Source organism: Scytonema hankhaensis NUACC26, assembly GCF_045865695.1.
Lineage (GTDB): Bacteria > Cyanobacteriota > Cyanobacteriia > Cyanobacteriales > Nostocaceae > Scytonema.
This window is the reverse complement of sequence record NZ_BAACAP010000209.1, coordinates 1-57,671: the sequence shown is the minus strand read 5'-3', so window position 1 is coordinate 57,671 and position 57,671 is coordinate 1. Positions and strand designations below refer to the sequence as shown.

At 40.8% G+C, this 57,671-nt stretch carries 49 protein-coding genes, 1 tRNA gene and 2 pseudogenes (1 of these 52 running past the window's edge); 28 read left to right on the top strand and 24 right to left on the bottom strand.

Annotated elements, in window-relative coordinates; genetic code table 11:
- From ACKTT2_RS26190 to ACKTT2_RS26180, 3 genes are all read right to left on the bottom strand, one after another.
- Positions 1 to 1,336, bottom strand: partial view of a TonB-dependent siderophore receptor gene (locus ACKTT2_RS26190; protein WP_407892064.1) — the 5' portion only. It extends 1,250 nt beyond the left edge of the window; only the first 1,336 of its 2,586 coding nucleotides appear in the window; its start codon is at positions 1,334 to 1,336; its stop codon lies off the left edge, out of view.
- Between the two features lie 401 nt (positions 1,337 to 1,737).
- Positions 1,738 to 2,379, bottom strand: a complete 642-nt coding sequence (locus ACKTT2_RS26185; protein ID WP_407892062.1) for a hypothetical protein — start codon at positions 2,377 to 2,379, stop codon at positions 1,738 to 1,740.
- Positions 2,380 to 2,439: 60 nt separating this feature from the next.
- A complete protein-coding gene (locus ACKTT2_RS26180) occupies positions 2,440 to 3,363 on the bottom strand; it encodes a substrate-binding domain-containing protein (RefSeq protein ID WP_407892060.1) in 924 nt (307 codons plus the stop codon).
- Positions 3,364 to 4,197: 834 nt separating this feature from the next.
- Between ACKTT2_RS26180 and ACKTT2_RS26175 the strand changes: the two genes are divergently transcribed.
- From ACKTT2_RS26175 to ACKTT2_RS26155, 5 genes are all read left to right on the top strand, one after another.
- On the top strand, positions 4,198 to 6,852 hold the full coding sequence (locus ACKTT2_RS26175; protein ID WP_407892058.1) for a TonB-dependent siderophore receptor: 2,655 nt from the start codon (positions 4,198 to 4,200) through the stop codon (positions 6,850 to 6,852).
- Positions 6,853 to 6,856: 4 nt separating this feature from the next.
- The gene (locus ACKTT2_RS26170; RefSeq protein ID WP_407892056.1) at positions 6,857 to 7,783 is read left to right on the top strand and encodes an iron-siderophore ABC transporter substrate-binding protein; all 927 of its coding nucleotides are present in this window, start codon (positions 6,857 to 6,859) and stop codon (positions 7,781 to 7,783) included.
- Positions 7,784 to 7,785: 2 nt separating this feature from the next.
- Entirely contained in the window at positions 7,786 to 8,490 is a 705-nt protein-coding gene (locus ACKTT2_RS26165; protein ID WP_407892054.1) for a 2OG-Fe(II) oxygenase family protein, read from the top strand.
- Between the two features lie 54 nt (positions 8,491 to 8,544).
- Positions 8,545 to 8,832, top strand: coding sequence for a hypothetical protein (locus ACKTT2_RS26160; protein WP_407892052.1), 288 nt, complete (start codon positions 8,545 to 8,547; stop codon positions 8,830 to 8,832).
- A gap of 153 nt (positions 8,833 to 8,985) precedes the next feature.
- Entirely contained in the window at positions 8,986 to 9,708 is a 723-nt protein-coding gene (locus ACKTT2_RS26155; RefSeq protein ID WP_407892109.1) for a Uma2 family endonuclease, read from the top strand.
- On the opposite strand, the gene ACKTT2_RS26150 is transcribed toward ACKTT2_RS26155, so the two are convergent.
- The 5 genes from ACKTT2_RS26150 to ACKTT2_RS26130 form a co-directional block, all read right to left on the bottom strand.
- On the bottom strand, positions 9,682 to 9,918 hold the full coding sequence (locus ACKTT2_RS26150) for a hypothetical protein (protein WP_407892050.1): 237 nt from the start codon (positions 9,916 to 9,918) through the stop codon (positions 9,682 to 9,684). The two genes, ACKTT2_RS26155 and ACKTT2_RS26150, sit on opposite strands and share 27 nt — an antisense overlap.
- A gap of 2 nt (positions 9,919 to 9,920) precedes the next feature.
- Positions 9,921 to 10,547, bottom strand: coding sequence for a 2OG-Fe(II) oxygenase (locus tag ACKTT2_RS26145; protein WP_407892048.1), 627 nt, complete (start codon positions 10,545 to 10,547; stop codon positions 9,921 to 9,923).
- Between the two features lie 45 nt (positions 10,548 to 10,592).
- A complete protein-coding gene (locus tag ACKTT2_RS26140) occupies positions 10,593 to 11,498 on the bottom strand; it encodes an ABC transporter substrate-binding protein (RefSeq protein WP_407892046.1) in 906 nt (301 codons plus the stop codon).
- Between the two features lie 115 nt (positions 11,499 to 11,613).
- Positions 11,614 to 14,259, bottom strand: coding sequence for a TonB-dependent siderophore receptor (locus ACKTT2_RS26135; protein ID WP_407892044.1), 2,646 nt, complete (start codon positions 14,257 to 14,259; stop codon positions 11,614 to 11,616).
- A gap of 257 nt (positions 14,260 to 14,516) precedes the next feature.
- Positions 14,517 to 15,491, bottom strand: a complete 975-nt coding sequence (locus tag ACKTT2_RS26130) for a helix-turn-helix transcriptional regulator (protein ID WP_407892042.1) — start codon at positions 15,489 to 15,491, stop codon at positions 14,517 to 14,519.
- A 403-nt stretch (positions 15,492 to 15,894) separates the two neighbouring features.
- Here ACKTT2_RS26130 and ACKTT2_RS26125 point away from each other — a divergent pair.
- The 3 genes and pseudogenes from ACKTT2_RS26125 to ACKTT2_RS26115 all read left to right on the top strand — a co-directional run.
- A pseudogene (locus ACKTT2_RS26125) lies at positions 15,895 to 16,212 on the top strand (DUF4351 domain-containing protein); the annotation flags it as partial.
- Between the two features lie 196 nt (positions 16,213 to 16,408).
- On the top strand, positions 16,409 to 16,693 hold the full coding sequence (locus tag ACKTT2_RS26120) for a hypothetical protein (protein WP_407892040.1): 285 nt from the start codon (positions 16,409 to 16,411) through the stop codon (positions 16,691 to 16,693).
- Positions 16,694 to 17,219: 526 nt separating this feature from the next.
- Positions 17,220 to 18,125: an AraC family transcriptional regulator gene (locus ACKTT2_RS26115; protein WP_407892038.1), complete on the top strand. Its 906-nt coding sequence runs from the start codon at positions 17,220 to 17,222 to the stop codon at positions 18,123 to 18,125.
- Between the two features lie 412 nt (positions 18,126 to 18,537).
- Here ACKTT2_RS26115 and ACKTT2_RS26110 read toward each other — a convergent pair whose 3' ends face one another.
- Positions 18,538 to 19,437 (bottom strand): substrate-binding domain-containing protein, encoded by a 900-nt coding sequence (locus tag ACKTT2_RS26110; protein WP_407892036.1) that lies wholly within the window; start codon positions 19,435 to 19,437, stop codon positions 18,538 to 18,540.
- A 355-nt stretch (positions 19,438 to 19,792) separates the two neighbouring features.
- Between ACKTT2_RS26110 and ACKTT2_RS26105 the strand changes: the two genes are divergently transcribed.
- The 4 genes from ACKTT2_RS26105 to ACKTT2_RS26090 all read left to right on the top strand — a co-directional run bounded on the left by ACKTT2_RS26105 (position 19,793) and on the right by ACKTT2_RS26090 (position 22,088).
- The gene (locus ACKTT2_RS26105) at positions 19,793 to 19,963 is read left to right on the top strand and encodes an element excision factor XisH family protein (RefSeq protein WP_407892034.1); all 171 of its coding nucleotides are present in this window, start codon (positions 19,793 to 19,795) and stop codon (positions 19,961 to 19,963) included.
- Positions 19,939 to 20,322, top strand: a complete 384-nt coding sequence (locus tag ACKTT2_RS26100) for a XisI protein (protein ID WP_407892032.1) — start codon at positions 19,939 to 19,941, stop codon at positions 20,320 to 20,322. Before ACKTT2_RS26105 ends, ACKTT2_RS26100 begins: the two co-directional genes overlap by 25 nt.
- Before the next feature lie 113 nt (positions 20,323 to 20,435).
- On the top strand, positions 20,436 to 21,290 hold the full coding sequence (locus ACKTT2_RS26095) for a helix-turn-helix transcriptional regulator (RefSeq protein WP_407892030.1): 855 nt from the start codon (positions 20,436 to 20,438) through the stop codon (positions 21,288 to 21,290).
- 174 nt (positions 21,291 to 21,464) lie between these two features.
- Positions 21,465 to 22,088 carry an isochorismatase family protein gene (locus ACKTT2_RS26090; RefSeq protein WP_407892028.1) on the top strand — a complete coding sequence of 208 codons (624 nt, stop codon included), beginning with the start codon at positions 21,465 to 21,467 and terminating at the stop codon, positions 22,086 to 22,088.
- Between the two features lie 259 nt (positions 22,089 to 22,347).
- On the opposite strand, the gene ACKTT2_RS26085 is transcribed toward ACKTT2_RS26090, so the two are convergent.
- A complete protein-coding gene (locus ACKTT2_RS26085; RefSeq protein WP_407892026.1) occupies positions 22,348 to 22,938 on the bottom strand; it encodes a PEP-CTERM sorting domain-containing protein in 591 nt (196 codons plus the stop codon).
- Positions 22,939 to 23,001: 63 nt separating this feature from the next.
- Between ACKTT2_RS26085 and ACKTT2_RS26080 the strand changes: the two genes are divergently transcribed.
- Both ACKTT2_RS26080 and ACKTT2_RS26075 read left to right on the top strand, forming a co-directional pair.
- Positions 23,002 to 23,127: a hypothetical protein gene (locus ACKTT2_RS26080; protein WP_407892024.1), complete on the top strand. Its 126-nt coding sequence runs from the start codon at positions 23,002 to 23,004 to the stop codon at positions 23,125 to 23,127.
- A complete protein-coding gene (locus tag ACKTT2_RS26075; protein ID WP_407892022.1) occupies positions 23,114 to 23,356 on the top strand; it encodes a hypothetical protein in 243 nt (80 codons plus the stop codon). The genes ACKTT2_RS26080 and ACKTT2_RS26075 overlap by 14 nt, the downstream gene beginning before the upstream one ends.
- 335 nt (positions 23,357 to 23,691) lie before the next feature.
- Here ACKTT2_RS26075 and ACKTT2_RS26070 read toward each other — a convergent pair whose 3' ends face one another.
- On the bottom strand, positions 23,692 to 23,853 hold the full coding sequence (locus tag ACKTT2_RS26070; protein ID WP_500691401.1) for a hypothetical protein: 162 nt from the start codon (positions 23,851 to 23,853) through the stop codon (positions 23,692 to 23,694).
- Positions 23,854 to 23,878: 25 nt separating this feature from the next.
- On the opposite strand from ACKTT2_RS26070, the gene ACKTT2_RS26065 reads away from it, so the two are divergent.
- From ACKTT2_RS26065 to ACKTT2_RS26050, 4 genes are all read left to right on the top strand, one after another.
- The gene (locus ACKTT2_RS26065; protein ID WP_407892018.1) at positions 23,879 to 24,031 is read left to right on the top strand and encodes a hypothetical protein; all 153 of its coding nucleotides are present in this window, start codon (positions 23,879 to 23,881) and stop codon (positions 24,029 to 24,031) included.
- A 450-nt stretch (positions 24,032 to 24,481) separates the two neighbouring features.
- Entirely contained in the window at positions 24,482 to 27,157 is a 2,676-nt protein-coding gene (locus ACKTT2_RS26060) for a TonB-dependent siderophore receptor (RefSeq protein ID WP_407892016.1), read from the top strand.
- Between the two features lie 39 nt (positions 27,158 to 27,196).
- Positions 27,197 to 27,874: a 2OG-Fe(II) oxygenase gene (locus ACKTT2_RS26055; protein ID WP_407892014.1), complete on the top strand. Its 678-nt coding sequence runs from the start codon at positions 27,197 to 27,199 to the stop codon at positions 27,872 to 27,874.
- A complete protein-coding gene (locus ACKTT2_RS26050; protein WP_407892012.1) occupies positions 27,871 to 28,851 on the top strand; it encodes an iron-siderophore ABC transporter substrate-binding protein in 981 nt (326 codons plus the stop codon). The genes ACKTT2_RS26055 and ACKTT2_RS26050 overlap by 4 nt, the downstream gene beginning before the upstream one ends.
- Positions 28,852 to 29,045: 194 nt before the next feature.
- On the opposite strand, the gene ACKTT2_RS26045 is transcribed toward ACKTT2_RS26050, so the two are convergent.
- The 8 genes from ACKTT2_RS26045 to ACKTT2_RS26010 all read right to left on the bottom strand — a co-directional run bounded on the left by ACKTT2_RS26045 (position 29,046) and on the right by ACKTT2_RS26010 (position 40,755).
- Positions 29,046 to 29,714, bottom strand: coding sequence for a 2OG-Fe(II) oxygenase family protein (locus ACKTT2_RS26045; protein ID WP_407892010.1), 669 nt, complete (start codon positions 29,712 to 29,714; stop codon positions 29,046 to 29,048).
- Positions 29,714 to 30,703, bottom strand: coding sequence for an ABC transporter substrate-binding protein (locus ACKTT2_RS26040; RefSeq protein ID WP_407892008.1), 990 nt, complete (start codon positions 30,701 to 30,703; stop codon positions 29,714 to 29,716). The genes ACKTT2_RS26045 and ACKTT2_RS26040 overlap by 1 nt, the downstream gene beginning before the upstream one ends.
- A 3-nt stretch (positions 30,704 to 30,706) precedes the next feature.
- Entirely contained in the window at positions 30,707 to 33,334 is a 2,628-nt protein-coding gene (locus tag ACKTT2_RS26035; protein WP_407892006.1) for a TonB-dependent siderophore receptor, read from the bottom strand.
- A gap of 290 nt (positions 33,335 to 33,624) precedes the next feature.
- Positions 33,625 to 34,590 (bottom strand): helix-turn-helix transcriptional regulator, encoded by a 966-nt coding sequence (locus tag ACKTT2_RS26030; protein WP_407892004.1) that lies wholly within the window; start codon positions 34,588 to 34,590, stop codon positions 33,625 to 33,627.
- A gap of 345 nt (positions 34,591 to 34,935) precedes the next feature.
- Entirely contained in the window at positions 34,936 to 35,121 is a 186-nt protein-coding gene (locus ACKTT2_RS26025; protein ID WP_407892002.1) for a hypothetical protein, read from the bottom strand.
- 9 nt (positions 35,122 to 35,130) lie between these two features.
- Positions 35,131 to 37,563 carry an FAD-dependent oxidoreductase gene (locus ACKTT2_RS26020; protein ID WP_407892000.1) on the bottom strand — a complete coding sequence of 811 codons (2,433 nt, stop codon included), beginning with the start codon at positions 37,561 to 37,563 and terminating at the stop codon, positions 35,131 to 35,133.
- A gap of 631 nt (positions 37,564 to 38,194) precedes the next feature.
- Complete coding sequence (locus ACKTT2_RS26015) at positions 38,195 to 39,607, bottom strand: NAD(P)/FAD-dependent oxidoreductase (protein WP_407891998.1); 1,413 nt, start codon at positions 39,605 to 39,607, stop codon at positions 38,195 to 38,197.
- Positions 39,608 to 39,891: 284 nt separating this feature from the next.
- On the bottom strand, positions 39,892 to 40,755 hold the full coding sequence (locus tag ACKTT2_RS26010; RefSeq protein ID WP_407891996.1) for a DUF6671 family protein: 864 nt from the start codon (positions 40,753 to 40,755) through the stop codon (positions 39,892 to 39,894).
- Positions 40,756 to 41,516: 761 nt separating this feature from the next.
- Here ACKTT2_RS26010 and ACKTT2_RS26005 point away from each other — a divergent pair.
- From ACKTT2_RS26005 to ACKTT2_RS25975, 7 genes and pseudogenes are all read left to right on the top strand, one after another.
- Positions 41,517 to 42,869, top strand: coding sequence for a CmpA/NrtA family ABC transporter substrate-binding protein (locus tag ACKTT2_RS26005; RefSeq protein ID WP_407891994.1), 1,353 nt, complete (start codon positions 41,517 to 41,519; stop codon positions 42,867 to 42,869).
- Positions 42,870 to 42,992: 123 nt separating this feature from the next.
- Complete coding sequence (gene ntrB / locus ACKTT2_RS26000) at positions 42,993 to 43,829, top strand: nitrate ABC transporter permease (RefSeq protein ID WP_407891992.1); 837 nt, start codon at positions 42,993 to 42,995, stop codon at positions 43,827 to 43,829.
- Between the two features lie 112 nt (positions 43,830 to 43,941).
- A complete protein-coding gene (locus ACKTT2_RS25995) occupies positions 43,942 to 45,948 on the top strand; it encodes an ABC transporter ATP-binding/substrate-binding protein (RefSeq protein ID WP_407891990.1) in 2,007 nt (668 codons plus the stop codon).
- 25 nt (positions 45,949 to 45,973) lie between these two features.
- Positions 45,974 to 46,831: a nitrate ABC transporter ATP-binding protein gene (locus ACKTT2_RS25990; protein ID WP_407891988.1), complete on the top strand. Its 858-nt coding sequence runs from the start codon at positions 45,974 to 45,976 to the stop codon at positions 46,829 to 46,831.
- A gap of 330 nt (positions 46,832 to 47,161) precedes the next feature.
- Positions 47,162 to 48,103 carry an ADP-ribosylglycohydrolase family protein gene (locus tag ACKTT2_RS25985; RefSeq protein WP_407891986.1) on the top strand — a complete coding sequence of 314 codons (942 nt, stop codon included), beginning with the start codon at positions 47,162 to 47,164 and terminating at the stop codon, positions 48,101 to 48,103.
- Between the two features lie 145 nt (positions 48,104 to 48,248).
- Positions 48,249 to 48,473 (top strand): hypothetical protein, encoded by a 225-nt coding sequence (locus tag ACKTT2_RS25980; RefSeq protein WP_407891984.1) that lies wholly within the window; start codon positions 48,249 to 48,251, stop codon positions 48,471 to 48,473.
- Positions 48,458 to 48,781, top strand: a pseudogene (locus ACKTT2_RS25975) (RNA-guided endonuclease IscB); the annotation flags it as partial. The gene ACKTT2_RS25980 and the pseudogene ACKTT2_RS25975, both read left to right, overlap by 16 nt.
- A 525-nt stretch (positions 48,782 to 49,306) precedes the next feature.
- Here the strand turns inward: ACKTT2_RS25975 and cutA are convergent.
- The 4 genes from cutA to ACKTT2_RS25955 all read right to left on the bottom strand — a co-directional run bounded on the left by cutA (position 49,307) and on the right by ACKTT2_RS25955 (position 52,592).
- Complete coding sequence (cutA, locus tag ACKTT2_RS25970) at positions 49,307 to 49,630, bottom strand: divalent-cation tolerance protein CutA (protein WP_407891982.1); 324 nt, start codon at positions 49,628 to 49,630, stop codon at positions 49,307 to 49,309.
- 89 nt (positions 49,631 to 49,719) lie between these two features.
- Positions 49,720 to 50,823, bottom strand: a complete 1,104-nt coding sequence (locus ACKTT2_RS25965; RefSeq protein ID WP_407891980.1) for a transposase — start codon at positions 50,821 to 50,823, stop codon at positions 49,720 to 49,722.
- Positions 50,824 to 50,848: 25 nt separating this feature from the next.
- Positions 50,849 to 51,733, bottom strand: coding sequence for a hypothetical protein (locus tag ACKTT2_RS25960; protein WP_407891978.1), 885 nt, complete (start codon positions 51,731 to 51,733; stop codon positions 50,849 to 50,851).
- A gap of 196 nt (positions 51,734 to 51,929) precedes the next feature.
- On the bottom strand, positions 51,930 to 52,592 hold the full coding sequence (locus ACKTT2_RS25955; protein ID WP_407892107.1) for an Npun_F0813 family protein: 663 nt from the start codon (positions 52,590 to 52,592) through the stop codon (positions 51,930 to 51,932).
- Positions 52,593 to 52,894: 302 nt separating this feature from the next.
- On the opposite strand from ACKTT2_RS25955, the gene ACKTT2_RS25950 reads away from it, so the two are divergent.
- A tRNA-Arg gene (locus tag ACKTT2_RS25950) sits at positions 52,895 to 52,967 on the top strand.
- A gap of 77 nt (positions 52,968 to 53,044) precedes the next feature.
- Positions 53,045 to 53,692 carry a group I intron-associated PD-(D/E)XK endonuclease gene (locus ACKTT2_RS25945; protein ID WP_407891975.1) on the top strand — a complete coding sequence of 216 codons (648 nt, stop codon included), beginning with the start codon at positions 53,045 to 53,047 and terminating at the stop codon, positions 53,690 to 53,692.
- 93 nt (positions 53,693 to 53,785) lie between these two features.
- Here the strand turns inward: ACKTT2_RS25945 and ACKTT2_RS25940 are convergent, their stop codons facing one another.
- The gene (locus ACKTT2_RS25940) at positions 53,786 to 56,644 is read right to left on the bottom strand and encodes a M16 family metallopeptidase (RefSeq protein WP_407891973.1); all 2,859 of its coding nucleotides are present in this window, start codon (positions 56,642 to 56,644) and stop codon (positions 53,786 to 53,788) included.
- Between the two features lie 232 nt (positions 56,645 to 56,876).
- On the opposite strand from ACKTT2_RS25940, the gene nth reads away from it, so the two are divergent.
- Positions 56,877 to 57,533: an endonuclease III gene (gene nth, locus ACKTT2_RS25935; RefSeq protein ID WP_407891971.1), complete on the top strand. Its 657-nt coding sequence runs from the start codon at positions 56,877 to 56,879 to the stop codon at positions 57,531 to 57,533.
- Positions 57,534 to 57,671: the final 138 nt, after the last annotated feature.

Sequence of the window (57,671 nt, the reverse complement as noted above, 5' to 3'; positions counted from 1 at the left end):
GTTTGCCTAAATCGGTGCCTTCTTCTCCTAAGTAACGCTCCAGTGGTATCTTGCCATTGGGGTTGCGCGATACTGTTCCTGCTGCTGGAAGACCTGGATCGATGGGTACTGACCTATTTTGATACTCTGCTTCTAAAGTTAGCTTCGTATTTTCATTAAAGCGATAAGTAAGTACTGGTGCGATGTTCAGAAGGATTCCATGTATATAATCACGAAAATAATTAGAATTTTCGTAAGAAACATTCAGGCGATACAAAAGCTTTTTATCGGAGGTGACTGGACCAGAAAAGTCAATTGCGGGTTTATAGAAGTCATAGCTACCACCAGACAGTTCTATTGAGTAGTACGGTTCTGAAAGTGGCTGTTTTGTAACAATATTGACTGTACCGCCGGGATTACCTTGACCGTAGAGTATGGAACCAGGTCCCTTAAGAACCTCAATGCGCTCTACGTTGGTGAGATTGGTTCCAAGAGTTGAACGGTTGACATTATCCCTTAAACCATTCCGGAGAGTATTTAAACCTTCAAATCCCCGAATACCAAATGAAGTTGTTGAGCGGGACGGGCCAAACACACTCTGCACTATGCCAAAATTTTTGAGTACATCCTGAACATCACGCGCTCCTTGGTCTTCAATGAGTTGTCGAGGCGCAATCTGAATCGATTGAGGAATATCCCGCAGTGGTGTTTCTGTCTTTGTCCCCACACTCGTCCTAGGAACTTGATAACTTCCTTCTGGTGTGCCAATTACCTCTAACTCAATTGGCTGCTTGTCTTCATTTGCTGGTTTTGGAGTTGTCTGTGTCGGCTGTTGTACAGTTAATGTCACCGTACTCACCCCAAATACCAACCCTTCATTACTGTCAAACAACTCCACTGTTGGCACAAGAGCTTCACCCGTTACTGTCACCCGAATACTGTTAGCATCGACATTAGTAACAGTCACCTCAGCAATTCCCGCTGCTGGCTTTGATTCACGAAAGCGATCGCCACTAATTAAGCGCAACTGAGCGTTAGGTATGTCTGCAATATAAGAGTTACCCTCAATTTTCGGAGTTACTTGCAAGCGATCGCTCTTCACACCCGTTTCTAAAATCACCTCCAAACCCTTATCAGTGCTATTAACCTTCACTCCCGTCACTGATATTACTTCTGTTTGGGAAGTAGGTGTTTGTGACTGCACAAGCATCTGGGTCTTGGGACGCTTTATCTGGTTAAGCAGGGAGATTTTTCTAGTTGGTATCTCTTTTCCCAGAACAGGAACAGTAAACGCAAACAATGAACTTGTCACCAATAGACTTTGCCAGAAAAAGATAGATATTATCTGTAAATTCATACCTCACACACCCACTTGGTCAAAAATGTTAACCACATAGTCAATCAAATCAGAGTTTATTAAAAGCTAATAACTCTTTCTACTGCTATCCATGCAATATTTGCCCTTATTTCATGTCCTGTAAATAGGGGCAAATTCATAATTATTGATGCAAAAATAGTACCAGTTATCGAGTACTTTACCAAGCAAGTTGGTAATAAAACTTTGACAAACACTACTCTCTCTATTGTCAAGCAAATAGACAGCAGAATTATCAAACTAGTTCAATCGACTGTAAAATGCCTCCTCAAGAAGTTTTTTTGTTGTTCTTTGGAAGAATAACTTGTTGCGGCAAAACAATAACGCGAACGTTAAGCTCCGAAGAAAGCTAATTTTCAGTTTCATTCAAATGTAGCGATCGCTCAGAGTTGATAACGAGAAAAAGGAGAATAGAACACAGAGATCCGCCTGATATTGAAAATATAACGTCCACCCCTTTTATCCCCAGGCACTACTAGACGAGCAAATCCCCTATCTCCCAACAGTTGTGGCGCTTCGGATGGGTCATCTTTAGTTGCATATGCTACTAGTACTTGTTTGCCTTCATAGTCAGGATCGACCTCCCCTACTCCTACAACCACTTGATAGCAGTTAGTGGCATCTAAAGCAATATACTGCCGGATTGAGTTGTTGTTCACTGTTAGGTCAGGATTGGGTTTAAGTCCCCCTGCTAACTGAATCAGTGTCCACAAAGGGACTCCTACATAAGTATGACTTTCTGGTCCTTGCATCGTTATGTAGTTTACTTGAACTTCCTCTGGCGGCAATGATTGAAGGTCTGCTAATGTAAAAGTCTTCGGATTTACAACTTGACCACCCACGCGAATTTCTTCCGAAAAACCACCATCACACCCCTCCCGAGCTAAAGAGATTAAATTTGGTTTTGATGGAGGATTTGCTAAAGTCAGTTGTTCTATCCCTATTACCGATAGCATTATTGACAGTGCTATCGATAGCGTTAAGGATATGAAGGCTACGTAAGCAAAACGACGATTCAGATGCATAAGTTATGTCTTGATTTTACAGCGTATTATTAGGGAAATTGATGATTAAAGCTACCGATTTTATAATTGAGTCTTGGTAAACCTATTTATTTGAGTAACTGCTGTTAACCCCACAGCAATTACTAGACCTGCAACTCCAAGCCATTCAGGTGCAGATTCAGAGTTGTATGGACTTGGAAACCCATACTTTGATAGAATTTCTTGCCCTTCTGGTGAGAGAATATACTGAGCCAATTTCTCTCCATCTGGGTCTGCTCCCTTAAGAACAGTCAAGCTGAAGGTTGCATTTGTTGCCAAGTTATCTGGTAATTCCACAATTTGTAGGTCAGATGCAGCTGCGACTGATGCCAGACCCACTGTGTAATAAACTAGAGCTACATCTGCTAGCTTTTCATCTTCCAAAATATATTTGAAGGTATCTACACCAGCAGGAGGAGTAACGGTCGTGGGAGCGCCACCCACTAGACGTAAAGCTTTATCATTTAAAATTTGAAAGCTGCCTGGTTTGATACTATCAGCTTTTTGAAATATCTCTTGGGCGTAGTCTCCAGAAGAGTCTAGAATTGGTGTTGAGGTTGCGACTCTAATATCAGGGTCTAATAACACGTCCAACAAATTGTCTGATGTTATTGATAACCCCGGTCTTACTAAGGCTACTATACGGGTTTGGGTGAAAATTTCCACAGAACCACTTAAACCTTGGTCAAACAGTTTTTGGGGATTGCGAATACTCCCACTAGCATAAACATCTGCGGACGCTCCTTGAAGTAAAAATTCTTGTTCTATGCGTTCGCGGAGTGAACCACAAGGAGCAGACACTTGTGTAACGGGAATACCATATTTCTCAGTAAACTTGTTAGAGATTTCTCCAAAAGCAGTCCTCAATGCGCCTGCATTGTACAAGGTAACAGCGTGAACCTGACTCGGAAGCGTCACACCTGAAATTAAAGTAGCAATTGATATAGCAAATAAATGCTTTTTCATGATGTTTGGCACTGAAAACTATTGCTTGTCACAGTCAAAACACGTTGGCAATAAATTATGCAAACGTTATATTGAGCTTTGGTTGAAATTACTATATACATATATGTCAATGTTTAATTGTAAACATTGATATATACGTAATTTTTATTTCCTACGGAATACTACCAACAATGTAAGAAAAAGTCAATTTGATGCAATCAAATCTATAAAACTGAGCGTCAACCATCGGGCGATCGCGTGACAACAACCCCGTTTTCGCTGATGCAGCAATCAACAGCTGCTAACGTGCTTGGTATTGGTATGTGAATTGGTTTAGAGCAAAAGCCTCAAATTAGGATACATAGGTGTTTACTCACCTACAAGTTGCGATCGCTTACTTGAACTTTTCGCTGTTTGGCAGCCATCGACCGTAACCGTGCAAATTAGTCATATTAAAAACTTAATTTTCAAATTATTCTACGTATAATTAACGATAATTGTTCGTAGGGAAGTATTTGTTTTAGTGACTGTGGCGGTGTTAGGGACGCTCGATTAAGATTGTCTGAAATATTTGTGTTCGTGGATCGTGGTGGAGCAAAAGAAAACATATTTTTTTACCAATTAAATTGGTAAAAAGTAACTAAAATTACATTTGCCAGTCATCAAAATGTACTATATTTACCAAAGACTAAAATTTCACATTTTTTAAGTTTTCTTTCCAAAATTTGTCGATATCAGCTGATTTGGGTGTTGAAATAACACCTAAGCTTATGTAGCCTCGTATACTGTTGTGGCTCTCCTTTTTAAGGAAGTCCCAACTCGATTTGAGTTCAGTTTTGAATTGGTGTGAGGACTGTGGGAAAAAAAATATTCTTTGCTATTCGCTGGTTCATACCAGTCATCTCAGTCATTGTTTCAAACTCAGCTGACTTTGAGCAAGCATTAGCCCAACAAGCTTTAGCAACAGCATCTGAACCTATCAAAAAAATTCCTCAACTGAGCGATGTAGAGCATCCCGTAATCAGTGCTGAAGTACTGGTACAGTCACCAACACCTAGCGTACCCTCTAATACAGAAGTTGTGCCAGTGACTGAGGTAAAGGTGAATACTACTAACAAAGGATTAGATGTTATTTTAATTACACCTAATAGTCAGAAGTTACAGGTATTTCCAAGAAGCGAGGGCAACTCCTATATTGTTGAAATACTTAACGCTCAGTTACAACTACCAAGTGGTAATATCTTCCGTTCTGCAAAACCAGTAGTAGGAATCACTGAGATAACAGTAGTCAATACTGATGCCAATACTGTTCGGCTAACAGTGACGGGTGAGGCGGCTGTCCCAACAGTAGAGTTGTTTGACAGTCCTATTGAAGGTTTGGTATTTGGGGTAACAAGTACTGCATCTACTGCCCAAAGCAGTCCTGCACCTACAGAACAACAGCAAACAATTCCACAGCCAAAACCTCAGTCGTCAACAGAGGAAAATCTTGCGCCAATAGAGCTAGAGGTCATTGGTTCAAAAGAGGATTATTTTGTTCCTAATGCAAGTGTTGGAACAAAAACTGATACGCCATTACGAGACATTCCCCAATCAATTCAAGTGATTCCTCGGCAGCTGATTGAAGACCAAGGGGCGGATCGCCTTGGTGATGTTTTGAGAAATGCTGGCGTACAACCTAATACTGCTCCTAGCTTCTCCTTCCGTCTCTCAGACGGGTCTAGCACCCGAGGCTTTAGCAACGTAATTCTTAGGAATGGTCTTTATGACAGGTTATCGGGTCAAGCTTTTGGAAATGAACTCACTAACATCGAACAAGTAGAGGTTTTGCGAGGACCATCTTCTGTACTTTACGGTCAGGGTATACCAGGGGGCGCTATCAATTTAGTCACTAAACAACCACTTAGCGATCCTTTCTACGAGTTGCAGTTAAAAATTGGTAGTTACAGTTTATACCGACCTTCGATTGACATCTCAGGTCCCCTAACAAGTGATAAAAAGCTGTTGTATCGCTTAAATGCTTCCTATGAAAATTCAGGCAGTTTTATTGATTTTCAAGGAAGCGAGCGGACTTTCGTTGCACCAGTGGTGACTTGGCTTCTTGGAAATAACACTAAGCTGACTTTTGAAGGCGATTATCAAAAATCACGGCTTAACTTTTTTGAACCCGGTCTACCTGCATCAGGGACGGTGCAGTCTAATCCTAATGGTGAAATTAAGCGCGATCGCTTCTTGGGAGAACCAGATTTAGATAGGGCAATACGTACTTTAACTAGAATCGGCTACTCTTTTGAGCATCGCTTTAGTAACAATTGGTCTTTACGAAATGCCTTTCGGGCTTCGTTTGTAGATTGGATACCCCAAGCTACCACATTTCCTACTGGTCTACAAAATAACCGCACTCTAACTCGACAGTACCAACGATTGGAATCAGATTTTTATTGGAATAACTATATTTTAGACACTAACGTTGTTGGTAAATTCAAAACAGGCAGTCTTGAACATCAGTTGCTGAGTGGAATTGAGTTTTATCGAGATATTCTGAATCAGTACACTTCCATACAGCAAATTGGTTCTATTAATATCTTTAATCCTGTTTATAGAGCGTCGTCTCCAGGTAGGATTTTAAATAGAGTTGGCGCTAAAACTACGATTGATTGGTTAGGAGTTTATCTTCAAGACCAAATTGCTCTAGCTGACAACCTCAAGTTGGTTTTGGGAGGACGCTTTGACTTTGTAGATAATAAGAGCGAAAGTAAAATAACTTCAATTAGCAGAAGTCAAGCTGACTCTGCCTTCAGTCCCCGCGTAGGTATTGTCTATCAACCCATCAAACCTGTCTCTCTTTATGCCAGTTACAGTCGTTCTTTTGACCAAGCTTCTGGTAGTGATGTTCGAGGTAACTCCTTTAAGCCACGACGCGGGACTCAATATGAAGTGGGGGTAAAAACAGAATTTCTCGATAGCAAATTATCAGCTACTCTGGCATTGTATCAATTGACCTATTCTAATGTTCTGACTCCCGACCCCAACCCCAGTAATCCTGGTTTTAGCGTTCAAACAGGAGAACAGAGGAGTCGGGGTGTTGAGTTAGGTGTAGTGGGAGAAATATTACCAGGATGGAATGTCAGCACTTTTTTAGCTTATAACGATCCCCGCATTACAAGTGATAACACTTTTAGAGTAGGAAATTTTTTGGGTGGCGTGCCTGAATATACTGCTTCTTTATGGACGAGTTACACCATCTCCTCTGGTTCCTTGAAAGGATTGGGGTTTGGGTTAGGAGTTTTTTATGTGGGCGATCGCCTTGGTGATAATAGAAATAGCTTTAAGTTACCGAGTTATGTTCGTACTGATGCAGCTATTTATTACCGAACAAACAGCTTCCGAATTGAAGCTAACTTCAAAAATTTGTTTGATATTTTGTATTATGAATCAGCTTTCAGTAATCTACGAGTTTTTCCTGGTAACCCTTTTGAGGCACAATTGAATGTGAGTTGGGAGTTTTGAGCGCGTGAGGCTTTTTGTGAGACTAATTGCGATCGCATTACTGATGTTGCTTGGGCTAGTAGCTTGCAGCACAGATATTCGTCCCCCTGCAACTCGTCCTAATAAAAGTTTACTAACAACTCATCCCGAACAAGTCGTTGTGCTGTTTCCCCTCCTGTTAGAAGATACTTTGGCATTGGGAATAACACCTGTAGGTGCTCCCAAGACGTTTTCCTCCTATTTACAACTCTCACCTTCTCAATGGCAGAAGATTAAAGATGTGGGAGGATGGGGACCTCCTAATCTGGAAAAAATTCTCACTCTCAAGCCGGACTTAATTTTAGACCTCAAAAGTCCTGCTTCTCAAGAAGCTTATCCCTTACTGTCGCACATTGCACCCACAGTGTTCATTGAAATTACAAGCATTCTCAACTGGAAACAGGTTTTTTATCAAGTTGCTAATGCTTTAGGTAGGAAAGAAGCAGCAGATCGGGTTATGGCTGACTACCAAGTCCGCCTAGATCGCTTTAAGACTCATATGGGAACTCAAATTTCTTCGCTTCGGGTTTCTGTCTTAAGTATCACAAAAGAAACAATTCTTCTATTCAACAAAAAATCTTTCCCAGGAATGATTTTAGAGGATGCAGGGCTATCACGCCCACCTTCTCAAACTTTAGATGACAGACTGCATTTCCGAAGAGAGTCATGGGAACGTCTGAGCGATATTGATGCAGATGTGTTGTTTGTAGTTCCTAGCGGCTTTAAACAAGAAGCGGATACCCAAAAAGCTTTACAGCAACTCAGTTCCCAGCCCTTGTGGTCAAAGTTAAAAGTTGTTCAGCAAGGTAAAGTTTATGAAGTTGGAACTTATTGGCTTGCGAATGGTCCAATGTCCGCTTTGCGAGTGCTGGATGATTTAGAGAAATATATCTTGAATCCAAAGCGAGGTTGAGTATGGTGCTGAATTGGAATGCTTTACAAACTGCTGTAGTTTATGACAATCCTTATCGCTGGATACTGTGTAAAAATTTGATAGCACAAGAGGTTCAATTGGAGTTAATTAAAAGCTATCCATCTCCAACATTATCTGCTGAGCTTTCCCAAGAGAATGTTAGTTTATGGACACCAATTATTGCAACAGAGGAAGCTATTACTCAGTTACAAAAGATTCACGATATGTGGCGCGATCGCTTTGAAAAAGGTCAACTCACTTCTTCTGTTCAAAACCTGGGTGAGGTTTGGCAGAAACTAATAAAAGACTTATGGACACCAACCTATCGAGAAATTATGGAAGAACTGTCTGGGTTAAGGCTTAACAACCATGCAATGACAATTCAATTTCGTCGCAATTGCCACACTCGCTATCCTTATAGTGACCAAACAAAAGCTGTATATACTCCTCACCTTGATGGTTCCCCCAAGAACCTAACTCATTTGTTTTTCTTTCATCAAGAATGGTCTCTTGACTGGGGAGGTTATTTTCGAGTACTAAATGATAATCAGCCAGAATCCATCTTCTACGAAGTTCCCCCTCTGATTAACTACTCCCTCGCCCTCGTCCGTTCCGAGCGCTCTTGGCATATGGTGACTCCAGTTTCCCAAAATGCTCCCCAACTGCGGCTGAGCTTGCAGATAGCATTTTGGAACCTAAAGTCATAGTCCATTTACAGCACAGTTAACGGTAAAGTAGGAATTTTAATGAGGATAGCTATTATGGACAGACAGATAGAACTTATCTTTAACTCGCCAGCAGCCGCCGTTAATGCTTACAATATCTTCAAAATCGGGAAATTTGAACCCTTTCATCAAGATCCGGGTTTTCGCCTGTCATTAATAAGCTTAAATGCTCATTGTCTTTCTTTCAACTGCAAAATAAACGATCTGAATTTTATTCTTGGCAAGTTGACTTCAGATGAACTTGGAGATGTCTCAGTAATCAGCGATTTAATTCAAGTACAGATTGCTGTGATTAACCCAGACAACTCAATCAATCGTGAGTGATTTCTTCATCTCTTGTGATTATCCCAAGATATGATATCTTTCAGTTTCCCAAGGCGATCGCCCCAGCCTCTTGAAGCAAAAACAATCCGGAACTGCTTTGAAGCAATACAACTGCTAAAATAAATCCATAACTAATTGATGCCGTATCATTCTATGACCGTAGCTCAAGAATTAGATGCTCAACAAGGCATCTCCCCAGATGTTATATTTCCTCCTGGCGATCTATATAGTGACGAACCTCCCTTGGAAACAGAACTGCACCTGCGACAAATAATTTTACTTTTGATATGTCTAGAATGGCTGTGGCGAGATAGAAATGATTTCTATGCAGCAGGAAACCTGACTATTTACTATAGTCCACGCCAACTCAAATCAGAAGATTTTCGCGGTCCAGACTTTTTCGTAGTGTTGGGAACCCAACGGAAAACCCGCAAAAGTTGGGTAGTCTGGGAAGAAGATGGCAAATACCCGAATGTCATTCTAGAAATTTTGTCGGACTCAACAGCCAAGACAGACAAAGGTTTAAAAAAAGAAATTTATCAAGATACTTTCCGCACACCAGATTATTTTTGGTTCGACCCGTATACATTAGAATTTGCGGGATTTCATTTAGTCGATGGAGAATATCAACCTCTGCAACCAAACGAACAAGGACATTTGTGGAGTCAACAATTAGGGTTATATTTGGGAGTTCATCAGGGTTTATTGCGGTTTTTTACACCAGATGAGCAACTAGTACCAACACCAGAAGAAACAGCACGACAGACAGAACAAAAACTAGAACAGGTAGAACAAAAGGCACAACAGGAAGCTGAAAAAGCAGAACGTTTGGCAGCCAAATTACGGGAGTTAAATATCGACCCAGATACAATTTAGATAGTGCGATCGCTCACTTAAATTTTTTTGCTGTTTGGCAGCCATCAACTTTCTGTGTAAAGCAAAGGCTACACTCACAGCCAGTAAAATTCCACCAATTCCTTGACATTCTCTCACAGACAAGGGACTATTAAATCCATACTTTGCTAGTATTTGTTGCCCAGTTGATGAAACGATGTAATTCGCTAGAGCGTCGGTCAGTGCAATCAAATCTATGAGGCAAAATACTCCTCGCGTTTTAGAAAGGCAACCTTTAAGATTCGTCGAGATTGAGGTGAATGTGATGTGACTGGAGTCACACAGTGCCAAGAGTTCTCTGACTTCACTAAAATAACTGAGGTATTCAGTAGTGGTGGAATTCCTTGATAAACCGATTCTGCATTCTCATCTTTCAAAATGCGTAAACAGCCTCCCCAGTGAGTATCCCATTCTTGATTGAAATAGAATAATTGCACCATGCGAATAGTGTCAGCATCAGGATGAGGAGGAAAGCTACTTTCTGAGTCATAGCAGAAAAAGTATATGTACATTAAATCATTCATTAAGTTCAAGCCTGTGAGATTTCCAACAGTAGCTCGGTAAGCACTCGTGCATAGATCGTCAATAAGTTCTTGCCAAAGGCTATTGAGTTTACATGGCTTAATAGTATCTTTAGTCTCATCAATAACTGGTAGGACTAAAAAATTTTTAGAGCGATCGCCTACTCGCTCGAAGCCTTCTTGAGGATAGCTTTTAGCCAACTCCAAACTCTCTTCTAAAGAAAATAGGTTTTCCAAAAAAGCCCATCGATAAGGAACTTCTTGTATTGTTGCTCTTGTAATGGCGTTAAAATTAAGCATGATGTACTTTGCTTGTAGTATATACTTGGATAAAAAACTTTGAAGCTAGTTGAGCAGGTATTTAAAAAGATCGTCAAGCACGCGATTGGCTGCTATTGGACCATTACCTACCCAGTGGACTTTTACCGGATACACTTTACCTTGTTGCACTGACTTCAATCTTAACCATAAAGGCATAGTTTGTAATTGCTTAACAGCTTTTTGATTTTCTTCTATATCACTCTTTGAAAATAAAAAATGAGATGGAGAAAGGAATATGATACTATTATCAATTAAATCTAATCTTTCCCAAGAAATTGAGTAAATACCACTTTTTTGTAACTTATTTAATTGGCTGGGAGCGGTTTTGAGAGTTAAACCAGCCTCTTCTATAATTCCTCCAGAAAAACTGTTTTCTTCCCAACTAAAAACCCGACAATTTCCGTTATAAAAACCAACAACTAAGACGGGAGTTTGAGGAAAGCGATGTCTAACGATAAGCCGCTTTGCATCTACCCCAGCAGTAGCTCTAAATTTCTTGATTCGAGAATGGTAATTAAATAATACCTTTTGAGCCTCTTCAGTTTTATTAAGTGCATTAGCCACCTGCATAAAGTGGTCTTTCCAATCCCGAACGTTTTTTACTTCAATAAGTACTGTAGGTGCGATGTGTGATAACAATGGGTAGATGTCCTTTTGTTGTTCAAATAGACCTAAAATCAGATCGGGTTTTAGGGCTAAAACTTTTTCAAGATTGTTCGGTAAAAAACCCACATCTACAACACTTTGACGCTGTTCACTTGTAGGTTGTATTAAAGGAATCTTTAGCGGTGCTCCAATTGGTTTGACTCCCACAGCTAGAGCATCCGTCCACATAAAACCATGCAGAACCACGACTCGTTGAGGGTGAATCGGAACCTTGGTTTCACCTAAAGAATGTTTGACTACACGAATAGCGGTGTTTGCAGTCATAGAGGAATTATCCTCGCTACTTTTAGCTTGTTTTTGAATTGAAGAGCTGCAAGCCGATAGTATTAAAAACAGCAACAACCCAACCAAAGTTAATTGCAAGATACGACGCACTTTCTTAAAACTCCCAACCTATAGTTAATTGTGTTTCAAACGGCGCACCGGGAAAAACCCGGTTGCGATTGAAAGCTGAAACATAGTAGTTAGTGTCAAACAAATTTTGGAAGTTGAGTTGCACTCGCAGGTTGTTGCGTCGGTAGTAAAGCGCGGCATCGGTACGAACATAAGAAGGTAAAATAAAGGTATTTGCTAAATCACCTTCGCGATCGCTTACATAAAATACACCTAAACCAAAACCTAATCCTTGCAGAGAACCTTGACCAATTGTGTAAGTCGTCCACAAAGAAGCACTGTGTTCGGGAATGGCGTTGAGAAAATTTCCAACTTTAAATTGGTTATCTCTGGTAACGCGAGCATTAGTATAGTTGTAGGCAGCAATAATATTCCATCCCGGTAAAATTTCTCCTGTTAGATAAAGTTCAACACCTTGACTCTTTTGCTCTCCAGTTTGAACCTGGAAACGAGAATTGCTTGGATCTGTAGTTGTAATGTTAGTTCTAGTCAAATCGTATAAAGCTAAAGTTGCAGATAGCATGTTATCAAACCAGTCAGTTTTGACTCCCACTTCATACTGCTGACCACGGCTAGGTATAAAAGGATTACCTCGTGCATCAGTGCCAGTAATCTGATTAAATGAGCTAGTATAGCTAGTATAAAGTGAAACGTTTTTGTTAGGCTGATAGACGATACCGACTCGTGGACTAAAAGCATTATCGGACTGACTTGTTGTTACTCTACTAAGACGGTTGAGAGAATTAGTATTTAGCCAATCCAAGCGTCCTCCTAGAACTAGCTTTAGGTTGTTAGTTAGTGAAATTTGGTCTTGAAAATATAGCCCCTGAGCGTCACTGTTAGTTTTTGTGTTTGCTCTACTTGTAACTTGACCTAAAGGTGTACCATACACTGGATTAAATGCGTCTATTGGGCTACGTGCATAAGTTGTACTACGAGAGTAAAAATCCTGCCAAAACAAATCAAAACCAACTAACAGTTCATGTTCAATTTTACCAGTCTTGAATTTACCTATAACATTGGTATCTAAAAAATTATTACTCTCAATACTATTAATAAAGTTACTTATACGATTTACCCTACGATTACCGGGTTGCAAACCAGTAGGAATAATAGCATCTTCTTCTGCAATAACTCGTTGACCAAATAGAAAGGCATTACGTACAATCCAATTTTCACTCAAGCGATGCTCGAAATTATAGGCAATTCGGCTTGTCTGACGGCTTTCGTCACCTATTGAAGGCTCTGCAAGGTTTCTGTTGCGCGAAATCTGACCGTTGGGGTTTGGTAAAACAGTTCCTACCCCTGGCAAACCCGTTATTTCAGCGTCACCATTCGGTTTTTCATCTCTCTGATATTCTCCTTCCAATGTGAGGTTGGTATTTTGACTAATTCGCCAATTAAAAGTCGGTGCTACAAAATATCGTTCTTGGGTTACATAATCAACAAAGCTATCCGCATTTAAATATGAAGCATTCAATCGGTACAATAAAGTCTTTTCTGTGTTTAAAGGTCCAGAAAAGTCAACTGAGGGTTGGTAAGAGCCAAAACTACCTGCACGTATTTGAGCAAAGTAATAAGGTTCATTCAAAGGTTGTTTTGTAACGCGGTTGACAATACCACCAGGAAAGCTCTGACCGTAAAGTACGGAAGCAGGTCCTCTGAGTACTTCAATTCGCTCTGTGTTAGAGATATCAACAGGATAATTTGAAATTATTTCCCTTAGACCGTTGCGAAAGTTATTAGTAAATAGCGTTGCAAATCCTCGGATTGTATAAGTATCAAACAGCCGAGATGAAAAGCGGTCAGTTCCAATACCAATGACTCGCAATGTTTCTGCTATGCCTCCACCACCCAAATCGTCTATAACTGCCCTTGGAATAACTTGAACCGAGGCGGGAATATCCCGTAATGGAGTATCAGTTTTGGTTGCTGAACTCGTGTTAGGAACTCGGTAACTTCCTTCAGGTGGGGCTGTCACTTCTAACTCTATCGGTGGTTGCTTGCGATCGTTAGCAGGTGGTTTTTGCTCTGGGGTCGGTGCAGGTTGCTGCGCTGTGGAAGTAGTACTTGTGACTCCAAACACCAAACCCTCTGTCTGACTATCAAACAACTCCACCACTGGTGCTGCTGTTTCCCCGGTTACTGTCACGCGCAAGGTGTTAGTATCTACATTTGCTACTGTTACTTCTGCAATTCCCGCCACTGGCTTTTCTTTTTGGAATCTCTCTCCACTTGCTAGTTGCAACTTGGCATTAGAAATATCTGCAATATAGGAATTGCCCTCTATTTTCGATGAAACTGACAACTCAACAGAGTTAGCTGTAACTAAAATTAACTCTATCCCTTTATCTGTGATGTTCACCTGAACATCGGTGACTGACACCACGTCTGTAGTTGCTTGACTAAGTTGGGAAACTTGATTTTTATCTCTGGGTGTCCTCAGCAAATACAAAGCACTGGTTTTGGCAGATTGCAATTCAGTTAATGAGCGAATATCTCTGTTGACTTCACTTGAAAGTGCCAAGGGTTTTTCAGATAACGGTTGTTCAGAATAAGCTGGATTAGCTATAGTAACTGAGAGAACTGGTATTAACCAGCAAATAGCAGCACAAGGCAGCTTAATTAACATTTGTTTAAGACTCCACCTCAACACACCACACTAAAACCTGTTCAAAGGGTATTGGGAAATACTTTGAAATTGGGCAAGGATTGAAGCACGTTCCACCTTTTTCAATTTCGTTACCTAATCCCTAATTTCCAGTACTTTTTAGTAACAAAGTTGGTAAAAACCTGCGTTAATACCAACCATGTAATTTTAGAAGAATACAATTTTCACAAGGGTCGCGTCTTATTCGAGCCGGACTTTTTTTATTCCAAACGGACTTTTTATCTGTGACAGGACTTGGGACTGATGCCAAACTTCTTACGAAAGGCATTGCTAAATGAGGGTAAGCTAGCATAACCTACCTTCTGTGCAACTTCTGTGATATTCATGTTGCCTTGAATGAGTAGATTGTGTGCAAGTTCCATACGATAATTGTGTAGATAACCAAATACCGTAGTTCCAAAAACAGAACGGAAGCCTTGTTTGAGTTTGCGATCGTTTAATCCCACTTGCCGTGCTAATTGTAGCAGAGAGGGTGGATTATCGTGATTTTTTAATAAAATTTCCTTAGCATGATAAACGCAGTCAATCTCTGATGGTCTGAGTGCATGAACCTCTAAAAAACCTTGATAAATTTGTATTTCTTGTTCTATAACTAATGCTGATAATTCCCAAACCTTGCTTTCAAGATACACTCGCTTAGTCACACCTTGGTAGGGACATTGAAGAATTTGCTGTAGTGCTAAGAGCATTCCTGGAGTTTGAGTTCTATAGCGTTCATATGTTAATTGATCGGAGCGTCCGATCAAATGTTGTAATTCTTTTGGAAGTTCTCCAGATGTATCTCCTGCAAAAGAGCGAAACATCTCTGGTTTTATATGAATAGCTACTGCTACTTCTCGCATTAACCCCTCTTCTAAACTAGCACACTCACAAGCCATACCACTGCCGCTCAAGAAGTATTCTCCAGTTTGATATGGAACATTTTTATATGGAGAATCTATCAGAATATAGAATCGAAATTCTAACAAATGCTCTCGCTCAGGACATTCTACAATCAATGATTTTTGTTGCTGATAATTGTAGATGTCTAATAATATGCAATCTCGTAACTTAATATGTCGGTGATATCCCTCTGCAAATAATGTTGGATATTTAAAGGTAATGTCAAACTCATTTAATTCACTATTCTGCTGTATCGGCTCTACTTCATAACATAGTTTCCAATAATCAGCTAGCGAAAGGATTAGTGTCATCGCAACAATAACTTATGAGGACAAGTTTACGGAGTTGTTGTTAAAAGTGTATCTTTAGTAAAGAGCGCATATAAATAGAAAGGCATAAATAAATATACATTTTATCATTGCGAGGCACGAAGCAATCTCAAGTCCTGCGGTTGCTACCCATCGGGAACGCTTCTCTTCGAGATGCTCCGCAAACGCGAACGTCGTTCTTCCTTGCAATGACGTTATATGTTTAATTTTGTACACGTACTTAGCTAAAAGTTATCATTTGGGCGAAAGTTATTACTGTAACTTCTTATACAATTTTCTAGCTTTTACCAAATTAGTTGGAATTGTAAAGTAGAGAATCTAATTTAGTTGTACATTCTACGACAATCGGTTTGTAAAGCACCAAAGGGCGATCGTATCTTCCTAGGAAACTGCAAGTCGCGCCATAATTGATTTAGTAACCACGATTTTGGTCTACAAATTTGAACAATTAAGCCGAACAGAGGTAGAACAAATGTTAGGAATCACAATCAAGGAAACGAGAATTTACCGTGAAATCAAGCAAGAAGGGGAAAAATCGCTGATTCTTCGTCTACTGACTCGACGGGTAGGAGAATTACCTACTGATGTGCTAGGGCGTATTGAAACTTTATCGCTAGAACAATTAGAAAATCTTGGTGAAGCATTGTTAGATTTTCAGGGAATGGCTGATTTAGATACATGGTTTAGTCAACAAAACCTCTAGTAATGGTGTAAAAGTTTGAACAATTAAGCTGAGGTATTAATCACGGTAGACGAATAAAAACGCCAAGGTGAAAAGAAAATCTCCTCCCTTTAGGATAGATATAGAATTCCGGTGGAAATTTTACAGGAGTTGTTCCTGGTAGTCCATTTACAGCACAGTTAACGGTAAAGTGGGAATTTTAATGAGGATAGCTATTATGGACAGACAGATAGAACTTATCTTTAACTCGCCAGCAGCAGCCGTTAATGCTTACAATATCTTCAAAATCGGGAAATTTGCACCCTTTCATCAAGATCCGGGTTTTCGCCTGTCATTAATAAGCTTAAATGCTCATTGTCTTTCATTTAACTGCAAAATAAACGATCTGAATTTTATTCTTGGCAAGTTGACTTCAGATAAACTTGGAGATGTCTCGGTAATCAGCGACTTAATTCAAGTACAGATTGCTGTTATTGACCCAGACAACTCAATCCAATCGTGAGTGATTTCTTCAGATCTCAGATTATGCCAAGATATGATATCGTTCAGTTCATCAAGGCGATCGCCCCGGCCTCTCGAAGCAAAAACAAGCCTAGATACCTGAATTATATGTAATTATATAACTTGACAATCATTTTTCAAACAAAATTTTGTCGTTTTATACTATAATATTTTCTCTTTTTAAAGAGCTTTATCAACTCCTACATATTCATCTCGTTTTAATTAATGGTAAAAACGAAAGGTTCTTTTTGTCTCACACTTGTAGACTGTATAATACATTTTCCGTAATCTTCTAGGGGGAAAGGAGTATTTCTCAATGCGGCTTTACTGAACATTTATGTGTATTATTATTTACTTATTTTTGGAAATCCTTATGTAACTTTTTTTACTACACTTTGAAGTACGGAATGTGGGATCAATGAATCGAGAAGACTTTGACAGCTACATTACACGAATTAGCCCTAAGGTGCAGTAGTTGAGCAACTTCTGTCAAGCTTTATTAATTCCGAGTGAGTAGTCTAGAGAATATGGCTCTTGAGGATACTTCATTGACTGCATCTTCTGTTGACATCTATCTAGCTAGATTCCGCAAGGCGCTTGAGTACATCGATACTCATCTGGACAACGACCTTAGTGTCGATCGGATCGGCAGCGTTGCTGCATTCTCGAAGTATCACTTTCACAGGCAGTTCTCTAAGCTTTTGAAAGTTAGCCTGTACAGATACGTTCAGCTCAATCGCTTAAAGCGTGCTTCTTATCAACTTGCCTTTCGTCACAAAAAGCAGATCATCGATATTGCGCTGGCGAGTGGCTACGAAAATCATGAATCGTTTTCTCGCGCATTCAAAAAGAGCATAGGGCAGACCCCTTCTGAGTTCAGAAAGCAGCCACAGTGGGGTCTTTGGCACTTGACTTACCAACCATTAAGTGACATAAGGATCAAGTATATGAAACTAGAAAACCAGCCCGCGCAAGTCAAGCTAATTTCCTTTAAAAACACCAAAGTTGCAGTCCTTGAGCACCGTGGCGACCCAAATCTCATAGGGAACTCCGTGTGCAAATTTATCGAATGGCGAAAGCAGAACTGTCTGCCGCCTACAGTCAGTGACACTTTCAACATCCTATATGATAATCCGTCCGAAACCGCACCCGACGACTATCGCCTTGATATATGTGCATCAACGGAGCGTGATGTGGTTGACAACCCATTTGGGGTTGTAGAAAAAATCATTCCTGGTGGCAGATGTGCTGTATTGCGGCACATAGGTTCCGACAGCAATATCAGTCAGAGCATAACTTATCTGTACTCTATATGGCTCCCGCTGAGCGGAGAAGAACCGCGAGACTTTCCACTGTATCTCCAGAGAGTCAGTTTTTTTCCTGATGTGCCTGAGTATGAGGCTATCACCGATATATTTCTACCCCTCAAGTAGCAGTAGTATTTGCATTCGTTACCGACAAGTGGAGAGCGGTTAACGAAAGAGCCAAAACGTGTAATCAGACTCTCAAACTCTTCTGGCTTCATTCATGTCCCCCACGCGATCGCCTTTTTTGGGAGCGACCGAGCCAGTAGCTTGCGTGGCATTGGCTCCCCAAACCCTTATCAATTAAGCCTTTTAGTAAGTTAATCAAAAATTTTCTTACTTTTATTTCTTACTTTCAATCAATATCATCAATAACTAGCTGATAAATTTTCATGCTTCATTGATGAAAATCTATAAAAGACTAGAACAGGTAGAACAAAGGGCACAACAGGAAGCCGAAAAAGCAGCACGTTTGGCAGCAAAATTACGGGAGTTAAATATTGACCCAGATACAATTTAGACTAGTGCGATAATGAAAGTCCTAGTGTTTCTTTGCAGCGATCGCTGGAACTTTTTGCTGTTTAGCAGCCATCAACTTTCTGTGTAAAGCAAAAGCCACACTCACAGCCAGTAAAGTTCCACCAACTCCTTGAGATTCTCTAACAGACTTTGGACTACTAAATCCATACTTTGCTAGTATTTGTTGCCCAGTTGATGAAAGGATGTAATTCGCTAGTTGTGAACCTTCAGGAGTTGCACCTTTGAGTACTGTCAAACCGTAGTCAGCTTGGACTTTTAAGCTATTTGGCAATTCTACTATCTGTAGACTTGGTGAAATTTCTTGAGCAGACAAAGCACTGGTATAATAAACCAAATAAATGTCTGCTCTGTTGATATCTTGCAGATAGTAGACTATGCTGCCCCCCGGACTATTCCTCTGTTGTGGCAACGTCCCTGATAATCTTATGGCTTTAGCGTCCAGCAATGCAAAGCTACCCGGACGAACATCTTCAGCTTGGCGAAATATCTGGATTCCGTAATCTCCTAAGGGATCGCTGACAGGTTGGGCAATACCTAATTTAATATCGGGGTTGAGAAAGGTATCTAGCAGATTCTCTGTTGTGAGTGAAACCTCTGGTATGGCGATCGCGTAGAGAGGATTGCGGGTAAAGGTTTTGACTTCCCCACTTAAGTTATTTTGATTGAGTGTAATAGCGTTACCTAAATCAGCACTTGCAAAAACATCTGCCTTTTCCCCTGCCAATAACCTATCTTTTAGTGAACCAGAGGAAGCAAATTCTGTTCTGACAGGAATCCCAAATTCCTGAGTAAAGGCATCAGCTACTTCTGAAAGCGCACCCCTCAAACTACCAGCAGCATATAGAGTCACCTCAGTCGGGTTAGCTAGTGTAGCTGCTAAAGTCTGTTTAATCTGGGTCATATTGACAACGAATATAGTCAGCGAAGCAGCAAGCAAATACTTTTTCATGATTTTTTAATCGACTACAAGTAAGGACAACAATTACTTTTTGAATTTTTTATACAATTATTTTGAGATCGATACTGATTTCTTTTTTAGGAACTAACGCTTAAACTGCCATTACGCCAAGCGTTTAAATGCTATTTTTTATTCATTAGCGGTTATTAGGTATTTTTTAAGACATCTTTTAGATTGGAGTTTCAGATAGTCTACCAACTAAGTAGGAAAAAATCAATTCAACTACGTAATCAAACGCTGACTTTATCAAAACTGTCAGTAAACATTCCGTGCTTTACGCACGAGCAGGACTTGTTGAGTGGGGGGATGTTTCCGAATCCTGATTGACGCTGTGCCCAACACTATTTATCAGCAACACTTCAGCAATCCATTTTTTCAAGATAGTCTAAAAGAAAATCAGATAAATTTGCTAATTGTAAATGACATAACACATGAGGTCGATCGATGGATACCAAATCCAGAAAGCTAACCAATCTCACTGCAGTAGATTCTCAAAATCAAGTTGAGCCAATTTCACAAGAAATATACCGTCAGATCATCACGGATATCTTTTCCATTCATGCCAACACACCAGATGTCAACCCACACATTCAAACCATAACTGTATTTGATTTCCGACATGACCACTATCAACTATTGCAAATCGGGTGGACAGACTCTCACAAGCGCATTTTCAACCCAATTGTTCATCTCGATATTATTGAAGGTAAAGTCTGGATTCAAGAAAATCGAACAGATATCGATATCGGTGAAGAACTTTCCTCAAGAGGCATTCCGAAATCCGACATTGTTTTAGGACTGCACCCGCCTGAGGGTGCGACCTTATAACTTAGAGTATTCAATCACTTAGTCCACTTTCTGGAAAAACAGTCATATTTTCGCTGGTGTAGATTTATTTCGTCTGGTACATCTGTTGATGTTGATTACCTTATTAAAGTAGTATGAAAAAATCATGGATTTCTGAACGTCGTACTATTCAACTACCCGGATTGACTGTCGATCGTCATCTCTCAGCACCAAATGAGCTTGAATTTCCTGGATGCGATCGCCATCTGCTTTGTCTTCTGTTAAGCGATGGTAATCAACAAAAAATAACTCGCATCGGCTCCCAAGAATCTGGAAAATCTCAAGTCAAAGGAAGTTTTTGGATTTGTCCTGCTCGGGTGTCAGGGCTTTGGGCATGGAATAGTACGGATCGCTCACTGATGTTTGCGATTGACCCACTCAAACTGAATCAAACGGCTTTTGAAGTGGGTGGACTAAACACGAATCAGGTTGAGTTGCTAAGTACAGTCAATGCGAATGATTCGCAGATTGCAGCGCTCGCCCACTTGTTTCAGGCAGAACTGGAAACCTCTGGTATGGGTGGGCAACTTTATGCCGAATCTCTCATGCAAGTGTTTATCGTTCATCTGCTTCGACAATACTGTGCATTTAAGCCGAAGATGCAACCCAATTGCGATGAGTTAACCGCTCGTCGGCTTCAGCAAGTATTGGACTATATTCACAGCTATTTGGAGCGACCACTTCAGTTAGCTGAACTGTCAGAGGTTGCGGGCATCAGCCAGTATTACTTTTGCCGATTATTTAAGCAGTCAATGGGTATTGCGCCGTACCAGTATGTGCTTCAGCAAAGGATGGAAAGAGCTAAAGACTTATTGAGACAAGGGAAATACACGCTGGCAGAAATCGCTTTACTGGTTGGCTGTACCGATCAAAGTCGTTTCGCAAAGCACTTTAAGAAATATGTCGGAGTCACGCCGAGGGTGTTTTTAAGCAAAAAGTCGTTGCAATAAATCAACAGATGCAGTTGTGTCGTGTCATAAACCACAATGGCAATGGCAAGAATGACCTAAATTAGCTTCAAGGCAGTGCAAGAAACGTCTATCTGTCCTCCAGTGACGTAGTGTATGCTTCCTCTGGAAGTTTAATCTCAGTAATCCATACCAGATGAAGTTATGACCTACGAAATGCTTTCGGCAGATAACGCTTGTGCTTTGTTAGTCGATCATCAAGCCGGTTTGATGTTGTTTACTGGAGACATCGATCCGGTGCATTTGAGAAACAATTCCGTTGCACTGGCAAAGGTTTTGAAACTACACAACATTCCGGTTGTTTTGACAGCGGCAGCAATGGGTCCCATGGGTCCACTCGGTCCAATCATTCCAGAAATTCAAGAACTCTTTCCTGATGTTGAGCCAATCTATCGCACAAAGATTAACTCATGGCACGACGAACGGATTCGGAATGAGATCGAAGCTACAGGTCGCAAGAAAGTTATTGCTGCCGGAATTACGGCTGATTTTTGCATCGGTATTCCTGCCAAAACAATGGCAGATGCGGGTTACGATGTGCGTTTAGTAATGGATGCGTCGGGCAACTATTCTGAAATGGTTTTGCACGCTTCAATTGCCAACTTAACACAAGCTGGGGTTAAGGTCTCCAATTGGCTCAGCGTCGCCTGCGAACTGCAACAGGATTGGGCGATCGAACACACCGCAAAAGGTTTGCTTGAAATTTACCAGCAGCACCTACCACAGTGGGGTATGTTGGAAACCACCCAAAATACTTGGAAAAACCTGCCAAATCACTAATATCAAGTCCAGGTGAATACTCATCGTTAAGATTGATGTCCAGATGCGGGGACACGGAGAGATTTTTATTCCATCTTCCGCGCCCTCAACTGGCATAATCTGTTTTTAGTGGAGCAATTTCTCAAAACAAAGCCGAATTCAAAAATGGAATTTTAACATTGATACTACCTAAGGTAGATGAAGTAAAATATAAAGTAGTCAAAATCAACTCAGCAGAGGAGAAAAAGTTACCAACTTCAGCCTCTGGTCAGACAATACCCTATTTTCGCTTATACAGCAGTAAAACTACACCAACAGCTACTAAAGTTCCTGATATTAAATCCGATTCGGGAACTGCTAAGATTTTACCCGAACCGCTAATTGTGTTGGTAAAAGTACCAAAATCAGCGACGCGACGACCAGTTGTGACTAAAAAGTAATTTCGTTGAGCGGTCAGTTCGCGGCTGAACGCAGGACTGCTGTCATTAGGAGTCGTATCTGCTACGAGGACGTTGGTTAATTGCTGAGTAGGATTGAAACTGTCCCGATATAAAACTAAAAAATTATCCCAAGCTCCATCCGTAGATGACGTAGCTCCGAGTACAGTACTGCCAAATGTATACAAACCCGATTCTTCAACCAAAAACTGAAAAACGCTATAGGGTACGAGCATACCCATTGTTCCGTCCCTTTCGCCACTGATTAGATCGGGAGGATTACCTGGTGCAGTACGCCGCCAAGTCGGTTGATTTGTGGTATCACCTTGATAGGTAAAGATGGCAGCTTTAGCAGGAGTAACAGTACATAACGCAGCGAATCCTAACCCTAGAGCAATAATCAGTTGCTTTGTAACAAATATTGCTTTCAACATTTACTTGTTTTGTTTAGCTTTACGTTTAAACTTTAGATTCTCAGTAATTTTACTGCTAAGCATATGATACCAACTAATTTGGAAAAATTAATTGTAGGCGATCGCGAACTCGTTGCGAGCGCGTTATCTATCTCAAAACTGATAAAATCTTTAATGTATGAGTTAGATGATGTCCATGTCAGAGATTAGAGATTACGGGGTAACTGTTGAAGAGTATTTAGATGGATTGGCAGCAGGGATTGATATTTTGGAATTGAAGAGTTTAGAAGCAAGCGGAATTCCTACCCATCTAGCTTTAGAATTAATGGCGACTATGCCCAAGGTGGCTAACGGTACAGCGACTCTCGAAGAAATTATTAGAGGTATGTTGATTATGTCGCCATCGGGCAGAAAACAACTCGAAGAAAAAATGAAATAGCGGTGTAAGCTAAACATAGCTTTGGTCAGAAAGCTTAGCTCCTAAGAAACACATCCCATGGCAGCTTTATTTGGTAGGGGCGTAACGATTTAAAGAACGCGCTTAATTTTTCATGGTAATTATTACGCTTGATTATCAAGAAACAGCGTGTTATATGAGTGTTTTTATCATGCATGAAGTGATTGGGAGTTAAACCGTCGCCTTAGTCATGCGTTGATTTTTAAGTAACGCTTCTATTACTGGGGTAATGAAAGCATCTTACACAGCGCACTGTTCCTCATTGATTGTAGGTTGAGCAACGCGCATCAAACCCGCGCATCGTGGTTCTTGCGTACTTAGCGTGCTAAATCAATATCATAAGTTCCCGATTTTAGCGGCTTGGGTGTCCGGCTTCCCATCTGAATTTCTGCTTCTTCCTTCAGCAGCAGTGCTAACAGTTCCAGCACTTTGCTTTCCAAGTACGTGCGCTTAATCATAGCCTGGTAGGCACATGGCATTCAAAAAAATGAGCGATCGCTCTAAATGTCAGCAAGCGCTCGCCAGCGCAACAAGCTTCGTCTTCTAGTCAAAGCAAGTTACGCAACACATTACGTCTCTATAGACAGCAATCTGAATCCCAATCAACTACACCTTGAAGCAGTGCAAGCAACCCCTTTCTCTAATCGCCTGTTGTAGGACTTCACAACAGCTTTTCGTGAGTTCGTAAGTTCGTGTGAAAAAAGAATCATTTTCTGCTGTGGGCTTGCTCATATGTGTCTTAGCCGTGAATTCGGTGTTGCAGAGAGTGCGGGATGATTTCAGGCTGGTGGCACTAAGCCATTCTTCAGGTAGTGCAGTAACAATTTAGGGGTAAAGCTAAGACCAAAATGCGATCGGCATTTTAGTAAAAATATCTGCGCCCAACTTTATACCAAAATAACTGGTAATTTTTTATTTGATGTATAATATATTACAATTTTTTTTTGAAATAGTGATAAGGTTTACTATGAATTACAAAGCATAATAGCTATTAAAGTAGCAAATATGTCTTTAAAATTGCCGTTTTTTTAAATATATATACAACTGCATATATGGGGTGGAGTTTGTATTGAGTATGGTTAATACTAGAGTGTGGGGATAATAAGGATGAAGAAGTTAGAAGTTCTGACGGAAACTTTGTTACTTACCGTTTCATCGTTGGTAGTTACTCAACCTGCTGTTGCAGAAATGGCGAATATTGAGACAAGTGCAATTGTTGCTAAACAAGATAATCAGACACAGTTCGGAAAAATTGAGAGTCTTTTCGACTTTAAACAGCCAGCATCAAGTGCAAAATTTCTCGTGCAAACGCCAACAGAAGTGACTACACCTTCCCTTGCAAGTCAAGTATTAGTTACAGAAGTTAAGATAAACAAAACAAGTATTGGTGTAGATATTGTCTTGGTAACGGCAAATAGTGAGAAGTTACAAGTAAAAGCGAAAACACAGGGCAATTCATTCATTGCAAATATCGAGAATGCCAGATTGCAACTTGTGAGTGGGGACAGTTTCCAACAAACGAAGCCAGCAGCAGGAATTTCCTCTGTGACAGTAGCAAATGTAGGTAGTAATGGTATTCAAGTGACGGTAGTGGGGATCGAGAGTGTACCTGTAGTGGAGTTGTTTGATAGTAATGCTGAAGGTTTAGTCTTTGCAGTGAATGCTGCCTCATCCACTGCACAGCAACCTACATCTACACCGCTGCCAGGAGAAACTACACCAGAGTCAAAACCAAAGCCACCGTTATCAGAGCAAGAACCGATAGAACTACAAGTAATTGGTTCCCAAGATACGTATCGGGTTCCAGATACAAGTGTAGGCAGCCGTACAAATACGCGAATACGGGACATTCCACAGTCTATTCAGGTGATTCCCAGGCAGGTGATTGAAGACCAGAGAGTGGAGTATATTGGAGACGCATTAAGAAATGCTGGTGTAGGGCAAAGTCGGTTTGCATCTCGCTTGGTAGATGAGTTTGTCATTCGCGGCTTCATAGCTAACAATATTTTGATTAATGGTCTGAGGTTTCGACTAGTTGGTTCACCTGTATCTCTCAATACTTCTAATGTTGACCGGATTGAGGTACTCAGGGGACCGAGTTCGGTACTCTACGGTACAGGAATTATTGGCGGTACGATCAATTTGGTAACTAAGCAGCCACTGAGAGATCCCTACTATAACGTGCAGACTTCCTTCGCTAGTTACAACTCTTACAAACCTTCGTTTGACTTTTCAGGTCCACTGACAGGAGATAAAAAGCTTCTGTATCGGTTAACTGGTGATTACTTGAATGCGAATAACTTTGTTGATTTCTTCGCTCAAGAACGTTCTCAGGTTGGGGTAACCCTAAGTTGGCAGATTGGAGAAAACACAAAGCTGACCTTGGATGGAGATGGGCAAATTTTTCGGCGCAATTTTATAGATCGTGGACTACCAGTAGAAGGAACTGTAAAACGCAATCCTAATGGGCAACTGCCACGCAATCGGTATTTGGGCGATTATACAGTAGAAGACGCGCAAGATTTACATCAGAGTCGCGCCAGTTACAAATTTGAGCATCGTTTTAATGAAGATTGGTTGTTGGAAAATGCCTTCTCGGTTGTATTTACAGAGACACTTACGCCAAGAGGTGCCCAAGTAATTCCTGTTGGTCTTAATCCAGATAAACGCACCCTCAGACGCAATCTATCTGTCTTCCCTGTACCAGAAGTACGCAATTACTACAACTCAAATACTCAAGTTACAGGTAAATTTGATACAGGTAGTATTAAACATCAACTTTTAGTCGGGTTTGATTTTGCCAGAGATTATCAAATACGTACAACTCAAACTACTTACTCTTTCTCTCCAATTAATATTTATAATCCAGTTTATGGACAATCGAGTATCATCTCTTTAATTAGTAGAACAGATAGCGGATTTAAGATAGATGACTGGGGTTTTTACCTTCAAGATCGGATGACGCTATTGCCTAACCTCAAACTTGTTTTGGGTGGACGCTTTGACTGGATAAATGATAGGAGAGTTAACCGAGTCGCTAATACTGTAACAAGGCAAAATGACGATGCTTTTAGCCCTCGTGTAGGAATAGTTTATGAACCAGCCAAAAACTTTTCACTCTACGCTAGCTACACTCGGTCTTTTCAACCAGCAACAGGCACCTCTCGTAATGGCGATCCTTTTAAACCAATGCGCGGAACTCAATATGAGGTGGGTGTTAAAGCCGATTTCCTAGATAACCAACTTTCAACTACTCTCTCTTTGTACGATCTTACTCAGACTAATGTCTTAACAACTGACCCTGACCCGCGCAACATCGGCTTTTCTGTCCAAACAGGGGAACAAAACAGTAAGGGGGTAGAGTTTTTCGTAAGCGGAGAAATTTTACCAGGTTGGAATGTGATTGCTTCTTATGCTTATACGGATGCTAAGATTACAAAAGACAATCGCTACCGCGTTGGTAACATACTTGCTTTGGCACCAGAACATCAAGCTAGTCTTTGGACGACTTACATTATACCTAATGGAAAGTTGAAAGGACTGGGCTTTGGTTTGGGATTGTTTTATGTAGGCGATCGCCAGGGTGATTTGTTCAACTATTTTGAGTTACCCAGTTATGTACGCACTGACGCGGCTCTATTTTACCGTCGAGACAGACTCAACGTGGCACTGAACTTCCAAAATTTGTTGAACAAAAAGTATTTTGAAACCGCTTTCAACGACCTACAAGTTTTTTATGGTTCCCCATTGACAGCTACTTTAACACTAGGGTGGCAATTTTAATTCTTTGTCCATTCAATATATGGAGCAGCAGTATTGACTATGGTGCTGAATTGGAATGCTTTACAAACAGCGGTGATTCATGAAACTCCTTACCGATGGATATTGTTTAAAGATATCATCGCTGCTGATGCCTCTTGCGAGTTGATGGAAAACTATCCCCCAAACGAATGGTTTAATGAATTGGGGGACGGCGATCTTAGTCTGGCTACACCTTTATTTACCACACCAGAAATTATTCCCCAGCTATGTCAGATTAACGAGAGGTGGCAAAAAAGTGTTGATGAAGGTAGGATTACTTCCAATATTCAAAACTTTAGTGAGATTTGGCAGAGGTTTTTTGCGGAACTATGGTCCCCTACTTATCGAGAAGTCTTGGGACAGCTTTCGGGGTTTAAGTTAGAAAACTATCTCATGACTATAGGCTTTCGTCGATTTCACTCCGGACACGCTAAGTTTTGGATTCCTCATACTGATGGTCCATATAGAGTTCTGACTCATTTATTCTACTTTAATGAAGAATGGTTTAGTGATTGGGGAGGCTGCTTGCAAATTCTTAGAGAAAAAGAGCGAATGAGTGCTGTTTACGACATTCCTCCTCTGATTGGTTCTTCGGTAGCTTTGGTAGAAACTGGCTCGTCTTGGCACGTAATTACCCCAATTTCACCTCTAGCGCCGCAGCACAGACTAACGATGCAAACTGTGTTTTGGATTCCATGAACAAGGCTGAAACTTTGCGATTGAAATTGGTAGGACTGCTAGCACTTGCGATCCTAAGTAGTTGCACTCGAGAGATTCACAAGCTAACTGATAGCAGTTGGAATCGCTCTGCGATCGCATCATCACAAGTCGCAGTTACAATGAGTGAGACTGAAATTCCCCTTCACCCCCAAAGAATTGTAGCAATACATTGGTATGCTGCAGAAGTTGCTACAGCATTGGGAGTCAAACTCATAGGGCTACCGCGAGGGAGTCTAATTTTATTTGACCCCCAGAGGAAGCTGGGTAACATTCCCGACGTTGGCTGGCCTGTTAATATAGAGAAAGTTTTGGCTCTCAAGCCTGATTTAATCTTGGGTAGCTTGGGTTGGTATAAAGATACCCAACATTTATGGTCAAAAATTGCACCTACTTTTTTAGATAGCTTGTCAGACCGGGGAAAATGGAAGCAATCATTTACACAATTAGCCCAAGTACTGGGAAAAACTCAAGAAGCTGAAGAAGTAATAGCACGGTACAACGCACGGATAAATGAATTTAAAGAAAAAATGGGTTCACGCCTGAAAACGACAAAAGTATCTGTAGTGCAGATTACTCCAGGCACAATTTCCTTATTAGGAAAAAAAGATTTTTCTGGTGTAATTATAGAGGATGTTGGTTTAGAGCGTCCTAAAAGTCAGAATCTAGATGAAAAAGCTGCTCTCAAATTGGGAGTAAAGCCACAAATGTACCCGCTCTCAGCAGAATTACTCCCTCAGATGGATGCAGATTTTTTGTTTGTTACCACCTCTCTCTCTAAAGGGAAAACCGAGTCTGACCGATTATTAAAGCAACTGACGACAGTGCCTTTATGGTCAAAACTAAAAGCTGTGCAAAACTCAAAAGTTCATGTGGTTGGGGAATATTGGCACGCAGGTAGCTATCTAGCTGCCGATCGTGTGCTTGATGATTTGTTCCGGTATTTATTGCTGGAATAGTAACAGAAAAATTGCTACTAATTACAGGTAGGTTTAGTCTCCGGTCTGGTGAATGCTGATATTTATAAAGTGCGGAACAGCAAGGCAGAAGTCCGCTCGCTACATACACCTGATGAAGTAATTTTAGAAGATTTTCGTCAAGCTTGACATGAAGCTCGCACAGGACAAATGATTTTCTAGAAAATAAGTGAAGATTAAGATTCTGATGCCCAAAATATCATGTGTAAACTTAGGCGATCTTGGGTTGCATTTAAGGAAATAGGAGAAACCATGTGCCAAGAGCGATCGCAACGTACAATGGCAACTGAGTATTGTGGCAGAGGTATCACTTCCTTTACCACTGATTTGGTTTGATTGTCATTAAGAACTTGAAAACATCCGCCCCATTCTGGATTCCATTCTTCATTAAAGTAGAGAATATGGGTAACGTTTTTTAGTTGGTGATCTGTATGGGGACGATTCCAAAAGCCTGGGCGATCGCGAAAAAAGCGAATCTCTAAGGAATGATTCTTAAGGTTTACGCCACTTAACTGCTCTATAGCACTACGATAATCAGGGGTAAGTAATTCTTCTAACAGTTTTTGCCAAACTTCACTTAAGTCTGCTGTATGCTGAAAGCCTTTGCCATCCTTCTCGTAGAAAACATAACGCCTGAAGAACTGGTAATCTTTATAGGTATATTCAGCGTAATATTCTTCTAGCAGTGAGGGATGGCTCTTACCACTATATTCCTGAAAGTGTTTGGTAGGAAAAGTTTTTATGAGTTCAGTCTGTGTTTGCTTGTCCAATAAGTTTTCAAATACAACCCATTTGTATGGAATTTCTTGCATAGTTCCATTTTGAATTGCACTCAAGTTTAGCATTATGCACCCCTTTTATTAACTAAATATTTAAACAAATCGTCAATCACTTGATTGGCTGCTATTGGACCCGATCCAACCCAGTAAAAACCGACCTTATGTATTCTGTGAAGCTGGACGATTTTTAACTTAGACCACAGTGGAGATGTCTTCAGTTCTTGAAGTGATGGGTTTAAATCTTTTTGCGTAAAGATAAATAGGGCATCTCCACCAATTTCACCCACTTGTTCCCAAGATAAGGGAAAAACAATAGCGGCTCCTCCTAAACGAATGCTTGTTTGAGCATTGAGTGACTGATTTGGCGGACGTGCGATACCAGCATCTTTAAGGATGACTCCCGAAAAACTAGCTTCTTGTGGCAGGAAAAGCCGATCGCCACGCAATTCGATAACTGATACCACTGTAGTTTGGAGGTGTTGACCCATAGAAGCTCTGAACTGAACTAAACGTGCATAGTAATTAGTCATCAGCTGTTGAGCTTTCTCCGTTTTGTCCAGGGCACGGGCAGTAACGTTTAGGAACTCTTTCCACGGTGCAATAGGGTTGAAAGTAGCTAAAACTGTAGGTGCAATGTGTGACAACAATGGGTATATGTTTTGATGGGAGCTAAAGCCCAGGATTAAATCTGGCTTGAGGCGCAAAAGCTTTTCCAGATTGGGAGATTCAAAACTCACATCCTCAATATTTTCCAGCTTGCCTACCAATTGCTGCAACTGTAAAACAGCGGACTTTGGGGCGGCGATAGGCTTTATCCCCAGAGCAAAAGCAGCTTCTAATAAATTTGGGTGCAAAACAATGACTCGTTGGGGATGTTCCGGAACTTGAGTTTCACCCATCAAATGTTTAACCACGCGAACGCTCGTTATATTTGGAATGGGAGTAGAAGTAAAGTGCAAGTGATGTGTTCTCAATTGATGTATGTGGGAACTACAGGCAGCAACCGATAGAAAAACTAAAAATCCAACTATGACTACTCGCAGACCATCAATCACGACTTAAAACTCCCAGCTTACGCTCAACTGTGCTTCAAACGGGATACCTGGATAAACTTGGTTTCGAGCGCGAGCAGCATCATAATAAAGGATGTTAAACAAATTCTGGAAGTTAAGTTGCACGCGCAGGTTATTTCGGCGGTAGTAAAGAGCTGCGTCAGTACGGACGTAAGACGGTAATGTAAAAGTGTTTGCCAAATCTGCAAAGCGATCGCCTACATAATATACACCCAAACCACCACCAAATCCTTTCCAAACTCCTCTGGGAATAATATATGTTGTCCACAAAGAAGCAGAATGTTCGGGAGTGCTATCAAAAAAGTTACCGACCCTAAAAGTGTTGTCTCTGGTAACGCGAGCATCGAGGTAGGTATAAGAAGCAATGATATTCCATCCTGGTGCGAGTTCTCCTGTTGTAATCAGTTCAACGCCGCGACTCCTCTGCTCCCCGGTTTGGACGTTGAAGTTACGATTGTTGGGGTTGGGGTCTGCTGTTGTGATGTTAGTCCTACTCAAGTCAAACAAAGCCAGTGTAGTAGATAGCTTATTATCAAACCAGTCAGTTTTCACCCCAATTTCATACTGAATGCCACGGCTAGGCTTAAAAGCATTGCCCTGTGCATCGTTTCCTGTTACCTGCGTAAAAGAGCGGCTATAGCTGGCATAAAGCGAAACATTCGTGTTAGGTTGAAAAACTATACCTACTTGGGGACTGAATGCCGAATCTGATTGACTTGTTTGTACTCCACTAACACGGTTGAGAGAATTATTGGTTAACCAATCGAAGCGTCCTCCCAAAAGGAACTTGATGTTATCAGTCAATGAGATTTGATCCTGAACATAAAGCCCTTGGAGATTATTGCTATTCAAAGTATCGCTTCGTAATGTACGCGAACCTAAAGGCGAATTATATATGGGATTGAACACATTAATTGGATTTCGTGCGTAAGAATCAACTTGAATGTTTGTATCATCCCAGGAAAAATCAAAACCGAACAACAGTTTATGTACGACACTGCCAGTATTAAATTGACCGACAACATTAGTATCTAGATAGTAAACGTTCTGAAGAAGAGCGAGAAAAGCAGTAGAGCGGTTGAGTATTCGATTATCAGGTCTGAGAACAGTACCACTTGTAGAAATAGATTTAGTCACATCTTGACGAAATTGGAAAGCATTGCGTACAGTCCAATCTTCATTGAAGCGATGCTCGAAATTGTAAGCAACTATGCTTCTATGACGAAAGTCAGAATCTGTTGAAGGTTCTCCAAAATTGTGACTACGCGAAATTTTACCATTGGGGTTCGGTAAAACAGTTCCCACTGCTGGTTGACCGACTCCTATGCCATCACCATTTGGTTTCTCGTTGTCCTGATACTCCCCATTTACTGTTAGCATAGTGTTTCGAGCAATTTGCCAAGTAAACGCTGGTGCAACGAAATAACGCTGCTCGTTATAGAAATCAACAAAGCTTTGTGTACTAAAGTAATCAGCATTTAAACGATATAACAAAGTTCGCTCTGAGTTTAAAGGACCAGAGATGTCAATTGAGGGTTGATATGTTTCATCAGTCCCAACGCGCATCTGGGCAAAGTAGTATGGTGATGATAAAGGCTGTTTGGTGATGCGGTTGACAACTCCACCAGGGGTAATCTGTCCGTATAGTACAGAAGCGGGTCCGCGTAGAATTTCGATTCGCTCTATATTGGCGGGGTCGGCAGCAAAACCAGTTGTGATTTCTCTTAGTCCGTTGCGTCGGTTATTAGCTACAAAGCCACGAAATCTAAAATTATCAAACAGTAGCGATGAAAACGCGGGAGACGAAGTTCCAACGCCTACTGTTCGGAGTACATCAAAGATATTACCTGCCCCTATATCTTCGAGCACCTGTCGAGGGAGAACCTGAACTGACCGGGGAATATCCCGTAATGGAGTGTCCGTTTTTGTCACAGTCGCGTTAGGAACTCGATAGCTATCAGGTGGTGCAGTTACATCCAACTCAATTGGTGGTTGCTTGTGTTGTGTTTGGGGTTTTTGCTGTGGTGTTTGTGTCGGTTGATTTGCAGTGGACGCAGTACTCGTCACCCCAAATACCAAACCTTCTTGCGTGCTATCAAACAACTCGACTGTTGGCGCACTCGTTTCCCCCACTACCCTCACTTGCAGCGCCTTCGCATCTACGGTCACAACCGTTACCTCAGCAATTCCTACTGCTGGCTTTAATTGTTGAAAACTTTCTCCGCTCGCAAGCTGTAATTTGGCATTGGGAATATCTACAATGTAGGAATTCCCGTCGGTTTTCGGTGAAACTTGTAATTTCTGAGAATTAGCCGTCACTAAAATTAATTCTATCCCTTTGTCGGTAGAGTTCACCTTCACGTCTGTAACCAAAACTACATCTGTAGTGGCTTGACTAATTTTAGGAACAAAATTCTGTTTTCTGGGAGTTCTGAGCAAATAGTGAGCTAGAGTTTCAGCAGACTGTACCTCACTCAAACTCTGAACTTCACTCTTTGCTTCATCTGGAGGCGGTAAAGTTGTTTTCGATAATGCTTGCTCGGCAAACGCTGGATTAGATATAATAACTAATATTAACCAGCCAATGGCTGTATAGGACTGTTTAGCAAACATTTCTCACACGCTCCAGACAAGTACACCACACAAGATTTTTGCCATAGCCGCAGCAAAATTTATACCGCTACTTAGGCACAAGCCTAATAACAGCAGCGCTCGCGGCTGATTGACGTTGCTTGCAAGCAACTTAAAACAAACCCATAATAGGGCTTGTCACTGCAAACATCTTTACCGATTAAGTTGGTAAAGATACGCAGTTATAACTACCCTATTATCCCAAAAGGATATAATTTTTGAGCGTTCATGTCTTGTTCGAGCCGGACTTTTTTTTGTTCCAAACGGACTTTTTAACTGTGAAAAGACTTGGGATTAACCCCAAACTTCTTCCGAAAAGCATGGTTAAATGAACTGAGGCTAGCGTAGCCTACTGTCCTTGCTACTTGTGTGACATTCATGTTTCTCTCAATAAGTAACTTGTGCGCTTGTTCCATGCGATAGTCGTGCAGATAACCAAAGACTGTAGTGCCAAAAACAGACCGGAATCCAAGTTTTAGTTTGCGATCGTTTAGCCCTACCTGTCGTGCTAACTGTATAAGAGAAGGTGGGTTATCTAGATGTTTCAATAAAATTTCTTTAGCATAATAAATGCGTTCAACATCTGGTGGCTTCACCACACTACTATTAACGCTACCCCGATTGATTTGAATTTCTTGTTCAACTAGTAATGTCATTAACTCCCAAACTTTGGTTTCAAGATACATTCGCTTAGTAATGCCTTGGTAGGGACATTGGAGAATTTGCTGCACTACAGACTGCATTGCGAGAGTTTGACTTCCATAGCGTTCATAAGTCAATCGATCAAAAGGTCTGATAAGATGTTGTAATTCTTTTGGAAGTTCACCAGAACTATCTCCTGCAAATGCTCGAAACACTTCTGGTTTAATATGAACGGAGACTGCTACTTCCCGCAATAACTTTTCAGGCGAATAAGTGTGCTCTGGAGCCATACCACTTCCGCTTATGAAGTATTCTCCAGAACCAAATTCAAGATTTTTAGATGGGGAATCTATAAGAATGAAGAATTGAAATTCTATCCAATGCTTTCTGTCTAAATATTCTACAACTATTGATTTTTTTAACTGATAGTTGTAAATTTCTAAGGAAATACAATCTCGTAGCAAAATTTGTCGGCGGTATCCTTCCCCAAATGGATACTGGTAGGTGATGTTAAAGTCATCAGGGCAGTCCTGTTGAATTACCTCTGCTTGATAAAGTTGTTTTCCGTAATCTGTTAGTGAAAGGATTAGTGTCATAATAACGGGTACTTACAGAAACTGTTGACTTACAACTCAATTGATTGATAAATTTCACGGGTAGTAGATAAGAAAAATACTATGTAATTTTGCCTTCATTGACATAACAAAAGTCAAAAAAAGCACATTGATAAAGTGGATTGAATTTTGTGTAAGACATATCCAATAAAAAATTAGTCAAAAACCCTCTTGAAACAAAGGATTCTAGCTAGCTCTTGGCTCATGGTGTTACCAGATGATTTAATAACAGTTAAAATTATCATTTAAATAACTGCAATAAATGTAATCGATTTAACAAGTTTAGAAAGATTTACCAACAATTTTAGTATATTCAGGAAGCAAGTCTTAATTAAAAAGATGCCTTGCGATCGCGCGATCGCCCGGTTTTCGTTTATACAGCAGTAAACCTACACCAACAGCTACTAAGGTGCCTAGTATTAAATCCGATTCGGGAACTGCTACAATCTTACCCGAACGGTTAATAACGAGAAAAAGGCGATCGCCTATTGTATACCAACTACTTGCAACCAACCTCTTTCCCTAATCGCCTGTTGTAGGAGATCGCTTTATACACGTTTTCTTAGTTTTGTAGAAATTGGTAGAATTGGCTATCTCATAATCCAGTTGTAGGGTTGAAAAGTCATGATGGCTCAAAACAATGGCAATGGCAACGTCCATCAAACTTTGCGATGCTTTCAGTTTCTCTTCCAAATAAATCTGCCAATAAACTTTCATATCACTTTCGAGAATTGGCTTCTCAATTGCTGTAACAACACCGTCCTGCTTGGGATGAATCGAGCAAGCAGCGTACTTCCACTCATTTCTATCCTTGAGAATGATATCAGGGGAATCACCAATCTGTAATTGGAGATGTAATTCGTTTAAACGTACCCCCTGATATATCTCAAACATTCTCGATACAAGCTCTCCAGGACTGCGTGCAGCTACTTCTATCAGAATTGGTTCTTCGCTACCTTCTTGTAAGAAGAAATCAATATTGATTACACCATTTTTGGGGTAACTGTGTTCTAAACTTTGTAACGTATCACTTGAGAATTGCCAAAGTTTCTGAAATTCTGGCTCTTCTTCTCTAACAACAATATTACCGATTTGATGACCATAAATGAACTCATCATTAGGTCGATAGTGCTTGCAAGCAGCAAAATAACAAGGTTGACCATTTTTGATAACAACACTTGTATTGTATAGTTGACCTTTAATAAATTCATTGAATTCAAATTCTTCATCTGAATCTACATTGCTGTCACACCAGGCTTTCAACTCATCAACAGTACGAATTCTTTTAGTTTTTTCACTTCCGGCTCCCGTAACTGGTTTGATAAAGATGTAATTACCTAGTTCTTGTTGAACAAAATTTAAGTATGAAACTAGCTCTTGACGGTATTGGTCTCGATCAAAAATCAGATGCTTTGGCACCCGAATCAGGGAATTTTTGAGGGTAGATTTGAGATAATTCTTATCAGTAAACTGGCGGATCGTTGTTGGGCGATCGCCTACCAAATTTAAAGCTTCACGTAACTGTGCAGCTAACAACACTGAATACTCATCATTGGTAACAATCCGATTGTTATCCAAAAGTTTATAATCAGTCTGAATCTGTTGATAAGTTTGGAGCAGATTTTGCAAATTATAAGGTTCTACAATTCGCACAAGATCCAAGTACTGATACTGGTAAGGTACAACCTTACTGAGTCCTCGTCTACTACAAAGTAAAACCAAATTTCTATTATCAGATTGGATATGCTTAAAATCAGTTTCGTAGGGAAGCATATCATGCAGTACAAAAACAGTCTGCTTATTGCTATCTATCTTATTACTATCCAAGGCAACTGGATTTGCCTCCTCATGGAGCATTTCTTGTATCAACTGGACAATTTCCTGCGAACATCCCCATGACAGAGTTACTCCTGACCCTCCATGTCCGTAATTATAAAATACGTGTGTATTTAAAACCCTTTCCACACAAACATTTTCCTCTGTTAATGGTCGTAAACCAGTCCTAACAGGCTCCTTCTCATCTAGTGGGAGTTCTCTTAATTCCTGTAGAAACTCCAAACAGCCATCATACATCTGTCGGATAATTGGAACCTCAAGAGATAAGTTTGTATCCCATTGGTCTTGCTGGGTTAATCCTCCCAAGACCACTAAATCATCCCCTTTAGGAACTATGTAAACGATGTCTTGCTCACTTGAAGAAGATTCTTCGTGGGAAATACAATGAGCCTCTGTCACAACTTTCCCTAAATTCTTAACCCTGACAAGTGCGCCCCTTAGGGGATACATGGAAGTATCCCCTGTAGTTGCGATCGAACCTAGTCCAGCACAGTTAACAATTGCTCTTGCATTAAAACGACGAAGTAATTCCTGTTCATTTTCAACTACATTGACAGTGATTTTTTCCTGAATAATCTCGCATCCAATATTCTTTACGTATTGAAGTAACCACTTCATGTAAATATCGGTATTTGTCATCGGAGCCATGTGCTTATAAGCATCTTTTATACCTCCTTGAAAATTCAAATCAATCGTTTCTTTGACAATTTGTAAGCCTCTTTCAAATCCATCAACCTTATCCTTCAACTCGTTCATTTTGCGAAGGTCAGTATGTCGATTTTCCAAAATATCTTTGAAATAAAAATATGCATCCCTTAAATAAATTCCTGTTTCTTGTGAACCAAACTCTGCGTGTATTTTTTTGAATTTATTATAGGTAGTCATACACCATTCTTTAGAGCGTTCTAGGGATCTAGGAGCTCCATGACGACCACAGACTGCTGGTGGCCATTCCCACAATGCACCTGCCACAACAGAGGTTAAATCTGGGGCAAAACGATCTGCAACAATCACAACACCAAAACCTGCTTCTCTCAAACATATAGCGGTTGTCAGACCACTTACTCCCGCCCCAATTACTAAAATAGTTATATCATTGTCTATCAATAGATTACTCATTAGAGATTATCTCAATTTTTTCAGTACAAAACGAATGTATTAGCTTACCCATTAATGATATTAATTGGATCGTTCTTAGGTTTTTCTAGGGTTAATAAAATCTTAGTAATTAGCATTTGCTACGAGTATTACTTAGCAATAATTTTCGGTTAATAACTAAGCAGTACTAATAATGAAAAAACGAGTAGCTAGCTTAATTTTCCGATCCCACCTGCATGCAGGTGGGATTACTATTGTGTCCGGTGTGTAGAACCCGCTACATATAACAGAACAGCGGGTTTGTGCTGACTACAGTTATTGTGGATCTACTTGTGGGTGATAGTAGTCGTGAACGTGTTTATTAGTGACTTTACTCATGCAGGTTGTGTTGGCTTTGCTCCCGTTACACAAAACACGGTTACACTTTTGGGTGCTTTATTGATTTACTATTAGTTTCTTTCAGTGGGTGCGTCTTGTCCCTTACGCGTCTCGCAAAAGGCAATTATTCCGCCGCACCTGTCGCTGAAAATGAAAAATCTTCCAGTCAAGTGGAACAATTGAATCAACACGCGTAAAATCTCAAGAGAAAACCAATTTACAGGTATTGAGAGCAAAGGTTATCTTAATGATGACTCAGTTTTGGTGATGTTAATCAGAAAGTTGCTGCCTCGATATCCGCAGTGTAAGATTGCAATTTTGAATAGGGTGTTGGTTGAGTGGGAGGGTTAGCGATTTTAGTCGCCAAATTAGTGCTGTTGGTAACAGTTTTCGCTTCTTCCAAAGCTTCTCGACCTGTAATCAATCTAGAGCGACGATTACGAGTGATATAACTCCATGCCCACTGAAATACGACTACTAATTTAGTGTCAAACTCGATTAAGAAGTATATATGAACGACTAACCAAAATATCCAACCAAGGAAACCTTGGAGCTTGATGAAGCTTAAATCTACAACAGCTAAATTTTTGCCAATCATCGCCAAACTACCCACGTCATTGTAACGAAATTGTGGTAGTGTTTGACCTTGAAGGCGTTTTTGAATGAGTTTAGCTACATATTCTCCTTCTTGTTTGGCTACGGGTGCAACACCAGGTAATGGTTTTCCATCTTGATGAGAGAAGTTGCCTAAATCTCCGATGACAAAGATGTTTTTATAACCCTTAATTGTCAAGTCTGGTTCTACAATCACACGTCCGGAGCGATCGCACTCTACACCTGTGCGGTTTGCTAAAACTTGCCCCATAGAGGAACCTTTCACACCTGCTGCCCATAATATAGTTTTTGAGGCAATTTCTTGAACTTTATCACCTTGCTTGAAAGTAACGATATCATTTTCAATATTCGTCACCCTGGTATTAGTTTGGGTAACCACACCCAACTTTTGCAAAGATACTTTTGCTACTTTTGATAACTGTGGTGCCATATGAGGGAGGATGTGCTCGCCTCCTTGCAATAACAAAATCTTAGTTTCTGATGTGTCGATGTTGCGGAAATCTTCAGTGAGAGTTTTTGCCAACTCTGCGATCGCACCCGCTAACTCTACACCAGTGGGACCCGCTCCGACAATCACAAAAGTCAACCAAGCACGGCGTAGTTCGGGATTGGTTTCTTTTTCTGCAGCTTCAAATGCCGAGAATATCCGGCGACGTATTTCTATGGCGTCTTCAACAGTTTTTAAGCCAGGAGCCAATGGTCTCCAATTATCGCGACCATAATAGAAATGGTTAGCACCTGTGGCAACAACTAATGTATCATAGGGTATTGTTCTATCATCCAGAATAACTTCTTGGGCTTCTGGATCGATATCATTGACTTCTCCTAACAACACTTTTGTATTCTTGCTTTTCCTGAATACAGCTCGTAAGGGTGAGGAGATATCAGAAGGTGATAGCGTACCTGTCGCAACTTGATATAAAAGCGGCTGAAATAAATGAAAATTACGTTTATCGATGAGAGTAACGTTGACATTCGCTTTGGCAAGAGTCTTCGCTGTATATAGTCCACCAAAGCCTCCACCAATGATTACAACGTGATGTAGTGCATTATTCTCATGTACAACTACCATAATAACTATTTCCTTTCGTTAAGAGGTTGTAAATTTTCTTAACAAATATCTAGCAAAATTAGAATAAAGGCTGCCGTTCATTTATGGCATTTGAAGAAGTATTAAAAGTAGTCTAAATTACAGCAATTCAAGCAGAAAGGTGACGTGGGCGAGCTTATAAATCTAAGATACAGCAGATTTCAACTTGGTGAGGTACAAAAATTACCCCCCTCTGTCCCCCCGATGCCTTGGGGGGATGAAAGGGGGGTGTACCTCATTCAGATGCAAAGCGCTGTTTGTTCGAGTTAGGGATTGCAGTAATTGCATAAAGAGGGATCTGCCTCTTGTATTCCATCTGGAAACATCACGTCTTTAAAAAATCTACATTTTTGACATTTATAAGTGACGGCAAGAGTCAGTTCTGTGGGGGAGTGGCAATATGCACAAGGTAATCCCTTTTTCCTAGAAAATACATCAAACCCAGGAAAGTCGCAATTAGGGCAAGCATTTCGGATTTTCTGAATCAAGTCATAAGTTGCTCTAGCAATATTTTTCATTCTCGTAGGGTTATAAAGAGCACGCATATCTGTTTCTATTGAAATTTCACCAGTCTTAGACTGATTTAAAGCAAATGCGACTGCTTCTACAAGTTGTTCTGTTGTATTGATGCCTTTGATAATTTCTTCTCGATTTTCGGGTGCAGGATGAACCATCACCACAACAGCGTGTTCGGGAAAGCCAACTTTCTCAGCGAACTCATGTGCTTCTTCAATGCTTTTGATGACCCGATGGCTGAAGTTAGTTTCAATAGTAACTGATTGACCAATAATTTTTAGTTCATTTGTTCTATCCAAAAAAATAATAATTTCTTGATTGCATGGTACGAAAGGATTACTTGGATGGGGACTAAATGTACCTTCACTTGCTAAGGCTAACGTTTCATTCGTGAGGGATAAAACTGTTTCTGCTTTCAGTCTTGCTGCTTCGATTTGGGTTCCTGTCCTTTTTACATCCCTTGTAAATGTACCGAAGCAATCTGTATCAAAATCTTGTGGAACTATAACTTCAACACCTAATTCTTGTCTGAGAATTGGAGCGATCTCTTTCTCTTTATGATGCTTAGTGGCTAATACTGCTACTCGATTGTTAAACAGTGGATGTTTTTTCATGTTCAATTTACAAAAATAGTACTCTTAAAGGATGTTTGAAAAGTGGTTTGCTGTCATTTTCATCACATCATTACCCCATTACCCCCCTTAGTCCCCCCTTATAAAGGGGGGAAATAAGAGAAATTTAGTTCCCAGACCAATACATCGGTCTGGGTTAGGGTGGGGTAAAAAATATTTAATACATCAATCATGACTTTTAAAACATCCTCTTAAATCATTTATGAGAAACCAGATCCTTGAATTATGAGAGAAGTCGAGAATTAGATTCTTGTATATAGACCTCAATCAATCATTGCTATTAGGAAATTGATGACTGCTTATCTTACAATATTAAGACTATCTATCCTTAACAAAACTCAATAGATTTCATCATGAAAACCCTATAGATGCTTATGTATAAGGTTCTTATATCGTTCTGAAGACAGACATACATCAATTTTTCTCTATACTTATCATTAATTTATGTTAATACGATAGACTTGCTCGTACCTAGAGGAGCATTTAGGTAAGGATTTTCTTATGGTAAAGATATAAGATTTTTTTAATAATCAAGATTGAAAATCAACAAATTATTTAAAAAAGGTGATAAGTTTATCTACAACAGATAATTCAATCCAGTCCCAATCACATAATTAATGTTCTTGAGTCTGACTTAAGTTTCAATCTACGGAAGAATACTGTTTTTTTGAGCAAGGGATCTCTTTGTTCCATTGCTGTATGCCGGCAATCAAAATTAATTAAAATTACCACAGGAAAAATTTATGACTGAATTTTCTCGACGCAAATTTTTGGTAACTGCTGGTGTTTCTGCTGCTGGTTCTATATTCTTAAAAGGATGTTTGGGAAATCCTCCGGAGCCAGGAGGGACGACAAATCAAGCACAGCAAGTTGCTGCTACCAATGTCTCTGCAGCAGATGCACCAGAGACTAATACAGTTAAACTCGGATATATTCCAATTGTTGAAGCAGCACCTTTCATTATTGCAAAGGAGAAAGGTTTCTTTGCTAAACATGGAATGACTAATGTCGATCTATCCAAACAAGCGAATTGGGGTTCGGCAAGAGACAACGTAGAAATTGGAGCTGCTGGAGGCGGAATTGAGGGCGGTCAATGGCAAATGCCCATGCCTTACTTAATTTCTGAAGGACGCATTACTAAGGGTAATAGAAAAATTCCCATGTATATCCTGGCTCAATTAATTACTCAAGGTAATGGTATCGCGATCGCAAACAAGCATTTGGGCAAAGGCATTGGCGTAAAAGTTGCTGGGAAGGAAGCGTTTTTTGCTCAATTGAAATCAGCAAACGCCGTCTTCAAAGCTGCATACACCTTTCCAGGCGTCAATCAAGATTTTTGGATTCGCTACTGGTTAGCGGCATCAGGTGTCGATCCAGACAAAGATGTTCAACTCCTAACAGTGCCAGCAGCCCAAACAGTTGCCAACATGAAGACAGGAACAATGGATGCGTTTAGTACTGGCGACCCCTGGCCTTACCGCATTGTCCAAGATAAGATTGGCTTCATGGCAGCACTGACAGCTGAAATTTGGAAAAACCATCCAGAAGAATATTTTGCCATGAGGGCAGATTGGGTTGACAAACATCCAAAAGCCACTAAAGCCCTTCTTAAAGGACTCATGGAAGCGCAGCAATGGTGCGATAACTTTGACAACAGAAAAGAATTAGCTCAAATCCTTGCAGGACGAAATTACTTTAACGTCCCTGCATCAGTTCTGAACGATCCATTCATAGGTAAATACAACATGGGTGATGGTCGTACAATTGACGATCGCAAAATGGCAGCATTGTACTGGAAAGATGAAAAAGGTAACGTTTCTTATCCATACAAGAGCCATGACCTTTGGTTTTTAACAGAAAGCGTGCGTTGGGGCTTCCTACCAGAATCGACCTTAGCAAATGCCAAGACACTTATAGATAAAGTTAATCGCGAGGACTTGTGGAAAGAAGCTGCTAAAGAATTAGGCGTAGCGGCGGCTGATATTCCCACCAGTACATCTCGTGGTGTTGAAGAGTTTTTTGATGGCATCAAGTTCGACCCAGAGAATCCTAAAGCTTACTTGCAGAGCTTAAAGATTAAGAAAGTTAGTGGTTAGTGGTTAGTAGTTAGTGGAGAAACAACTATCAACTAACAAATAACAACTAACAAATAACAACTAACAAATAACAACTAACAAATAACAACTATCAACTATCCAACAACAAAGAGGAGAAAATCAATGGTAACGCTACAAAGACGCAATAACGCTACTGCTCAAAATCCCTGGTTATCCCGTATACAAAAGCAATTTCCCGACCTTATCCCACCACTAGTTGCGATCGCAATCTTTCTCGCTGTATGGCAAATCTTTACTTGGATTCCTGGAGCAACACTACCAGGTCCAATTCAAGTGATTCAAGATACGTGGATACTGATTCTGTATCCCTTTTATGACCGAGGAGGGATAGATAAGGGTTTATTTTGGCAAGTTCTTGCTAGTTTAAAAAGAGTTGCAATTGGTTATTCACTAGCAGCAGTCATCGGTATTAGCTTAGGTATTGCGCTCGGAATGAGCAAATCATTGTCGAAAGCTTTAGATCCAATGATTCAGCTATTCCGTACCGTACCACCCCTCGCTTGGGTACCCATTTCTTTGGCTGCTTTAAGACAAAATGAACCTGCTGCTCTTTTCGTCATCTTCATCACAGCAATTTGGCCTATTTTAATCAATACAGCAGTTGGGGTTAAGCAAATTCCTCAAGATTACAACAACGTAGCTAAAGTTTTACAACTTTCTCGCAAAGAATATTTCGTGAATATTCTTATACCTGCTGCTCTTCCCTACATTTTTACTGGTTTAAGAATTGCGATTGGTTTAGCTTGGTTGGCAATCATTGCAGCAGAAATTATCATGTCCGGTATTGTTGGAATTGGCTTTTTCATCTGGGATGCTTATCAAAACAACAATGTCAGCGAAATTATTTTGGCTCTTGTTTATATCGGTGTTATTGGCTTAATTCTTGACAAGTGTATGTTATGGGTACAGTCAAGAATTTTACCAGAAGAACAGAAATAGTGACCAGTGACCAGTAACCAGTGACCAGCGATCAGTGACCAGTAACCAGTGACCAGTAACCAGTAACCAGTGACCAGTAACCAGTGACCAATAACAAAGGACAAATAGAAAAATGAGCGTTTTTGTTGCTGTTGACCAAATTGAGAAAATTTTTCCCTTATCCGGTGGCGGTCAGTATATTGCTCTCAAAGGGATTGACTTACAAATAAAAAAAGGAGAGTTCGTTTCTCTCATCGGTCACTCCGGTTGTGGCAAATCTACCCTCCTCAATATGATTGCAGGTTTGGATTTACCAACTGAGGGTTTGGTAGCATTAGAAGGACAAAAAATTGCCAGACCAGGTCCCGATCGGATGGTGGTGTTTCAAAATTATTCACTCTTACCTTGGCGCTCAGTACGGGAAAATATTGCTCTTGCTGTCGATGCAGTCATGAAGGATGTACCTGCGGGCGAACGCAAAGGAATAGTTGAAAAGCATATCGATCTCGTTGGTTTGCGTCCTCATGCTGATAAAGCCCCAGCCATGTTATCGGGCGGACAAAAACAACGGGTTGCGATCGCACGTGCTCTGGCAATTCGTCCTAAATTGCTCCTGTTAGATGAACCTTTTGGAGCATTAGACGCACTGACAAGAGGCAATTTGCAAGAACAGTTGATGCAAATTTGTCAGGAAAACGAAGTCACTGCAGTTATGGTGACTCATGATGTGGATGAAGCGGTGCTATTGTCCGACAGAATTGTGATGTTGACCAACGGACCGGAATCAAAAATAGGACAAATTTTAGAAGTCGATATTCCCCGCCCCCGGAAGCGGATGGAAGTGGTAGAACATCCGAGCTACTACAGCTTGCGGAGTGAGATGATTTACTTCCTCAATCAACAAAAACGTATCAAGAAAATCAGAGCGAGAAAAGTTACAACAGTTGCCCGTCACGGTCTAGAAAAAGTTAACTTAGAAATTGGCTTCCTTCCTCTGACTGCTTGCGCCCCTCTTGCTGTTGCTCAAGAAAAGGGCTTCTTTACAAAGTACGGTTTGGACGAAGTTAACTTAGTGCGCGAAACCAGCTGGCGCGGAATTACCGATGGGATCGTTGGTGGCTATTTAGACGCGGCGCAAATGCCTTCAGGTATGCCCGTATGGTTAACTGTAGGTGGTCATGGAGATGTCCCCACACCTGTTGTGAGCGCACTGACATTAACTCGCAATGGCAATGCCATTACCTTAGACAAGCGTTTTTATGACAAAGGGGTTTATACCCTAGCAGATTTTAAACAATTATTACAAGAGTCCGCAGGGCAAAGCCATACTTTGGGGATGGTACACCCTTCCTCAATGCACAATATACTTTTGCGTTACTGGTTAGCAACAGCAGGCATTGACCCCGATGTAGATGTTTCTCTCAAAACCATTCCTCCCGCACAAATGGTTGCTGACTTACAAGCAGGAAGTATAGACGGTTATTGCGTGGGAGAACCTTGGAATCTTCGAGCTGCGATAGAAGGTATTGGCTTTACCGTCGCCACAGATTTAGAAATTTGGCAAGGACATCCGGGCAAAGTTTTGGGAGTTCGCGAAGATTGGGCAAATGCATATCCAAATACCCATATCGCTTTAGTTAAAGCTTTATTGGAAGCTTGTCGGTACTGTGCTGATGAAAATAACTTTTCAGAAATTCGTCAAATTTTAGCTCGTCGCGAGTACATCAGCACTAACGAAGAATATATCCAGCTTGGCGATCCAAACTCTATGGTTTGCAACCTCGAACAACCAATGCGAGAGTACGCTCATCATCTATTCTTTGGTGATGGAGTCAACCGTCCCAGCCGTACCGAACATTTATGGATGATGACTCAAATGGCGCGTTGGGGTGATATTCCTTTCCCCCGCAACTGGATGGAAATTTTGGAAAGGGTTTGTCGAGTCAGCGTGTTTAGCACAGCAGCACGGGAGCTAGGTTTGCTTGATATTAAGTACCATCGCGGTCCTATTCAATTGTTTGATGGCGCTGAATTTAATGCCGATGACCCTATTGCTTATCTCAACAGTCTTGAAATAAAACGCAATGTTTCCGTAGCAGAAGTCATTATCTACACGCGTTCCTCCGTCGCAGCAGCCTAAAAATTTTAGATTAATCCAAAATCATATGAACAATCGCACGTTTACTTCTCGCGAAATGACCAAAACATCTCCACAACCCCTCGCTATTCCCACCCGTCCCGAACCTTTCTTGGTGATGGATAGTGTTTCTAAAGTCTATCCCACACCAAAAGGTCCTTTTGTAGTACTTGAAGATGTTAACCTTACCGTAAATCAGGGCGAGTTTATTTGCGTAATCGGTCACTCCGGTTGTGGTAAATCAACTTTACTAAATATGGTTTCGGGTTTCACTAAGCCTACTAGTGGCTCGGTAATGCTTAATTCTAAACCCATCACTCAGCCGGGACCGGATAGAATGATGGTTTTCCAAAACTATGCTTTGTTACCTTGGCTGACTGCGTTTGAAAATATTTACTTGGCTCTTAATGCTGTTTTTCCTAACAAGCCCAAGGCACAGAAGTCAGCAATTGCACGGGAACATTTAGCTCTAGTAGGTTTGTCAGATGCAGGTGACAAAAAACCAACCCAACTTTCTGGGGGTATGAAACAACGGGTTGCGATCGCACGAGCTTTGGCAATTCGTCCTCAAGTCCTGATATTAGATGAACCATTTGGGGCATTAGATGCTATCACCAAAGAAGAATTACAGGAAGAATTGCTGAAAATTTGGAACGAACGGCGATGCACGGTACTGATGATTACTCACGATATTGATGAAGCGCTGTTCCTTGCAGATCGCTTAATCATGATGACAAACGGACCTGCGGCAAATATCGGTGAAATTTTAAATATTCCGTTCCCCCGTCCGCGCGATCGCGCTCGGATTATGGAAGATCCAAAATACTATCAACTTCGCAACTACGCTCTTGATTACCTGTTTCGTCGTTTTGCTCATGATGAGTAATTCGTAGTACGGGCAAGATGCCCTTACCACAAGAGTGGAGATTATAATACGGGCATCTTGCCCGTACCACAAGATTTAAATAAAAATATTTTTGTAGGGTGGGCATTGCCCACCTATTTTATTTACTACAAAACAAAAATTTTTCAATTAGGTACAATACATAAAAAAGTTATGGAACCGCAGCCTGTAGCAGAAGAACGCAGATAAATCTGTACTTGATTCAAGTGAGAATTCCTATAATGGCTTGCGTAGCAGTTCATTTTAATTTTATAGGCTAATGCTATTCATTTTGTGTTTATTATAAGGAATAAAAATACAAGTTTTTATATAATGTCGATGACTTCAAAAGTTTTATCTGGACTCATGGGATTATGCGTAGGGGATGCATTAGGTGTTCCAGTGGAATTTACTAGCCGTGCAGAACGATCGCGATCGCCCGTGACATCAATGCAAGGTTACGGAACTTGGGATGTACCACCAGGTACATGGTCTGACGATAGTTCGCTGACATTTTGCTTGGCTGAGTCTCTTTGTGAAGGGTTTTCACTCGATGCAATCGCACAATCCTTTTGGCGTTGGTATAACAACAATCATTGGACAGCACGTGGCGAAGTTTTTGATGTAGGCAATACAACATTTCTTGCCATTACCAATATAAAACAAGGAGTACCACCTTTAGAAGCAGGAGAAAAGAGCGAAAGAAGTAATGGGAATGGCTCCTTAATGAGAATTTTGCCTATAGCTTACTATCACAAAATATTAACTTTCTCAGAACTGATTTCTCGAACGCATCAAGTTTCTTGCATCACTCACGCTCATCTCAGGTCACAAATGGCTTGCGGTATTTATATTAGTATTGCAGTTGCTCTTTTAGAAGGAGCCAATCCAAACACAGCTTATCAACAAGGACTAAAAAACATAGAAGATATTTACTCAAATGCCAAGTATGCTTCAGAGAGATCGCATTTTACCAGAGTCATGAGTGGTGAAATTGCTCAGTTATCAGAAGAAAGTATTAATTCAAGTGGATATGTCATCGATACATTAGAAGCATCACTTTGGTGTTTGTTAAATAGTTCATCTTATGCTGAAGCAGTTTTAAAAGCTGTCAATTTAGGTGAAGATACAGATACAACTGCTGCTGTTACAGGCGGATTAGCAGCCATTTATTATGGAGTAGAAAATATTCCTAAAGAATGGATTGAGCAAGTTGCTCGGAAAGACGATATTATTGATTTGGCAAATCGTTTAACAGTAATTCTTAATTACTAAGCCACTAGAACAATGATAATCTGTCGTAAGTAGGTAGGTGAGAAAAAACTAGTTTTTATAAATTGGTTTGTTTAAGTTAGTATTTGGTATTATCGTCTCAAGTTTATAGAATAAGATCGATCCTGCAGCCTTTTTGGAGATGAAGATGAAAGCATATGAATTTTCTGCTAAGATTACGCCTGATGGTAAGCTTGAGCTACCGGATATGCAACTTGAAAATTTATCCAATAAATCTGTAGTAAGAGTTATTGTTCTGATTGAAGAAACATCTCATGATGAGGCTCATGAGGAAGATGAAGATGAAGATAATGAAAAGATAGAATCTGCTGTAGAAAGCTTTCGTAGATCCTGGTATCAAGCACGATTTTAAATATTAAAGGAGTTAAACCTTTACTAATTACAGCAAATGGTCACGGAACAAGACAAATGTGTCGTACAGACAAGTACGGTTTTCCAAATCGTCATTGTTCTAGAACTAAATTTCACTTCGGTTTTCAAACTGGAGACATAGTTAAAGCTGTTATCACTACTGGTAAAGTTGGTGAATATGTTGGCAGAATTGCGACTCGTGCTACAGGCAGTTTTAATATTTCAACTAAGAACGGATTAATTCAAGGAATTAGTCATAAATATTGCAAAAGAATTCATGCAAAGGACGGTTATTCATATGCATTTTGAATTACTTAGACTGCCACGCCAGTTGTCACAACGGGGGGAACCCCTGTTGTGGCACTAGCTCATTAAAATGGCTCGTGTCGCGGTTCCTCCACGAACTAAAGTTGCTTGGTTTCCCCGCTCCCGGAGGCTTCTGGATGATTCTCCCTCAATCGAGATCGAATCAACTTTTGAATTTCAGAGAAAACTACGTACTTTAGTGAAAAATACCGTCGGATTGCTAATGATATTCAGCCTGTAATTGCTCAATTACAATCAGGAAAACAGATAGGCAACCAAATTTCTGGGCTAGAGGGCTATGTAGTTTTTAAGGCGCATGTAAAGAACAGCGATCTTCAAAAAGGTAAAAGCTCTGGTTACCGCTTAATTTATTGGGTTGAATCACCTTTAAGTATTGTCTTATTAGATATTTATACTAAATCTGAACAGGCGAATGTATCTGTGAAAAAAATTCAGCAAATCATTGCTGAGTTTGAGGAAAGTAATGATGAGGAAGAAAAGCAAACAAAATAATTGGGCATGGTTATATCAACCTACTTGCTCAGAAATCCATTGAAGATAAGGTTGAGAACCAGCAACTACAGGTATCGCAATAATTTCAGGCACTTGATAGGAGTGTAGTTCGCGAATTTTTGCTTCCAATGTAGAAAATTGTTCTAAGTCAGTTTTAATCAATAACTGCCATTCTTGCTCTTTGTGTTTCTGTCCTTGCCAAGTATAAATGGAGTGGATTGGCATGATACTAACGCAAGCAGCTAGCCTAACCTCCACAAGAGCATTTGCGATTGTTTCCGCCTCTTCTACTGAAGAAGCTGTTACTAATACTACACCGTATTGAACTGATTCATTCATAACAAAATTACTAATGGCTAATGGCTAATTGTTCCATTAACCCTGTACGGGCGCAATGCCTTGCGCCCCTACTAACAACTAACCACTAACTAAACAGTAGTCGATGACAAAGAATACACTTGACCATCAATTAACAGTCGAGTGATTCCCTTAGCATGCAGGTGATAGCGAGCCTTGTGTAACATTTTACTATCAGGTATTTTAATCACGCGATCGCGTTTGGTGGAAAAGCGTTTGGCGACTCGGTGATTATCAAACACGGGTAGAGTTCTTTGCTGAGTTTCCAAGTTAGGAATTTGTCCTAAATCTCCAAAATCCCTCAGAGGTCGGGTGATTAATTCCGAGGAACGATCTATAACGAGATAGCAAGTTTTTGGCAAAGCTGCGGCTGACAGTGGTAGAACTCGAACAGAATCACTCTTACTTGTTCTTGCAACTAGCCGTGGTCTTTCTTCAAAATCTTCATCGTCATCATCGTCGTCATATTCCTCGTCCTCATCATCTAGATCGTCCAAATCATCTGAATCTAGCAAGTCCTCACCAAACATTTCCGCGATCGCATTTGTTGCTGAATAAGTATTTTCTCCCAATACACTGGGAATGCTTGCGATTTCAGGTGATTTTTGTTCTAACAATTCCAGTTGTTCGGCAATTGGTTCCTCTACAACTGGTAAAGTGAGTTGCTCTTGCTCGTCTTCCGATGTTGAGGAACGCCGCTTCACTCGTCTTGTTTTGGTGACTGGCTCAATGACTTTCGGAGTTTCGCGTTTGCTCCTCGTTGGTGTTGGCTCAACGACTTTCGGAGTTTCGCGTTTGCTCCTCGTTGGTGTTGGCTCAATAACTTTCTGGGGTTTGGGTTTTGTCTCTGGCTCTAGTTCTTCTTGTGGTTGAACCTCAACAACTTTCTGAGCAACAACGGGAGTTGCTACTTGTTCTTCATCTTGTTCTTCTTGCTCGTGAGTAAATACGGGCAAATTATCATAGCTAACTTGTGCCCTGCCTTCAGGAGTTCTAGCAGCACGTTTTAAAGAAACAAGGTACTCATACTCATCCTCTGGCAACGTACTTTTTAGCAAGCGGCTAATCGTGGAATTGCTCACGTCATAGCGCTCTGCCAAAGTTGAGGTTGTTTCCGCAGTTTCTCGATATAACTTGAGAATTTCTTGTTTGTCTGATTCTGTTAGTTTTCTCACGGTAGGACACCAGCCATTCCTTAATCTAAGTTCTTTTTCTTCCGCCTGCACGCCGCGAACGGTTTATTGATGCGTCATGTTCTAAAACAGCGCCCAAGCCAAATAAGACTCCGCTCCACACCCAAAATACCTCAAGTATTTCTCCACTTTGATAATTTGGAATCCAATTTGTGGCATATTTAAACCACATATCAGCTACATACAGTGAAAATGCTGCTGCTGCTATCATGCGCCAAGAAAGGGAAACTCTTCCCCCCCAAAAGGCTAGCAGTAGAGTAGACGCAATTACTAATAGTAGTACATCACTAACGATATAAAACCAGTTTAAAATTGCTGCTGTATTTTCTTCCCATGTGAGGATGGCAACTTTTGCTGCTTCTTGTGGTGGTTGGCTGGAAATTAACCATGCTAAAGCGCTCCCAAGTATTGCGATCGCTAGCACAATTGCCCATTGCCACTTATCTAGAGTTAGTCGTCTAGAAGCCACTGCCAACACCATACCCACACCTAGCAACACGTATGTTGCTACAAAAAAGACATCAGCAAAAGAAAGAATTGGTTCTTTTCCTAAAGCTATCTCCGTATATCCAAAAATTATCCCTCCAAGGAAATAAGAAAGCATACCGATGCCGATTGACAGCCATACATTTCGACCGCTGACGATTTGTGCGCTGCGCCAATTTCTCAAGCATAAAATACCAGCACCTAAGTAAGCCATTGCTTCAAAAATATTTGTACCTATTACGTACCACTCGGCACGTTTTTCTATGCCATCTGTGTCTGGAATTCTGGCACTGAATAACATAAAGTATAACAGTGCAAGGACTCCCCAGCCCATACTTGCCAAGACGATGTTCTGGGTGGAAAACATGGATTTATTTCGCTGTGTTTTGTTGTAAGCGCTACTCATAGAACTTTACAGTATAAATGCACTCTAGCATAACAGTGACCAGTGACCAGTAACCAGTTACCAGTAACTGGTTAAACCTCATACTTTTGAAGTAGGAGATTTGAATTTTGAATCAATCTTTTTCCGTAAATGAGGATTAATGATATGTATCATAGACATCAACAATTTTTTAAAGATACTTGAAAAGTTCTATCAGTTAATGCCACAGTTTACTTAAGGGAGATTGATTGAGCCAATTGATAAAAAGCGAGCGCTCGCCTTCTGGCATCTCTTGCAATCTCTCGCCCACTTGATGGGCAAAATTAGTATTGCCAAAAGATGCTTTTGCTAACCGATGCAATTCTTGCAAGAACGTAATTACATGATGTTCTTGCCAAGTTGGCAGTTGGGCTAGCTCTTCTAAGTCCATAGTCAGCAGTTTTTTGAGCGCCTCTGGTGAGGATACCTGAGGAAACTGCCATTGCTGCATGACTTCGGCAACACCTTTTTGAAATAATGTTGCTTGTTTTGAACCTAAAAAATCTTCTATATCGATAAACACAGATTGCAGCAGTAAAAGACTGGCAAGAGTAAAAATGCCCATCTTGCTACTACTACTTCCCGTGTCACTACCTATCTGGTCTACACGAACTTTACCCCAAACGCTGTAGCGATCGGGTTCCTCTAGTAAAACGCAGGCTTTGCCTCGGTTATCGGTTAAATCTCTCCACAAAGCTTTAGCCTCTTCTTCTTGACTAGCTTTGAAGACATTGATTAACCGAAAGGTTTGCCCCTGATAATAGAGGATTGGCACCTGCTGTTCTCGCTTTGGGTGCTGAATGGTAGATATTTCTACATCCTGCCGTTTCAAAATAAACATGACACTGGCAAATAACCTTACCGGGGCTTTATACATGGGATAAATCATCGCACGCTAGCTACATGGCTTTTGATGCAGCCTTGTACGCTGTTTTTAGAGCTTGCCGAACGACAAACTCATCGACAAATCGGTATAACTAACAAATAATCCATATGGTGGGTTGTAAGTGTACAAATAATATCTAGCGCCTTGGATCTTAGCCTTGACGACGTGAAATCTGCAATAATTTTAATTTGCTTTACGCAAAGGTTTGTCATTTTTCTGTTTATATATGTTATGATCGTTTCGTTTGTTAATAGTCTGGGTGCGTAACTCAGGGGATAGAGTAGCTGCCTTCTAAGCAGCGAGTCGCAGGTTCAAATCCTGCCGCACCCGTTTAACCGTTTAACCCCAGTAAAACTTCTCAAAGGCGGTAACTGTGATAGAATAATTACTGCTGTTGAGGGTTTATTTTGCTACATCATACAAAGAACAAAGGTGACATAGCTGCTGCAAAAGCAATAGCAGATCTCACAGTTAAAGGATACTTAGTTTTCACACCCGTAGTTTGCGAACATTTACCTTTCGATCTTATTGCTTATAAAAATAGTAAGTGTTACAGAATACAAGCTAAATACGCTGGAGACAATAGAGTCATCAAGAAAACCATTTGGGTAGATAAAAATGGTACTCATCAGAAAAAGTACCAAGAGGACGACTTTGATTTTTACGCTGTTTACCTACCTGATATAGATAAAGTTGTTTATCCATCGGTCAAGTTTTGTGGTTGCTACATTACTACAAAAATACCTAACTCAGCTACACCATTTTACTGGTGGGAAGACTTTACAGATTTTACGGAAGATGCAACTAAACGAACTTACAAAGAATTTGGAGTTGATTTAACAACTAGAAAAGTCAACACAGAAGCAAGAATAAACACGCGCAAAGTACCCAGACCCAGCAAAGAAGAATTACAAAAACTCGTGTGGGAAAAGCCAACAAGCCAAATTACAAAGGACTTTGGCTTGTCTGACAAAGCTATAGAAAAATGGTGCAAAGCTTACAGTATTGAAAAACCACCCAGAGGCTACTGGGTAAAGCTCAAAGCATCTACGTAAAGATTTTGTTCGGTAGCCAGTGACCAGTCATCAGTTCCCAAAAACACTGGTCACTGGTCACTGGTCACTGGTCACTGCTCACTGCTCACTGATTCACGCTCCCGGTCCAGCAGTCACAATCACCAATTTATCTGGATGAATTAACTCCTGAATAACCTGTTGCACTTGAGCGCTCGTCACTGATTCTATGCGCTTGGGATATTCTCGAATTTCTGCAGGAGACAAACCGTAAATAGCATTACCCAAAATAATCTCTGCTAAATTACTGGGATTTGCCAATTCTACAGGAAAACTGTTGGTAATCGAGCGTTTTGCAGCGTTTAACTCGGCTTCCGTAATACCTTGCTCTCGCAATTGCTTAAGCAAAGCAATTGCGCTGGCTATTGCTTTCTGAGTGTCTCCTGGAGCCGTTTGCATTTGGATTAAAAACGGACCGGGGTTAATACCAGCAGCAAAAGCGCTGTAAATACCGTAGGTCAGACCTTGACGATCGCGAACCTCAGTACCCAATCGGCTGGACAAAGTATCGCCACCCAAAATTTCATTCAGTACTAAAGCACTATAATAACGGGGGTCTTTCCGAGATATACTATTGTAGCCAATGTAAGTGACATCTTCTGCCTTCCCTGGAATTGCAGGGTTTAACTGTGTCGTCTTCTGAGGTAACGCTACTGAAGGTAAATTGAGTGTTGGTGGATTCCCCTCAGCTTTCCAATCACCAAAAGCTTTATTTAGCAAAGCTTTGACTTGGCTTGGCTCGAAATCACCAACTAGAGCAATAGTCATTGTATCTGGACGGTAGTGCTCTTGGTAAAAGCGCACGAGATCGTTACGAGTAATACTTTTCAAGCTCTGTTCTGTGGGGAAGCTATGGAATGGGTGATTTTCTGGATAAATCGCCTGTTGAAATACCCGTCTTCCTAAGCCACGAGGATCGTCTAACAGTGCTTTTAAACTAGTGAGCGATCGCTGTCTGCTAAGTTCGAGTTGAGCGTTGGGAAAATTAGCATTTTTGACCACATCTGCCAAAGTGTCAATTAATATTGGCAGATTAGCCGACAAGCCATTTCCACTAATACTAACTCCTTCACGATTTGCGAGAAATCCCAAACTAGCACCCCGATCTTCCAGAGTTTTTGCCAGAGTTAAAGCATCCTTAGTTTGAGTTCCATTCATGAGGTTGGCTGCAACCAAATTAGCCAAACCTGCTTTCTGATTGGTATCAAATACACTACCTGCTTGAATTTGTCCGCTCAGGTTAATTGTAGGAACACTGCGATCGCGAAGCAAGAGAACTTGCAAACCATTTTTAAAGATAAATTGTTCTGGTAGAGTTTGCTTCGTAGAAACACTGGTAGATTTAGCAGCAGGGAGGTATTTAGCCAGTTCAGCCGGATCTACAGGCTTACCAGGGCTAAAGTTTTCCACAGTGCGACCAGAACCAGCGCCAGTCGCTCCTGGTTTCCCATCAGGAAGAGTCGGTTCAAAAAAGCCGAGAGTTTGTTGAGCCGAATTGAGATAAGTTTTCGCAGCTCGCTGTACATCTGCTGCTGAAACTTTTGCTATTGCCTCAAGATAGCGCTTAATGTACAGATAATCACTAGAAACAATTTCGCTATATCCTAATTGAGTTGCTTGGCTAGTAATATCCTGGTTATTGAGAACAAAAGCAGCTTGGAGTTGTGTTTTTGCTCGATTCAACTCATCAGTAGCAACCTGTTTTTGTTGAAGTTCTGTTAAAGACTGTTGCAGAACTTGAGAAATCTTAGAGAGTTGTTGACCTGGAACTGCTGTAACGTTAATTTCATACCAACCGGGCTCAATCAGTTCTGCAGGACTCGCACTGACCGAACTAGCCAAACCAGATTCCACCAAAGCTTGGTAAAGTCTAGAACTGCGTCCACCAGTCAAGATAGCATCCATAACATCAATAGCAGCTACATCAGGATGGTTGGCATCAGGCAAAGGATATACAGCTTGTAACAGTGCTGCGCTACCCGGTTCTTTCAAGATAATAGGAGATTGGGGACTGGCGGTTGGGGACTGGGAACTGGCGATTGGGGAACTCGGGGTCCCCTCTGGGGATAAGGGGTAATGGGGACTGGCGGTTGGGGATTGGCGATTGGCGATTGGAGAAGTAGACTGGGTTTTTGCATTTTGACTTGTTGCGTTTCCCCGTCCTCGTTTCGGTAGTTTTCCAAAATTTTGTTCGACAGATTTGAGAACAGCTGCAGTGTCAAAATCTCCGGTAACAACCAGCGTTGCATTATCAGGACTGTAGTATGTTTGATAGTAGTTGCGGACTTGCTCTAATGTAAATTTCTCGACATCAGATTTCGTACCTCCTACAGGTAAACCGTAAGACCGATTCGGAAATGCAGCCCGCATAACAGCACGATTGAGACGATACCCTGGAGAATTTTCGTAACCCTGCAACTCTGAAATAACAACACGCTTCTCACTTGTGAGTTGGTCGGCTTGAATCAAAGCACTTTCCATGCGGTCCGCTTCTAGAGTCAGCAGTGCATCCAATTTATCGCGCTGTACCGTACTAAAGTAAGCCGTTTGATCGTAACTAGTAAAAGCATTAAACTGGCTACCCAAAGCACTCAACAAACGACCAAATTGCACTGGGCGGTCAGTAGTTCCTTTAAACATCAAATGTTCTAGCTGATGAGAAATACCGTTCTCACCTGCTTTCTCGTTACGCGAACCCACTCGATACCATACTTGTACGCTTACCACCGGGGAAGTGTGAACTTCCTTAGTCAGTACAGTTAAACCATTATTCAGAATAGTTTTTCGCACTCCTTGGGTGAGGGAAAGACCCGACACTGGCGTAACATCTGTTTGGAGGGCTGCAACAGAAAAATTGCTCAGCCACAGCACTCCACTCAAGAAGAGGCTGAAGAGAATCAGAAGAGAAGGACGTAGCTTGGATAGAAAAGACATAGTCTCAACACAATTAAAGTTAACTCGTGAAGATTGTCATTAGTCACTGGTCACTGGTCAGGTGGTCACTGTTTATGTGTATTTATATTTTGTAATGTAGTTCGGTTTTTTTGCTCCTAGCTACTTAGTTGTATCAGTGGAGGTAGATCCCCGTGGGGTTTCCCCACTTTGCCAAATTTTGTATAAAGAGGTATAACGGGCAAAGAATAGTTAAATTAATAACACTATTTTTATGCCTATTATGCCTACCAGTACTCAAACTATCGATATTATTCTTAATAATCTGAAACAAGTATATCCCAATGCCAGATACGAGCTAGATTGGGAAACTCCGCTTCAACTCCTTGTAGCAACGATTTTGGCAGCACAGTGTACTGATGAACGTGTAAATAAAGTTACAAAAACTTTGTTTCCCAAGTATCCCACAGCTAGAGCTTATGCTGAAGCTGATATTTTGGAACTTGAGGAAGAACTAAAACCAACTGGTTTCTATCGTAACAAAGCCAAAACCGTCAAAAGCATGTGTCAAGACCTCGTTGAAAGATATGGGGGAGAAGTTCCCAAAACAATGGATGAGCTAGTGACTTTACCTGGAGTTGCTCGTAAAACAGCCAACGTTGTTCTCAACACAGCTTTTAATACTCCTTCTGGAATTATCGTTGATACCCATGTTGCTCGCGTTAGCCAACGTCTGGGCTTAACAAAACGGAAAACTCCAGAAACCATAGAGCAAGAATTGATGCTACTCGTTCCTCAAGAAGAATGGACTTTTTGGGGACCTGCTGTTGTTCTTCACGGACGTTATACCTGCACGGCAAAAAAACCAAAGTGTGCGGAGTGCGTTCTCAAGAATGTATGTGAAAAGATTGGTGTAAACAGTGACCAGTGACCAATCAGTGACCAGTAATCAGTGACCAGTAATCAGTGACCAGTAATCAGTGACCAGTGACCAGTAATCAGTGACCAGTGACCAGTGACCAGTAATCAGTAATCAGTGACCAGTAATCAGTGACCACTAACAACTAAC

What these genes read in the sequence shown, in the direction of transcription:
- ACKTT2_RS26185 (WP_407892062.1), bottom strand. Translation starts at nt 2,379, where the DNA reads ATGCATCTGAATCGTCGTTTTGCTTACGTAGCCTTCATATCCTTAACG.
- ACKTT2_RS26180 (WP_407892060.1), bottom strand. Translation starts at nt 3,363, where the DNA reads ATGAAAAAGCATTTATTTGCTATATCAATTGCTACTTTAATTTCAGGT.
- ACKTT2_RS26165 (WP_407892054.1), top strand. Translation starts at nt 7,786, where the DNA reads ATGGTGCTGAATTGGAATGCTTTACAAACTGCTGTAGTTTATGACAAT.
- ACKTT2_RS26160 (WP_407892052.1), top strand. Translation starts at nt 8,545, where the DNA reads ATGGACAGACAGATAGAACTTATCTTTAACTCGCCAGCAGCCGCCGTT.
- ACKTT2_RS26155 (WP_407892109.1), top strand. Translation starts at nt 8,986, where the DNA reads ATGACCGTAGCTCAAGAATTAGATGCTCAACAAGGCATCTCCCCAGAT.
- ACKTT2_RS26145 (WP_407892048.1), bottom strand. Translation starts at nt 10,547, where the DNA reads ATGCTTAATTTTAACGCCATTACAAGAGCAACAATACAAGAAGTTCCT.
- ACKTT2_RS26140 (WP_407892046.1), bottom strand. Translation starts at nt 11,498, where the DNA reads ATGACTGCAAACACCGCTATTCGTGTAGTCAAACATTCTTTAGGTGAA.
- ACKTT2_RS26135 (WP_407892044.1), bottom strand. Translation starts at nt 14,259, where the DNA reads ATGTTAATTAAGCTGCCTTGTGCTGCTATTTGCTGGTTAATACCAGTT.
- ACKTT2_RS26130 (WP_407892042.1), bottom strand. Translation starts at nt 15,491, where the DNA reads ATGACACTAATCCTTTCGCTAGCTGATTATTGGAAACTATGTTATGAA.
- ACKTT2_RS26120 (WP_407892040.1), top strand. Translation starts at nt 16,409, where the DNA reads ATGGACAGACAGATAGAACTTATCTTTAACTCGCCAGCAGCAGCCGTT.
- ACKTT2_RS26115 (WP_407892038.1), top strand. Translation starts at nt 17,220, where the DNA reads ATGGCTCTTGAGGATACTTCATTGACTGCATCTTCTGTTGACATCTAT.
- ACKTT2_RS26110 (WP_407892036.1), bottom strand. Translation starts at nt 19,437, where the DNA reads ATGACCCAGATTAAACAGACTTTAGCAGCTACACTAGCTAACCCGACT.
- ACKTT2_RS26100 (WP_407892032.1), top strand. Translation starts at nt 19,939, where the DNA reads ATGGATACCAAATCCAGAAAGCTAACCAATCTCACTGCAGTAGATTCT.
- ACKTT2_RS26095 (WP_407892030.1), top strand. Translation starts at nt 20,436, where the DNA reads ATGAAAAAATCATGGATTTCTGAACGTCGTACTATTCAACTACCCGGA.
- ACKTT2_RS26090 (WP_407892028.1), top strand. Translation starts at nt 21,465, where the DNA reads ATGCTTTCGGCAGATAACGCTTGTGCTTTGTTAGTCGATCATCAAGCC.
- ACKTT2_RS26085 (WP_407892026.1), bottom strand. Translation starts at nt 22,938, where the DNA reads ATGTTGAAAGCAATATTTGTTACAAAGCAACTGATTATTGCTCTAGGG.
- ACKTT2_RS26080 (WP_407892024.1), top strand. Translation starts at nt 23,002, where the DNA reads ATGATACCAACTAATTTGGAAAAATTAATTGTAGGCGATCGCGAACTC.
- ACKTT2_RS26075 (WP_407892022.1), top strand. Translation starts at nt 23,114, where the DNA reads ATGTCAGAGATTAGAGATTACGGGGTAACTGTTGAAGAGTATTTAGAT.
- ACKTT2_RS26070 (WP_500691401.1), bottom strand. Translation starts at nt 23,853, where the DNA reads ATGCCATGTGCCTACCAGGCTATGATTAAGCGCACGTACTTGGAAAGC.
- ACKTT2_RS26065 (WP_407892018.1), top strand. Translation starts at nt 23,879, where the DNA reads ATGTCAGCAAGCGCTCGCCAGCGCAACAAGCTTCGTCTTCTAGTCAAA.
- ACKTT2_RS26060 (WP_407892016.1), top strand. Translation starts at nt 24,482, where the DNA reads ATGAAGAAGTTAGAAGTTCTGACGGAAACTTTGTTACTTACCGTTTCA.
- ACKTT2_RS26055 (WP_407892014.1), top strand. Translation starts at nt 27,197, where the DNA reads ATGGTGCTGAATTGGAATGCTTTACAAACAGCGGTGATTCATGAAACT.
- ACKTT2_RS26050 (WP_407892012.1), top strand. Translation starts at nt 27,871, where the DNA reads ATGAACAAGGCTGAAACTTTGCGATTGAAATTGGTAGGACTGCTAGCA.
- ACKTT2_RS26045 (WP_407892010.1), bottom strand. Translation starts at nt 29,714, where the DNA reads ATGCTAAACTTGAGTGCAATTCAAAATGGAACTATGCAAGAAATTCCA.
- ACKTT2_RS26035 (WP_407892006.1), bottom strand. Translation starts at nt 33,334, where the DNA reads ATGTTTGCTAAACAGTCCTATACAGCCATTGGCTGGTTAATATTAGTT.
- ACKTT2_RS26030 (WP_407892004.1), bottom strand. Translation starts at nt 34,590, where the DNA reads ATGACACTAATCCTTTCACTAACAGATTACGGAAAACAACTTTATCAA.
- ACKTT2_RS26020 (WP_407892000.1), bottom strand. Translation starts at nt 37,563, where the DNA reads ATGAGTAATCTATTGATAGACAATGATATAACTATTTTAGTAATTGGG.
- ACKTT2_RS26015 (WP_407891998.1), bottom strand. Translation starts at nt 39,607, where the DNA reads ATGGTAGTTGTACATGAGAATAATGCACTACATCACGTTGTAATCATT.
- ACKTT2_RS26010 (WP_407891996.1), bottom strand. Translation starts at nt 40,755, where the DNA reads ATGAAAAAACATCCACTGTTTAACAATCGAGTAGCAGTATTAGCCACT.
- ACKTT2_RS26005 (WP_407891994.1), top strand. Translation starts at nt 41,517, where the DNA reads ATGACTGAATTTTCTCGACGCAAATTTTTGGTAACTGCTGGTGTTTCT.
- ntrB (WP_407891992.1), top strand. Translation starts at nt 42,993, where the DNA reads ATGGTAACGCTACAAAGACGCAATAACGCTACTGCTCAAAATCCCTGG.
- ACKTT2_RS25995 (WP_407891990.1), top strand. Translation starts at nt 43,942, where the DNA reads ATGAGCGTTTTTGTTGCTGTTGACCAAATTGAGAAAATTTTTCCCTTA.
- ACKTT2_RS25990 (WP_407891988.1), top strand. Translation starts at nt 45,974, where the DNA reads ATGAACAATCGCACGTTTACTTCTCGCGAAATGACCAAAACATCTCCA.
- ACKTT2_RS25985 (WP_407891986.1), top strand. Translation starts at nt 47,162, where the DNA reads ATGTCGATGACTTCAAAAGTTTTATCTGGACTCATGGGATTATGCGTA.
- ACKTT2_RS25980 (WP_407891984.1), top strand. Translation starts at nt 48,249, where the DNA reads ATGAAAGCATATGAATTTTCTGCTAAGATTACGCCTGATGGTAAGCTT.
- cutA (WP_407891982.1), bottom strand. Translation starts at nt 49,630, where the DNA reads ATGAATGAATCAGTTCAATACGGTGTAGTATTAGTAACAGCTTCTTCA.
- ACKTT2_RS25960 (WP_407891978.1), bottom strand. Translation starts at nt 51,733, where the DNA reads ATGAGTAGCGCTTACAACAAAACACAGCGAAATAAATCCATGTTTTCC.
- ACKTT2_RS25955 (WP_407892107.1), bottom strand. Translation starts at nt 52,592, where the DNA reads ATGTTTATTTTGAAACGGCAGGATGTAGAAATATCTACCATTCAGCAC.
- ACKTT2_RS25940 (WP_407891973.1), bottom strand. Translation starts at nt 56,644, where the DNA reads ATGTCTTTTCTATCCAAGCTACGTCCTTCTCTTCTGATTCTCTTCAGC.
- nth (WP_407891971.1), top strand. Translation starts at nt 56,877, where the DNA reads ATGCCTATTATGCCTACCAGTACTCAAACTATCGATATTATTCTTAAT.